This is a genomic window from Alicyclobacillus pomorum DSM 14955, from assembly GCF_000472905.1.
Taxonomy (GTDB): Bacteria; Bacillota; Bacilli; order Alicyclobacillales; family Alicyclobacillaceae; genus Alicyclobacillus_A; species Alicyclobacillus_A pomorum.
Genome location: NZ_AXAR01000011.1, coordinates 1 through 57,671, shown reverse-complemented (window position 1 = coordinate 57,671; position 57,671 = coordinate 1). Strand labels below are relative to the sequence as shown.

Genomic DNA, 57,671 nt, shown 5'->3' with positions numbered 1-57,671 from the left:
AGTACAGTAGGCACGATCAAGATGTCGTGATTTTCGGACCCAAAGGGAATGTCATTGAAGCTGTCGGGCATTTAGACCTAGCCGACGTCGTGACTCATTTCCGTCCAGTCAAGAACATGAAGCAACAAATGGTACGACTGCCAAACGACAGCAGTGTCATGTTCACAACGCTGCCGGTATCCAATGCGGCAGGGACGGGCTTGGTCGGATATGTCACACTCGCGTCGGATGTCAGCCCATTCCAGGAGTACATGGAATCGTTACTGACGGTACTCGCAGTGGGCTGTCTTGGTGCTGTGGTACTCGCTGGGTTCGGTGGATATTTGATTGCTGCGGCAGCGTTGAGGCCCATACAGCAATTGATTCGCGTCGTCGAGGGGATTGAAGCCAACCGGTTAGACGAGCGAGTACCTCCTCCAAGTACCAAAGACGAAGTGGGGCGTCTCGCGCTGACGTTCAACAACATGTTGTCCAGAATCCAGCGCTCATTTGCCCAGCAGACTCGCTTTGTGGCAGATGCTTCCCACGAGATTNGCACGCCTTTGACCACCATACTCGGGTATACCAACCTCCTGATTCGATGGGGGAAGACAGATCCGAACGTACTGGACCGTGCCATTCAGGTCATACAGAAGGAATCGCTGCGTCTACTAAAACTCGCGGATGACTTACTCTTTCTGGCAGGCCTTGAGGCCTCCCGTCATGAGGCTGAACAGCGAACCCTCGTCGACCCTGTCGTTGCGGATGTGGTAGACCAATTGTCTGTCATATACCCTCAAATCACGGTGCACAAAGACCTGCAAGCGGATGTGGAAATTCGAGTGACGGCGGATCATCTGCGTCAGATGATCACCAATCTCGTCAGTAACGCGCTGAAGTATACCCCGGCAGAAGGTATGGTGACTGTCCAGACCTCACGCAAAGACGACGATTGGGTGGTCATCGTGATTTCAGATACAGGCTGCGGGATTCCGAAAGAAGACTTACCGCACGTCTTTGAGCGGTTTTATCGGGCGGACAAGTCACGTGAGCGTAAACAGGGCGGCAACGGTCTCGGACTCGCCATCGTCAAGGAATTGGTCGAACATTACGGCGGCATGATTGACATTGAAAGCGAAGAGAACCAAGGCACATCCATCTCGGTTTCTCTTCCAATCGCGGGAGGAGCCAATCCATGAATTCATTTGACATACATGTCTTCCATTGGTTTAATCAGTTCGCCGGACATCACCCCGTCATGGACGAGGTGATGTCGTTTTTTGCGCAATACGCACTGGAATTGTACGCGGCCCTGTTTCTCGTGGCTTGGTTTACGCTTCCACGCCGAGATATACAACGTCGGCACGCCCTCGTCGTCTCGTTTTGCGCAGGTGTCCTCGCACTACTGATGAATGCAGTGATTGGGCACATTTGGGCACGCCCGAGGCCCTTCGTGGTCTTACCGAAGGGTAGCTACGTCCAACTCATTCCACACGTTGCAGACGCCTCGTTCCCGAGTGATCACACGTCCGGTAGCTTCGCATTTGCCAGTGGAAGTTGGGGGAAGAGTGCATCATGGGTGAGCTGGACGTTCACCATTGTCGCCGTCCTGACCATGGTTTCCAGGCTGTATGTCGGCGTACACTGGCCAACAGACGTGATTGGCGGGGTGGTTGTCGGGACTCTGGCGGGTCGGTTCATGTGGCGACTGTCCCCGCTGATTGAGCCTGTCACCAAAGGGATCTGTCGAGTATTTGGATTCGGTGTCCGTTGACAGTGGAGACATCAGACCATGGTACGTGGTGACCCCCAGATTCATAGGGGAAGACACATCCAAAAATTCCTCCATTCGAGGGATACCTCCGCGCCTCCGGTAAGACTACACTTTCTGACAAGGTGGTCTCTCACCTTGGGCCCAGGGCGTTGCACAGCCAGATGAAGGGAGGAAACGGCGCGCCACCCACTGCTGCCAACGTGTGGTCCGCTATCCGCCCGCCGAGGAACGCGTAACTCGGTTACCGAATGAGGCCTGCACGAAATGCCTTCGCTACGGCGGACGCTCGATTGTTTGCGCTCAGCTTGCGTAGAATGGATGTCACGTGTTCGGTCACGGTGTACTCGCTGATGTGCAACAGATCCGCAATCGATTTCGTGTCGCAGCCGTCCGCAATCCGGCGGAGCACGTCTAACTCGCGTTCGGTCAGTGAACGCCGTGAGGTGGTTTGTCTGGCCCGAGATTGTAAATGTACACCGAGAGCCAGGGCAACGCGTTTCAGCATCTGCTCCATGAGGTTCATTCGAGTGGAGTCCTCCGTAAACGGTTGGCCGCCCTCGTCGGCCAGCAATAGCCCGATAGGCTCACCGTGGGGTCCACGTACTGGGGACACGAGTAATGAAGTCAAACCGAAATGCTTGACATAGTGGGTGGGCAAGACAGGGGTGACGTCCTCGATGTAAACGGGCTTCGGAATTTGCAGCACGGCTGGCAACAGCGGAATGCGACGTTCGTTTTCCCGAATTCTCCGCACCTCTTCCAACTGTATGTTGTGCGCGTAGATGCCTTCCACAGTCCTCGTCAACGGATTGTACAGAAACAGGGCACTCCGGTGGAAGCCTGCAAGTCCACAGCTGTCGATAACCACTGTGTGAAATACGTCCGAGGCTTCGTGCGCCGACAGGAGATGTTCATCGAAGGTGAGCAACTTCGCAAATAATGTCTCCTCTGCAGTTGAAGAAGTTGACGAAGTTGACACTGTACTGTCAATGGTTGTGCGACGCGCGTCGCGGGTAGGGGGCAGTGCGACGTCTAAATAGGCTTGAATCAGCTTCGCCGCAAGCGAATGAATCCAGTGATAAACAGGTTCCTGGTCCTCATCCGGAAGCTCTACCCGGACCACCGACAGCAAGAGTTCTTCAAAGTCCGAAAGCATGAGGACGACGTCGGCCGCCGACAAGGGTGGTTTTAAGCCGGATACAGTTTTAAGAAAACCTTCAATGAAGGCAGATTCTTGCACAGCGACTTCAGAGAGATGACCGAACAAGAAGGTGAGGAGTGCTTGCCCTTGCGAGCGCTGCTCCGCTGTAAAGCGCTCCGTCGCTGCACTCCAAGCGTCCCACGTGGACAGCAAGTCGCCAAAGTGGACTGAGACCGTATGCATCAACGTGCGATAGCAGGGTGCGGGCAATATGGGCGTCGAGTTCATCCGTACGGACCGTTCCTGCACAGTCATTCCTCCTCGCCCTGTCATGGTAGTCCCGGCTTGACCGCGTGACAACGCGCGAGCCTGACGACCAATGCAGATTCACTATGAGTATACAATTCGCGACGAGCGACGAGACTGTGTCGGAGTAAGGAAAGACGTGTGACACGATGTGAGAGGAGTCTTTGACCATGCCAACCACGAAAGAGATTTTCGAGAAAATTCATCAGTCACTCTCTGCGGACTCCAGTCGCACCGGCGGTCTGGATGCGGTGTACCAATTCAATCTGACCGGAGACGACGCGGGGGTCTATCAAATCATTTTGAAGCCGGACAGTGTTTCCGTAGCCGAAGGCGAGACCGTTCCAGCTCACTGCACGTTGGAACTATCAGCCGCAGATTTCAAAGACATGGTGAAAGGAAAGTTGAACGGCACCATCGCATTCATGAGTGGAAAATTGCGCGTACAAGGAGACTTGGGTTTGGCGATGCGGCTACAGTCGGTACTGAGTGCGGATTCTGTGTAATCAACGCTCCCGAGCGCCGGGTCGTTGTAACCACAAAATCCCTGTCTGGTCACGCACCGTCTGCACGCAGGCGTGTGCACGGCGCGCCTGTTGACACATGGGTGTGTCTACGTCGGTGACGCATGAGGGAGGTGAGAGACCGTGCATCTGGGACAGCTCACGCGGTGCAACCGCGAGGCATTCGGTTTGTCAGCTACCTTACAAAGAACCTTCTAGGCAAAGTCGACAAGAAGGCGTTGCGAAGCATGGCCAGCGCGGACGAAGTTGCCCCATGATCTTCCGTTCATGCAAACGGTGAAGGCGGGATCAAGGTCGTTCGATGCGGCCTTGCTTCGCTGTTTGACAATACCTCGTTCAACAAGCGCCTTTCTCTCTCGGCCCCTCATCTGTTTCCCTACGTGATCCTTTGCCAACACAGTGTCCATACCGAATCTATTACAGTTGGATTGTGATAGAATAACCTAGGGTTGTCCCTGTCGCGGGTCAACCCTCGTCCGTGAACAACACCACATGATGCAGTATGGAACGAAGGGAAACGATGGATGATGAGCTTTGCAACAAGGTGGAAGAAGTACAAAACGCCATTGCTTGCAACTGCTGGTATCTCCCTGTTTGTGTTGGGGGGAGGAGACTATTTCGTTCAAGCTCATTCGAAGGGCACTGCGCACCAGCCAACCACGGTTTCGGCCGGCCAGACTGTGGTGAAAACCACCTCGGCCGCCAGCAGCAAATCTGCGCCAACAACAACTTCTGTAAAGGCTGAACCTGCCTCGTGGAACAGCACACGAAAGCTGCATGCCGCAGATTTGCTGCCGCCCAACACCCCTGTCGGGCCGAAGTTTGACTGGACATCACCAACGGGTGGGCCGTATCCGAACCTGAAGCGCTACCACAACATATGGATTGATGCGTCACTATCCACGCAAAGGATTCACATCATGAGCGGCAACCAGGTCATCTACACGATGATCACGTCTTCGGGACTGGACGGCCCGGACACGTATACCCCCACCGGAACCTATTACGTACAGAACCGGGGAACTTGGTTTTACGCGCCCAGGTTTAAGGAAGGCGCGGAGTATTGGGTGTCCTGGAAAGGATGGGGAGATTACCTATTTCACACTGTCCCGATGGACATCCACAGACACGTGATTGCTGCTGACGCGGCAAAGTTGGGCGTCAAAGATTCACATGGCTGCTTTCACCTGACCATCTCTGATGCAAAGTGGATTTATGAAAACATCCCAAAAGGCACCAAAGTTGTTATCCATAAGTGATGTACCAATTCCAACAATTCGTATACAATGCTATGATAGACTCGCTAGACACTTTGCTGATGGAGCGAATGGATACCCTAATGGATTCCATCCGCTTCTTTTCCATGAGCGAAAGGGGGGAGACCTTTGTTGAATGCATCGATGCAACCTGAAATCTCGATTTCGTATGGCAAAAAGCGGAGACGAAGGCTCCCCCGGAGTGTACGTATTGCTTTGAACTGCGGACTGTTTCTCGTGTACACTATCGGCTCGACCGCGGCCATCGCGTTGTACGGGCCATTTGACAACATACGTCGCACTGTGATTGGCGCGGTGTTGACCAGTTCGCACCCGTGGGTCATTAAACCGTTTTTTTCGGCGGCTACTTTGCGCAAATATATGCCCGTATCCATCGATAAAATGTCGACCGGACCGATGAAGGTTGCCGACTACTCATACATTCATGACAACCAAATCGAAGTGATTCCCATCCATTCAGACAAATACACGGGATGCCTGTTGATTATCCACGACCCGAAGCGTGTTCACGTGGCGGTCACGAAAAACCTGGGGAACATTGGTGAAACGGTCACCAGCATGGTTCACGACGCTCACGCCGTCGCGGGCATCAACGGAGGCGGATTCTTTGATGGACAGGGCCACGGAACAGGCGGGAAACCGATGGGCCTGACGATTTCCCGCGGGAAATACGTCAGTGGCGATAAACAGGCCGCCCAACCCGTCATCGGTATTACAAAAAGCGGTGCTCTGATTGTCGGTAAGTACACCTACAGCCAATTGCAGCAACTCGGGATTGAGGAAGCCGTGTCCTACGGCCCACAACTGGTGAAGGACAGTAAACCATATTTAAGTTCAGCCGATGGGTCCTGGGGCATCGCTCCGCGCAGCGCCATTGGTCAACGCCAGGATGGCTCTATCATGCTACTGGCTTTGTCTGGGCGAGGCGACGGAGGCATCGGCGCTAGCCTGTTGGACTGCCAAGAAGTGATGCTGGAGTATGGAGCGAAAGTGGCCGCAAACCTAGATGGCGGCTACAGTTCGGAGCTATATTACAATGGTAAATTTCTCGTCGCGCCTTCCAACCCGCTCGGCGAAAGGTACGTCGCAACCAGCTTCGTAGTGGATGGGGAGGGGACGAGGTGAAGAAACATCGCAAGCAGGTCAAGCCGAAAAAGGCGCTCAGAATGCGCGCGAAAATTGGCCTATGGCTCGGTGCCTTACTGGTTCTCACGTGCGGGCAATTTGCATTTTTAAGCCGCGTGAACGCTTACCTCGGCCCCTCTGACACCCAGAACAATTCCGTAGACACGGCCACGGCCACGAAGATGAAAAAACCTGCGTTGCCACGTGATGCGGTGATGCACGCGTATAGTTCAGACAGTCAAGAGCTGGCCTATGCCACAGCAGATCACCGGCTTGTCGTGGCGGATGCCAGTGGCACACAGTTTCAACAGAGTGTAACAGGAGACATCACCTATTTAGAGTGGCTGGGAGATTCGGGAACGCTCTTGTATTTTGTTCAGAACGCCTATCTCGACGTGTATCTATTGCAGTCTGGGCAGTCCAAACCCGTCCTCATTCACGAGTGGGTTGGACACAGCCGCACGGTTACAAAGACGTACTTCTCACCGTACCTCGAGTACTTGTACATCGAACTCCGGCACGGTACGTGGGATGAAGTGTACAAATACGATGCGGTGTCGGGCGTGGCGTCTTTACCGCTACCTGAGGTCAAGATCACGAGTATCCAGTATGACGATAAATTGGACGTCATGACGTTGCACGATGCGGCTGGAAACGTGTGGGTATATAAGAATGATAGATTGTACAAAAATGGGTTACTTTATCATGTGAACCGACCGATGCATCGCGTGAAGTAAGTGGTGAAACGCGTGCGTGTATACCGTGACTATCCAGCCGGACATCATGGAGAGACCCCGCATATAAAGGGGCTCTTTTCTTGTTATGCACGAGAGTTACAGCGGGTCATACGGCACACGATAATACCAAAAGGGGGCTGACGATGGAACGAAGCGTATGGGCGTGGACAAGCGTTTTATTCTGTAACGAATTTGTACGTGCCGCGTTGTTTTACGTGTGGGTTCCTCTGATTGTCCCTCACGTTGATCACGTCCCCATCGGCTGGGTCGGCTTTTGTACAAGTTGTCAATTCGCCGCTGACGCGGCGACAAAGTTGTGCTATGGCATTGCGGCTGCACGCGGATACGCACGACTGTTGTTGAGATGTGGAAGTGCGGTATCCGTCGTATCTGTGGTGACGTTATTGTTTGTCCACAATGCTACATCGTTATGGATGGCTTCCGTGTTGTTTGGGTTTGGGGCTGCGTCCATCTGGCCAGCTGCACTGTCACACTATGGCCGCCAAACTGAAGGGGCCAAAGGAGAATCGTTGGCGAAAGCGTTTGTGCCGTGGATGACAGGAACTGGAGTGGGCATGTTTCTGCCAAACGTGCTACTGCACCACCGACCCATTATCAAAGTCGTTTTGGTCTTTGCCTCCTTGGTGGTGTTTGCCTGTACATGGCTGATTCAACCAAGTGGCAGGGACGCCACACCTTCGTTGCGACGCGAGGTTCAACTGGTTCGTATTTTGTCACGTAAGGTGAAGATCTTTCTCCCGCCGATGCTCATCCAAACCTTGATCATTGGCACAGTGTCACCATATCTGGCATTGTTCGCCGTAAAGTCGTTACACTTACATCCCGAGCAATACGCCTTGTTACTCATTGGAATCGGCGTCATGACGGTTTGCCTCCTGATTCCGTTTGGGAAAGTGTCGGACAAACTTGGGCGCCTGCCATTGTTGTGTGCTGCTTTTTTCACGTCGTCCTGCAGTATTGTCGCTCTGGCCATCAGCCACACGTGGGGGCAAGCTTTTATTCCTGGGGTCATGTTTGGCGTCAGTTTTGGCGTCGTGTTTCCCGCGTGGAATGCGCTCTTTATGGAGGCGGTTCCGCATTGGCTTCATACGCGCGCTGTCGGCCTCTTTACGTCCATCGAAGACTCCGGAACCGCACTGGGGCCATTGGTGGGGGCGTTGTCGTGGCAATATATCGGCCCCACAGGGCCTTTCCTACTGTCCGGTAGCTTGATGGCTCTGTTGGCTGTGTATTTCGCAGTCTGGTGGAAACGGTCATTGAAGTGAAATATACAAGTGCGGTGACCGTTATTTGGAATACATAAGGGAATCTCTGTATGCCGCATGACGACAACAGAGTGGGGCAATCTGTCATCACAGATGTCTTTCATGATATTCTAATGAATTTTTCATCAAATTCTAATGAATTATCACCTGTTTCACAGAAACCTGTATTAGCCTCCAAAAGGCGAGCGATTGGCAGAACACCGCTTGAATCGTTCAGCACGATAGATGTCGCGGTGTAGCCGTGTGCTCATAGGCAACAATGGGCTTCGTGAGGAGACACTTTTTGATAAAGGATGGCACGCGAATGAAGCGATGGATTACGTTTGGCATGTCCCAGTACCGCACACCAGGATTTTCAGACACTTCGCGCCAAATGACCCAAGCTTTCGTTGGGCCGAAGGCATATGTTGAGCCTCCCAAGCCTTTTTCGAGTTGGCGTACTTTGGATGGCACAGTTGTCAACTGGACTGTCCAGCAGGAGGGGCAGACTGATATACTCGTGCCTCCCTTACCCATCCCGTCAAAACTCGACTTGTTCCGAACTGGGTTGAAGTGGCAAGCCAGAAGGTTGGATCAAGTACTCCGAAACAGGTGGGGGAGTGCTTGGCGCGACGAAACCATTGTCTATGTCACCAACTGGACACCTCAGTTCCAGCCGCTCATACAACGCCTGGGACCGAAACACCTCGTGTTTGATGTCGTGGATGATGTATTGTCGTTCCCGTACGGATTTCAGCGAGACAGAGTCTTATCCAGCTGGCGACAACTCGCTGCACAGGCCTCTGTGGTGACCACCGTGTCGAAACATCTACAACGGAAATCCGTTGAAGAATTACAGGTTGCCGCCGTGCATGTTCTGCCCAACGGCGTCGATGCGGATCGGTTTATGAACCCAACCGGGCGACGACCGATTGAGTTTGATGAGCCCCAGTCCACCGTGCGTGTGGGATTTGCGGGAACGCTGAATCACTGGATTGACTTTCAGTCGATCCAAACCTTAGCGCGTTCTTTTCCCCATGTCAGTTTTTATTTTATGGGGCGCATCGGGCATTTTGGTAGTTCGGCGACAGAGCAAGCTTACGAAGATGCGTTTTCCGAGCCAAACGTCCATTACATGGGAACGGTGGACTATGACGAACTGCCGGATGTCCTACATCAGATGGACATCTTGCTTCTGCCGCGGAAGCTGAACGATGCCAGTGCGGCATCGAATCCACTGAAACTGTACGAGTACTTGGCGGTTGGCAAGCCCATTGTAACCAGCGGCGTACCCATTCCAGATGACATGGTTCCCTATGTTTACGCCGTGAAGGACGGAAGTGGGATTGTACGCGCCTTTGAACAAGCACTGTCTGAATGCGACAGTCCGTCAGAGGCGCTGACAAAAGCGCGCCAAAACATCGCATTACAGAATACGTGGAGACACAGAGTGGACGAGATGGTCCAACTTTGTATGAATCATTAGTACGCACCATTCCCCAAATCTCGCAACAAAAGCCACCCTGTACCTGTTACCGGCCTTTACCGTTAGCGGGTGTATGGACAAGTAACAAGCCATTGTGTCTACGAAGGAGTACTTCGTCGACGCAATGGCTGTTTTTGTGTCCTGTGCCAAACGTCCTATCACCCCGCACACTTCGACACATCGCGCTGACAACGTGCTATACTGCCGCGTTTATAACGTGCACTAATCACCTGAAAGAGGAGGGAACGGCGAAGACAGGATGGTGGTCATTCGCACAGCAGATACGTTGTCGATGTACTACGGGTAAACCTAGGCTTAACCGGAACCAAACCAGGTTGTGAGAACGGAGACTGCGGGGCATGCACCGGTTACTGTAAACGATTGGCCATACAAATCATGTATCATGTTAGCGGTCGAAGCGGTCGGTCAATGTGTACCGACCATTGAAGGACTAAGAGATACGCCAATTCAACGTGCGTTTGCACAATGCTATTCATTTCAGTGTGGGTATTGCACTCCGGGATTCATCATGAACGCGCATGCAATGCTTCAACAGCAAAATGAGATTGACGACCACATGATCAGGAATGGCTGGAGTCGCACATCTGCCGTTGTACGAGTTACGAGGAAATCGGGAACGCCATTAAAGCAGCAGCCGCAATAAACCGTTTGAACAACGCAGGAACTTCCAGACAGTACATCCTTCCGCCACCACACGGTGACAGTCAGTGCTAAAAGCGCCGATGGCGGCGGATATGCAGGCGGACATGGTGCTGCTTACTAAGCAATCGGGTTAATCGGACCGTAAATTAAGTCCTTATGAACTTCGTCTGTTTTTCAATGTGCTGGTGCAACCTATTCGTTTTATAACCGGAGGTGGCAAAGATGAATGATTTCAAGAAAGAACTCAACAAATTCAACGTTGACAACTTCAAGGCGAGCAAAGCGACTTCGGATGATACTGTGCAGGCTCAGTTTTTCGGAGGTAGATGCTTTCGCTGTTTCCGATGTTTCGAATGCTTCCGCTGTTTCAGGTATCACTATTTCGAGGGTGTAACCACAGTCAATCGGCGAACCCCACATAGGCATGCGTATAGTGGAAGAACTGGCAACGAGCAATCAGCAATAAAAGTGCGGGGCTATTCCAACGGAGGTTGACTAACCCTTTGGAACTGCCCCTCAGCGGTTTGATCCCTGATGGGATCGATGTTAATGGGAAATTCGAGGATCTGCTCACCAATAGGAGGCGACCACATATCATGTAGAGTCGGTCAAAATTAGATGTGGAGGTGCACTGGTGAAGGATGCTTCCAAAAATGAAACGGGTGTTTATTGACCTCGGATCGAATGAATACGGAGAGTGTGAGGTCAACGAGCGACAGTTGAACCTCGATCTGAATGGACTAGAGGTATTCGGAAGTAAGGACGAATCATCCAAATACGTGATTGTATCCGTGATGCCGTTTCCATATCTATAGAAAAGGTGTGACTTCAAACCGCCACAGAACTATAAAGGACAAAATATGGAGTGGTTTTTTTCAAAGAAGAACCTTGGTTCAACGAACCGAGGTTCTTTAACGTCCTGCGCGCCCAGAAGCTCACGTTATCTAGTAAGTAAAATCCTTACTACGGGAAGTGCCAAGACACCTGTATAGCCTGGGATACCTGCGAACGTCAAAATGTGTGCGTGGAAATGCATCGACGAAAGCATTTATCAGAGTACAGGGAGAGCGAGATACCAGGCCGCAACATCATAATTCTGCCGCACAAAAGGGACCCGAGGATGAACGGGGACTTTATCTACAGTCTGATGGGACGTAAAGTACCCCTCATTTGTAAAGGGCTAGAGTGCATTCTGGTGCGTGTTTGCTGGAGACTCTATTCCTGGGTGGATTATTACAAACAAGCGCAGCAACGGAAAAGCTCTTACAGTGGATGAGGCACTTAAGAAATCACTTGAATGGAACAACCAACAAATCCAAACGATTCAGCAAGAGACTCGGATACGATATTTGTAAACGATTTGACGATTCCAAGCTGGCCCAGAAGATTGGCATAGATATGGGGGTGATACTGACGGCAAGCTTTGGATCATTGAAGTAATTAGAGCATAGGTCCATGTACAATAATTACAATAATATTAATGCTTTTCTAAGAGAATTGAGGGAAAAAGGTAAAGCTAGTCTAAAAAGTGGCTAGCCAGGAAGCTGGTGAGCCTGGGATTTCCCACAAGACACTGTATTGTGCTGCAAATGTGATCTTAGTCGGATTTGTACTTAGGTGGTGCCATCTAGGTGGACAACTATGTACGTTGGTTGTCTACCTAGATTCAGTCGGTCCCACAGATTGGCATGTATCATAGTTAGAATCGGAATGGACGACTGTCTTATCTCATTTCTTGATAGGTACAAGCCGTTGTTTTTTAACTGTGGTGGCATATATTAAAATTACCCATCGATGAACCACAAAGCCACCATCGTACATTCACCTTCCAATAAAACGTCCCTCTATACGGGGGACGTTTTATAGTTTGTCTAATAAGGGCGTACAAGCCGTGCATTTCTATGATACAAGCCGTCTCACGACTGAACTTCCCGCCATACCCTATATTAACTTTGGTTTAAGGAGTTGATGGCGATAACCCCTGCATATTGAGCAATCAATGATGGGGCAAAAGGTAGAAACACGAACGAAGCAGATACGACGGAGAATGGAGGTGGGATATTTCTATGCCAAGGAAGTCCGTAAAAAAGTCGTCTGCATTAAATGCGCTGAAGCGAAATCTTGCGGGTAAAGAAGGAACAGCTTTTGAGATTCTCGATGAGGTTAAAAAAGTCAATCCCAATCAGTGGAAAAGCCCATCGCAAGTGGAACAACTTGCTAGAAAGTATATCGACAAGTTGGGCCTTTCGGTGCCCGAACAACGTATCCAGAAATTTATGGATGCGTATAAGGATGCAATAAGGAACGGATCGAATGCTGATGAATTGATTCAAAAATACGGTAAGAATGTAGATAAAGAAACCGTAAAGACACTGAAAAAATATGCTCCGAAATAAACAGAACACCGGTATATCGGAGGGGTAACTGTACCCCTCCGACATGTTCGCGAAGGTACATTCGGTAGTCATTTTCCCCAAGGAAAAGTGTCTCCGAGATTGGATTAATCTTTGGCAATATAACAGGTTCATATTCTTTTGGAATGCCATCGTACGTTCGTTATGATCACGTCCATATTTGTGTGTACTTTCCCTCCTCGGTAGTGCGCTCAAGCGAGTTGCTTAACGACGGAAGCCTTGGACGCACGCCACACCCAGTAATCCTGCATGTCTAGGTAGCAGTGTCCCGTCGCCCACTTGTCATCCATCTCCATCAGTAAAGCTCCCAACAGACGCAACACCAACGCACGAGTTTGCGAAGATGCGAATGACGCGCTCCCGGCGTCGAATCTCCTCGTTGAGTCGCTCGACACTATTGGTTGTCCGGAGCCGTCTGCGATAGCGTTCCGGTAACTCAAGCACAGCGGTCGCATCGTCAAACCACATATTCCAAGCAGAGACAAAAAATACACTCACATCAGTAAGCGTGTTGTGGGGGTAAGGTATAGAGTGAAGAATTGCTGGGCCGACCTGCGTTAGTGACTTTTGGGGCAAAACGCAGTCAGTGGTTGATTGGGTATGAATTGAAAAGAGACGCCCACCTCACATCAGCGAGCGTCACACATGGGTATGCACAATGAAGTTGAATACTAGGTCGGATGCCACTGGCCCCTCCTTCGTCAGTGACGCTGGCGACCCCTTATGTCGCCCTGCCTACGAGCCTAGTATACAAGGGAGATTTGAAAAAGCTGTATAGAAGGTGTGTAGGGTTTGTGGTTATGGTGTGAACAGTGGTAGTGGCCTATTTACCGGGGGTGGAATTGAAAAAAGAGACGCTCAGATCAGTGAGCGTCACGCAGGAGTGCTGCGTGTAATGGAGCTTGTTGGGTTGCAGGTTACTGGCCCCGGCCGCGCCAGTAACGGTGGTAACCAATTGTGTTGCCTTACCCGCAAACACAGTGTACAAGCAAGATGTGGAAAAGTTGCATAGAAAATGTGGAGAAATTGTTGTGATGGCGCGAATTCTCAGCGCACAACATTACGAAGTCGGATCTCCGCACACGCCTTTGTATCTGCGGTTGCTGCAAAACGGCGTGCATCCACGCGTTTCTCCGCTCAGTGGAAAGTTTCAGATGGGGCAGTACAGCGTTTCTTTCAGCGTTTCTTTCAGCGTTTCTTTCAGCGTTTCTTCATTCTCCATGTTTGCTTTCTCCGGTTCGGCCACTCGGCGTACTCCTCGTCACCAGATTACGGTCCTCAGATTAAAGATTTATCCGAAACACAATCGACACCTCACGTGCTCGCTGATTGCACACAAGATGCCCTTACCTTCTCTTCTACTATGCCCCAACGGAGTCAATCAGCGACGGTCCACTGTGAGGCTTTCAGGAGCGATTTGGAAAATTCCACGAGAGTGGTTCGTCGCGATGTTGCAATACACCAACATAGAAATTTCCAAGTGAATATAGGGAAAGTTCGTGCATGTTGAGGCAAAAAGCTGAATATCTATGTTATGACTCGACTCCTACAGGAGCAACTCATAGACAACGAATGTTGCTTCGACATGGCACGAGGTGGAACCTATGAACACGGCAACGCGATTTGATGAGCAATGGGTTCGTTCTACAGGGAAAAGTCGTATTGTGGGCATGGCAAAGGATCCGCGTACGTTGTTTGCCTATTGGGAAGTGGACCCTCTCCGCAAGGCGATGATTAGTCGGCACTTCTGCTCTCGTTGGGAAGAACTTCCGCTTTATCTATGTGTTTACGACGTAACACATTGTTGGTTTGATGGATACAACGCTCCCATGACAGCGCGATGCCGTGTGCACCCAGAGGCGGACAATTGGTACTTTCATGACTTGCAGCCCCATCGAAACTACGTTGTTGTTCTGGCGACCACAACAATCCATGACCGTTTGTTTTCCGTACTGCGTTCGAATGTCGTAACACTTCCGCCCGCGAAAACGGACGCATTCCAGCCACATATCAAATTTGTCCCGATGGAATTACCACTGCAAACCTCACAACGACACCCTTATGAATCCGAATTTGACGGGTACCACATGGTCGAGCGAGAGGAGGACAACGTATGCCCGATGGATATTTAAATTTAGTCTTGCATGCGCATCTGCCTTTCGTTCGTCATCCCGAACGAGATGACCTCTTGGAAGAACGCTGGTTGTTTGAAGCCATTTCGGAGACGTACATCCCTCTCTTGCAAGTCTTTCATCGACTGCTTCATGACGGGGTCGATTTTCGGGTGACGATTTCCTTGTCTCCTCCGCTCATATCCATGCTGACGGATTCCCTGGTGCAGTCGAGATTCCAGAACCATATGTGCAAACTCATCTCCCTGGCTGAATCCGAAGTCGTGCGCACGAAAACACATCCACACTTAAACGCCCTTGCGCACGCATACCTGACAAGATTTCGAGACATACTGGATTTCTTTGAAGCCTGCCAAGGTAACCTTGTACCTGCATTTGCTCAGCTCCAAAGGGCCGGGAAAGTGGAACTCATCACAAGCACAGCCACACATGCATTTCTTCCGTTTATTGAAACCGATGAAGCGTTGCGAGCGCAGATTGCAACCGCAGTCGAAGTGTTTCGCGAACACTTTGGGACAAGCCCGGCGGGGATGTGGTTACCAGAATGCGCGTACACTCCCCGCGTCGACCGTTGGCTCAAGGAGTTTGGCATTCGTTATTTTTTCACAGACACACACGGGCTGGCCTCCGCAAATCCTCGCCCCGTCTTTGGCACGTTTGCACCCGTTCTGACTCCTGAAGGCATCGCTGTGTTTGCGCGCGATGCAGCGTCGTCCCAGCAAGTCTGGAGCAGCGAATCCGGGTATCCCGGGGACTTTGACTACCGGGAATATTACCGTGACATCGGCCATGATTTGGATGAGAACTACATAGGTCCGTACATTCATCCAAACGGCATACGGGTAAATACGGGAATCAAATACTACAGAATCACGGGAAAAACCGAAGACAAAGCTTTGTACGATTTCAACCGGGCGCGTGACAAGGCGGCCGTACATGCAGGACATTTTATGTTTCATCGGCAACGCCAAGTGGAATCCATCAAGGGGATGATGGGCCGCGTTCCCATCATCACAGCGCCTTATGACGCGGAGTTGTTCGGTCACTGGTGGTACGAAGGACCCGTATTCATCGACATGCTCCTCCGGAAATTGCACTATGACCAAACAACCCTCAAGACGATTACGCCCTCAGAATACTTGGCGTTATACCAAGACTTTCAGTCTTGCGCACTATCTATGTCGACGTGGGGGAGAGACGGATATGGCGACGTATGGCTGAACGGGGCGAACGATTGGATTTACCCTGCGCTGCATGACTGCGAGCAACAAATGATTCAACTGGCAGATACGTATCCGGCCCCGTCCGCACTGGTTCGCCGAGCGTTAAATCAAGCTGCGCGCGAGCTGATGTTAGCTCAAAGCAGCGACTGGGCGTTCATCATGGACACCAAAACGATGGTGGATTACGCCGTGAAACGGACCAAACATCACGTGAATCGCTTTCGGACGCTAGCGCACATGGTGCGTGAGCATTGCGTCGACGAAGCGTACCTGACCGACCTGGAACTCATCGACAATCTCTTCCCACACGTACATTACGACCATTATCAGTCCTTGCAGAGTTGCCGCGATGACATCTCCAACCAGGGTTCTCCGAAGTTGCGTGTTCTTCTGCTGTCGTGGGAATTCCCCCCAATGACCGTGGGGGGACTGGCACGACACGTATATGACTTGTCCAGACACTTGGTACATCAGGGCTGCGAAGTTCACGTGGTGACGACAGCCATCGGGAATTATCCACTCCATGAAAGGGTGGAAGGGGTCCATGTCCATCGAGTGCAAGTCCAGCAGCCCGATGGAGGAGAATTTATTCACTTCGTGTTGCAATTGAACCTCATGATGCTAGACCAATGCCGGAGCTTGATAGATCACGAAGGGCTGTCGTTTGACATCATCCATGCGCACGATTGGCTCGTCTGCGACGTGGCAAAAGTATTGAAAGATCTGTACCGCATCCCATTAATCGCCACGATACACGCCACTGAGCACGGGCGCAATCACGGGATTTACACGGATGTGCAGCGTCATATTCACCAACGCGAATGGGAGCTGACGTACGAAGCAGAGCGCGTGATTGTATGCAGTACGTACATGAAGCACGAGGTGGAGAAGGTCTTTACACTTCCTCCAGATAAGATTGATAGTCTCCCAAACGGTGTCGACAAGCACCTGTTACAGGTTACCGAAACAGGTGAAGTGCTGAGCAAAGCGCCGTACGCGAAAGAATCAGAACCGATGGTACTCTTCCTGGGCCGACTTGTGCGTGAAAAAGGGGTGCACCTATTACTCTCAGCAGCACCTGCGATTTTAGACGAGTTTCCCGACGTGAAATTTGTCATCGTGGGCAAGGGGCCCATGCTGGACCATCTCACACTCCAGGCACAGCAGCTCGGCATTTCCGACCGGGTTGAGTTTGCCGGATTCTTGGATGATGCGACACGCAATCGATTGTTGCGCGTGGCTGATATGGCAGTCTTCCCAAGCTTGTACGAACCTTTTGGCATTGTTGCCTTGGAAGCGATGGCAGCAAACACGCCGGTGGTTGCCGCCGACGTCGGAGGACTCTCAGACATCGTTCGCCACGAGCATAACGGACTGACAACACTTCCAAATGACGCGCAATCTCTTTCCACGCAAATTCGAAGATTGCTACGAGACCGAGAATTCGGTAGAAAACTGGCTCAGGTTGCGGAACAGGACTTGTCTCGCTTTGACTGGCGCCACATTGCCGGAAAGACCATCGAGAGCTACGAGCGCATACTTTTGCCAGTGCTGAGGTGACAAGTACGGGCAATCAGAGGCCAAGGAGGAACCGAATCTAGTGAGAGAAAGAAGTTTCAATAAAAATCAATGAAACCCGATACGAGTTGTCATACTCGATTTTGAAAGTTTATATACTGCCACATCACTACATTTTTATGTTAATGCACAGACAAAGGGGATTGAGACATGAAAGCCGTGATTATGGCAGGAGGAAAGCCGGCTTCACCCGCTGACGAAACGCTTGCCAAAGCCGATGCTTCAACTCGTGGACCGTCCAACCATGGAGTACATTGTGGAGCTCCTTGCAGAACATGGGTTTACAGACATCACAATGACGGTTTGCTACATGGCTGATGTCATTGAAAACTATTTTAGAAATGGCGAGAAGTGGGGCGTCCACATCGGATATCAGCAGGAGTCGGTTCCCTTGGGTACGGCAGGTGGAGTCAAGCTGCTCGAGGAGAGGCTCAACGAAACGTTCATTGTGATGAGTGGAGATGGACTCACGGATTTTAACTTGTCACAGGCTCTGGAAGACCACCGCCGACACGGCGGGTTGGCCACAATCCTGCTCACGAGGGTTCAATGCCCCCTTGGATATGGTACGGTAGATCTCGATGACTACGGACGAATTGCACAGTTCGTTGAAAAACCACAGACGTGGATAGATGGGAACAGGTACTTGGTAAACACGGGAATTTATATTTTGGAGCCAGAGATATTTGAGAATATCCCGGCGAATCAGCCCTTTGATTTTGGTTCAGATCTGTTCCCTCTGCTTGTAGAAAAAGGTGTTCCCATTTACGGATACGAAGCACAAGGATACTGGTCTGATGTAGGCACGTTGCAGCAGTACTACCAAGCACAACTTGACATGATTCACGGCCGTGTGAAAGTGAAATTACCGGTCGACATCGCCCCTGCACTGTAACAAGCCCAAATTGGTCACGACCTTCCCGACCTCACCTTAGACTGGTGAAGAGGGAGGGTTTTTTCTATGCGAGACCAGGTGCAGCGTGCTTTAGATACCTTACAGCGAGCGAACGGCCTCTATGTAGCAAGCCCTTCAAACAGGTATCACTATGTCTGGATTCGAGATAATTGCTACATTGCTCTGTCTGAACTCCATCGTGACAATGGACGTTTTGAAAAAATATACCACGGCATGTTGGACATTCTTCAGGTATACGAGTGGAAATTGTCTTACCATGCACAACAGCGTCCTATCGACGCATTCGAGTACATTCATCCGCGGTATTCAGCGGATACCTTAGAGGAAATTGCAGAGCCGTGGGGCAATGCCCAGAATGACGCGATTGGGGCTTTCTTGTTTGGAATTGGCCAGGGATTTCGACGTGGAAAACCGATGTTGCGGAACGAAGCGGACAGACGCATTGTATCCCTTCTGATTCAATATCTGCGAACCCTTGAATTTTGGAATGACGAAGACAACGGCATGTGGGAGGAACATCGTGAACGGCACGCGAGTAGCATCGGTGCGTGCACGGCCGGACTTTTGGCCATCCAACCGTATTTCGATGTGGAGTGGAAACTCATCCAATGTGGATTGAGGGCCCTGTACGAACTCGTACCGCGAGAAAGCGCCACCAAAGCGACGGACCTTGCGTTACTGAGTCTCGTATATCCGTACCGATTACTGCCCGAATCGGTAGCGCGTCTAGTCGTGACCCAAGTCGAGGATCAATTGGTTCGTCAAAGGGGCGTCATTCGCTACCACGGAGACAAGTACTATGCAGAGGGTGGGCAGGAAGCGGAGTGGTGCATGGGCTTACCGTGGTTAGGCCTGTGTCACGCTCAGTTCGGCAATCGAGAAAAAGCGCTTGAGTATTTGATTCGAACGACACAAGTCATGCCGTCGAACACGGAAATCCCTGAACTGTACATTCCGGAGCGCAATACTCCCAATGAAAACACCCCGCTTGGATGGGCGCATGCGCTATTTTTGGTTCTGTTCGACGCTATCTGTCTTCCGCACGCACAGCGTACCATGTTCGATTGACCCCAGAGCATCGCGGTGTCGTTCAAGATTGAATGGCGTACAAAACCACAAATGGACCATCCATTCACGAGTTTGAGTTGAATTTTTGATAGGACTTGGACTATCATGAAAGCATGCTTGTTTTGTAAGACTCGTTGTCACAATTTCATATTTCCAGCGATTTGCAAAACATCGACATCTCGTCGTGCGAAACCACGCTCGTGGCATATTGCAAATTGCTCAATGCAGGAAAGGTGTTCCCCTCAGGACGATTGAAAACGGGGCGATGGTACATCGCTTCTGTCCTGAGGTGAACTGAAATGGGAAACCGGTGCAAGTCCGGTGCGGTCCCGCCACTGTAAGGGTGAGCCACCATTCATATCCACTGAGCATCTGCTTGGGAAGGGAATGGACGGCTGTGACCCCGAGCCAGGAGACCAGCCTTTTCTGTGAAACACCACTGGAGTGCTGTCCAAATCCACCGTTGAATTGGACCACTACCTGGAACCTACGGTCGATAGGGAGGTGTTTGTGGGCGACTCATGTCGTGTACAGGCACTCTTTTACCGAAAAGAGTGCCTTTTTTGTTGGACGTTGCCCCCAACCCTTCCTCCTACCAGGATTAGGAGGTACAGATGAAAGAGATCACGCTATTGATTGGCCACGGAAGCCGCGACGCCGACGGAAATCAGGAATTTATCAATTTTGTCAATGAAATTCGCCGTGCCTCGCCGGAACAACATTTTGAAGCCTGTTTCCTGGAATTAGCAACCCCCACGATTCCAGATGGTATCGACGCGTGTGTCCAACAAGGTGCAAACCGAATTGTGGTTGTCCCCGTGATTCTGCTTGCTGCCTCGCATGTCAAACTGGAAATCCCAGCGTGCCTCGACGCAGCTCGACAGAAATACCGGAATGTTGAGATTATCTATGGGCGAAATATTGGACTCCACGAACAAATGATTGACTTGCTCCTTACCCGTTTTCACGAACAGACACAGTCCTTTGCAAAAGACGAAATCCATCAAACGGCGATTGTGCTGATGGGTCGTGGCAGCAGTGATCCAGACGCGAACGGTGACTTGTACAAGATTGCGCGGCAATTATGGGAGCGCACAGGGGTACTGACCGTAGAAGTATGTTTCACCGGGATCACGTTCCCGAAACTCCCAGACGGAATCCACCGTGCGGTGTCACTGGGTGCCAAGCGCGTGGTCGTCGTGCCCTATTTTCTGTTCACGGGCGTCCTCATCAAACGAATGCAAAGTGTTTTACGAGAAATGCACTCTGACTACCCCACCGTACCCATGTACATGGCGGACTATTTCGGAATGCACCGCCGCCTGGTGGACATTGTTCTGGACCGTCGGGAGGAAGCTCGACGTGGACACGCCTTCATGAATTGCGACTTGTGTAAATACCGCAAGTTGGCGGCCCATGAACACGCTCATGACCATTCCCACCATCACGAGCACCATCAGGAACATCCACATGAGCAAGGTCACCATCATTCTTATGTCCATCAACCCGAAGTTGGGTCTCGCGGATAACAGGAGGGGATGTCATGACGGGGCGCGTGTTTCTCATCGGTGCGGGGCCTGGGGACCCCGGTTTGCTTACGTTGAAAGCCAAGGACTGCCTGGAACAATCGGATGTCGTTGTGTACGACCGCCTGGTATCCCCAGAAATTCTGGCGTTTATCCCAAAACACGCGGATCGGGTTTACGTTGGGAAGGAAGCACACAACCACACTCTGCCGCAGGCGGAGATTGAGGACCTGCTGGTGGAGAAAGCACTGTGCGGTCAGACCGTTTCCCGATTGAAGGGAGGAGATCCGTTCGTATACGGTCGCGGAGCCGAAGAAGCGGAAGCACTTGCTGCAAGAGGAATTCCGTTTGAAATCGTCCCAGGCATCAGTTCTGCTATCGCAGCGCCGGCATACGCTGGCATTCCCCTGACACACAGAACGCTTGCTTCCGGGTTTCACGTGGTCACTGGACACGAATGCCTTCACTCCCGAGGAACTCCGTGGGAGGTGCTGGCGCTTTCCAGCCAGACCTTGGTCATCCTCATGGGCATGGGACACCTGCCAGAAATCACGGACAAGTTGATTTCGTATGGCCGGGCGCCCGATACGCCAGTTGCTGTGGTGAGTTGGGGAACCACCGCTCGTCAGGAAGTGGTTGTTGGCACACTCGCAACCATCGCTGCCGCGGTGGCGAAAAACGAAGTAAAACCGCCGGCTGTGATTGTGGTAGGGGACGTCGTCCAACTCCACGAAAAGCTGCACTGGTTTGAACCGGACATGGCGTTGTCACTGTAGAAACAAACATGTTCGGCACACGAAGCGATGGGACGGGTCCACGGTGTGGGCCGTTTAGACCGACGCAGTCCCCGGTGTCCGGTGGGCACCGTTCGGGTCGCGAAGCGAGGGATAAACATGGATGGGAAAATTCTAATCATTGGGTTTGGTCCGGGAAGTTTTGAACATATCACAGTGCGCGCGCGGGAGGCCATTCAGGAGAGCCAGGTCATCATTGGGTACAACACCTACGTCGACCTGATTCGAGACCTCCTGACCCATCAGGACATCGTCCGTACCGGCATGACGGAAGAAGTCAGCCGAGCTCAAAAGGCGGTTGATCTCGCGCTGGAAGGCAAGGTCGTCGCTGTGATTTCGAGCGGCGATGCCGGGGTCTACGGAATGGCGGGCCTCGTCTATGAAGTACTGATTGAACGTGGATGGCACAACGGCGATAATCCATCGGTTGAAGTCGTCCCTGGCATTTCTGCCATCCATTCGTGTGCAGCCTTGTTGGGCGCGCCGGTCATGCATGATGCATGTACCATCAGCTTGTCAGATCACCTGACGCCTTGGTCCGTGATTGAAAAGCGCATCGAAGCTGCGGCTGCAGCCGATTTCGTCATTGCATTGTATAACCCGAAGAGTGGTCGGCGCACACGGCAGATTGTGGAGACGCAGCGCATTCTCCTCAAGTACCGACATCCGAAAACGCCCGTGGGTCTCGTCAAGAGTGCCTATCGGGACAGACAGCAAGTGGTGCGGACAACGCTGGAGGACATGCTCAATCACGATATCGGCATGTTGACCACCGTTCTCATTGGCAACGCTTCGACGTTTTATCACGGCGACTTGATGATCACCCCGCGTGGATATCAGCGAAAGTACACGCTCGATGCTGTAGAGCAGCGATTGCGCCCAGGTGAACGGCTCAGGCCGGAAAATGAACCGTGGTCTTTGAATGCCATCACCGGGGAATCGTGGCGTCCTGCGAATGGGAGAGAGGAGACCACTCCGGTCGAAGCGACTGAGAAACCTCTCGCACGAGAGAAGTCTCCACGAGAGTGGGCGGACGCGGCACTGGCATGCCTGGACGGCACGGGACAAGCCCCACCAAACAATGACGCACACATGGACGCATCGACGCGGATGCCTACGTCTCTGGCGAAAATCTTAGAAGTCGCAGTCAGTCCCGGCGTTGCGAACAAAAAGTTTAGTCCGGCGCAACTCATGCTCCTCGCAGAGCTTGCAGGAGAGGAAGGTGAACTCGAGTACACGACCGCGCATCAGCTGATTCTCCGAACACATACCGAGGACCCGGCGCACGTCGTGGATTGTCTGCGTAACGCAGGTTTCACCGTTCTGCCTGTTGGCAACGTCGTCAAAGTCAAAGCTTGCGATTTCTGCGACGGTGAAAAGTTTGATGGTATCCCCTGTGCCGAGGAGATATCGCGGCGTCTCGCTGGGCTCCCGGTCGAAAAGGAGTTGCGCATTGGTTTCAACGGCTGTGCCATGGCCTGCTACGGCGCTGTGAACGAAGACATCGGACTCGTCTTTAGAAAGGGCAAGTTTGACCTGTTTCTTGGTGGAAAGACGACGGGGCGCAACGCCGCACCTGGTCAACGCGTGGCCGAAGGCATTCCTGCCGAACAAATGCCGGACTTGTTGGAACGGATTGTCAACCAGTATCGCGAACACGCGTTTCCCGGCGAGCGATTCCATAAATTTTTCGCTCGCGTCGGACAGATTGAGGGCTTTGTCCACCAGGAAAAACCGCAGGTAGTTGTGGCGGACACCGTATGCGGCGGATGAAGGAGGCACGACACTTGATTTTCTTTATGGCAGGTACCAGCGATGCGCGTGAATTGGCGCTCGCCATTCATCGGTCGGGATATCCTCTGCTCGCGAGTGTTGTGACAGAGAATGCGGCACACGTGTTGCGAGAAGTCGGGTTGAACGCGCGCTTCGGGCGATTGGACGTCGCGGACATGGTGTCCTTGTTGAGAGACATCCGAGCGACTCTGCTGGTGGATGCCAGTCACCCGTTCGCTGAGGAGGCACACCGCACGGCCATGGCTGCAGCGGAGCAGTGTGGAATTCCCTACATTCGCTACGAGCGTTCCCGTCAGGAATTTGGTGAGCGAGAGCAATTGACGTACGTGGACTCATATGAAGAGGCTGCGGAGCTTGCCGCGCAAAAGAAGGGCAGCATCATGCTGACGACGGGGAGTAAGACGTTGCACATTTTTGCCGAAAAGCTACTGGGAGACCCGGACATCCGTCTCGTTGCCAGAATGCTGCCTCGCGCGGACAACATGGAAAAATGCGTCGAACTTGGGCTCGAACAGAAGAACATCATCGCCATGCAGGGGCCGTTTTCGAGGGCCTTAAACGAAGCGTTATATCGGCACTACGGAACCACGTTGATGATTACCAAGGAAAGCGGCGGTCCGGGTGCTGTGGATGAAAAAGTGGAAGCGGCGCTGGCGATGGGCATTGAAGTGATTGTCATCGGACGGCCTCAGTTGGACTTTGGCACGAGTTTTTCCACGGTGGAGGACGTGCTCGAGGAAATCGCCAAGCGCTACAGACGATAGATGGATCCGTATAAGGGTAGAGGAGGCCTGATCCCGTGAATTTTGGCACTGAATTTCAGCCGCTGACCACGCAACCTCAGGAAATTGAGACAAAGAGTTTCTCCATCATCACAGAAGAGTTGGGGCCCCACCCGTTTACAGACGAGCAGTTTCCCGTTGTTCAGCGAGTGATTCATGCGTCCGCAGATTTTGAACTTGGGCGGAGCCTCGTGTTTCATCCAGAAGCTGTACAAGCCGGCGTTCGCGCCATCCGCCAAGGCCGCTCCATTGTCGCCGACGTCCAGATGGTGCAGGTTGGCATCAGCAAGCCGCGGATTGCCAAGTTTGGCGGCGACGTTCACGTCTACATTTCCGATCCGGATGTAGCCCGCGAAGCGAAAGCGCTGAACACGACGCGCGCCATCATCTCGGTCCGCAAGGCCTGCGAAGCGCATCCGGGTGCAATCTTCGCCATTGGGAATGCACCAACCGCACTGTTGGAACTGATCCGACTGGTGAAAGAGGGCGTGGCCAGGCCCAGCCTCATCGTCGGCGTTCCCGTTGGTTTTGTATCAGCAGCAGAATCCAAGGAAGAGTTGCTCAAATTGGACGTCCCTTTCATTACAAACCGCGGACGCAAGGGCGGGAGCCCGGTCGCTGTGGCCATTGTGAACGCGCTGTCCCTGCTCGCGAATCAAGCGCTGGGTGGGTGATGGCGCGTGGGTGAGATGCTGGAGGTGCCCGAAGGGCCGCTGCGGCATGGGTACACCACCGGAGCTTGTGCGACCGCCTGCACCAAGGGTGCACTGTTGGCACTCATTCACCAACGGCTTGTGACGGAAACCACCATCTGGATTCCTGCGGGCGAATGGGTGACGTTTCAGCTGCAAGACGTGCACTATGGACCAGGAGAGGCACAGGCCGCGACCATCAAGGATGGCGGTGACGATCCAGACGCCACCCACGGCGCCAAGATTATCGCAACCGTGTCGTGGTCGAATGAACCTGGGGTGGAGATTGACGGCGGCATTGGCGTTGGCCGTGTGACGAAACCAGGCCTCCCCATCCCCGTTGGCATGGCCGCTATCAATCCCGTCCCGCGGCAGATGATTCAGTCCACCGTGGAAGCCGTCCTTGCGGAGCACAACATCGAACGCGGCGTGAAAGTGGTGATTTCGGTTCCGGACGGCGAAGACATCGCGAAGAAGACGTTGAATGGTCGACTCGGCATTGTCGGAGGCATTTCCATTTTAGGCACGCGAGGCATTGTGGTTCCGTTTTCCACCGCGGCGTACAAAGCAAGTATTGCGTACGCCATGAATGTTGCGCGAGAGCTAGGGATTCGGACGGTCGTTCTGACGACCGGGGGACGGAGTGAAAAGTACGCCATGAAACTGTTCCCCGAGTTACCCATGGAAGCGTTTGTCGAAATGGGTGACTTCGTCGGGTTTTCTGCGAAGCAAGCAAAACGCGCAGGCATGAACGAAATTCGATTCGTCGGGATGATGGGGAAATTTTCAAAAGTTGCACAAGGCGTCATGATGGTGCATGCCAAGAGCGCACCGGTAGACTTCTCGTTTCTCGCCGATGTGGCTCGTCGGGTGGGGGTGCCGGAAGCAAACCTGAAGCAGATTGTGACAGCCAACACGGCCAGCCAGGTCGGCGATTGGATGGTCGAATGGGGATTCCCAGCGTTTTTTGAGGAGTTGGCTGTGGCGTGCTGTGAACAAGTCCTGACCCATGTGGGTGGAGGTATGCGCATCGCCACGCACTTGACGACGTTAAAGGGCGACTACTTGGGAGGCGCAAAGCTTGAACGATAAACGAATTTTGGTCGTGGGAATCGGAGACGACGGCGCGCGCGGTCTCTCTTCCCACGTGTTGGAACGCGTGTACAATGCGTCCGTTCTCTATGGCGGGGAACGGCAACTCGGGTTTTTTCCCGACTTTGCGGGAGAACGACGCGTCATTCGCAGTCCGCTTCGAGAGACCCTAGCGGAGATTGAAGCGGACGCAGCCCACCGGACCGTCGCCGTATTAGCCAGTGGCGATCCGCTGTTTTTTGGCATCGGACGGACGCTTGTCCGCAAACTGGGCCCTGACTCGGTAGAAATCATTCCGCACCTCAGCTCGGTACAACTGGCTTTTGCCCGGGCCGGTGAGAGCTGGCAAGACGCAAAGGTCATCAGCCTGCACGGCAAACCAATGCTAGGGCTGGCGCAACAATTGCACGGCGCCCCGGTCGCGGCACTGTTGACGGACGATGTCAACACACCATCGGCCATCGCGCGGTATCTCCAACGCTTTGCCATGACCGAATACCATGCCTTTGTGGCGGAGCACCTGGGCAGTCCGGAAGAGCGCTCCGGATGGTACACGTTGGAACAACTTGTAGATGCCGAGTTTGCCCCGTTGAACGTGGTCATCCTCAAGCAACGTCCAGACGCACAGGTACCTGTATTCACGCTGGGCATGGATGACAGTGCGTTTTCACAACGGAGGCCGGACAGAGGTCTCATCACGAAGCGGGAAGTGCGTGTGCTGAGCCTGTCCGACTTGAAACTGAAACCGGGGGGCGTCCTTTGGGACATCGGGGCCTGCACAGGCTCTGTTTCCATCGAAGCCATACTGTCCACGCCGGGACTGCAAGTGTTCGCCGTGGAAAAAAACGAGGGAGATTTGGAAAACCTGCGCGAAAACCAGGTGAAATTCCGCACGGATTTCGTGGCCATCCACGCAAAAGCGCCCGAAGGGTTGGATACCTTCCCAGATCCCGACGCCGTGTTCATTGGTGGCAGTGGCGGAGAGTTGGTGGAGTTGCTGACCGTCTGTGCAGAGCGGTTGCGGAAGGACGGGAGAATTGTGGTCAACGCCGCCACCATTGAAACCCTCTACGAAGCACAGCAAACGCTGCTGCGCCTCGGGTTCACCGTCTCCGTCACGCTGGTCCAGACCGCACGAAGTAAGCCAATCTTGCATTTGACCCGGTTTGAAGGCATGAACCCCGTGTACCTGGTCACAGCGTGGCGCAGCGTCACAGAGGAGGAACCAGCGAATGACCGTTAATCTAGGCACATTATATGGCGTTGGCGTAGGCCCAGGAGATCCGGAACTGGTGACGGTCAAGGCGTACCGTCTGCTGCACACCTCACCGGTCATCGCCTATCCCAAAAAGCGAATGGGTGGGAAGAGCTACGCCATGGAAATTGTCGAGCTGTACGTAAATCCGGCGGAAAAGACCATGCTCGGACTTGTCTTTCCCATGACCAAAGACGAAGAAGTCCTGCAAAGATATTGGACGGAAACCGTGGAGAAGGTGTGGAACTATCTCTCGCAAGGACAGGATGTGGTCTTTGTGACTGAAGGCGATCCCATGCTCTACAGCACCTTTATTCACATGAGTCGCCTGATGCGCCGACACCACCCGGACGTACAGGTGGTTTCTGTTCCAGGCGTATCCTCGGTGAACGCGGCTGCAAGCCGCCTTGGCGTTCCGCTGGCGGATGGGGATGAAGTCGTTGCGATTGTTCCGGCACACAGTGACATGGCTGCGATGCGCGAAGCACTGTTGACACATGACTGCGTGGTGTTTTTGAAAGTCGCCAAAGTGCTGGATGACATGATTGCCCTCCTCGCAGACTTACAGCTCACGGACAAAGCGATGGTGTGTACGAAAGTCACTTCGTCGGGTGAGCGCGTCTGGCACAATGTGCGTGAGCTGCAGGGCGCATCGTTAAACTACTTGACGCTGATGGTGGTGAGGAAATGAGCCTGGAGGCAAAAGTGTACATTGTAGGTGCAGGTCCCGGAGATCCCGAACTGATTACCGTCAAAGGCATGCGGATCTTGCAACAGGCGGATGTCGTGATTTACACAGATAGTCTCGTCCGGGATGAACTGATGGAAATGGTAGGCAAGAGCGCCGTCGTTCACAGGAGCGCGGGCATGGTCCTGGAAGACATGGTAGACATCATGGTGGAGGCCGTGAGGCAGGGGCAGAGTGTAGCCCGCGTACATACAGGAGATCCTTCGGTATTTGGGGCCATCCTCGAGCAAATGGCACTACTTCGTCGCGCAGGCGTCGCCTATGAGATTGTGCCTGGCGTCAGCTCGGTCTTCGCCGCCGCTGCCGTGGTCGGCGCCGAACTGACTGTGCCAGACCTGACGCAAACGGTGATATTAACGCGAATGGGCGGTCGAACGCCGATGCCAGAAGGCGAACAACTGCGGGACCTCGCACGGCACCACAGCACCGTGGCGCTGTATCTGAGTGCGACGTTGGCGAAGAAAGCTGTCGATGAGTTTCTCATGGCTGGCTGGTCCCCGGATACCCCCGTCGCAGTGGTGCAAAAGGCAACTTGGCCGGATCAAAAAGTGGTTCGCACCACACTGGACGGGCTCGTCCGCGCCATGGGGGACGAGCACATCTCGAGCCACGCCATGATTCTCGCGGGTTGGGCGCTTGACCCAACACTCCCGGAACGAGGGGAACACAAGTCCAAGCTCTATGACAAGTCGTTTACGCACCGATACCGAAAGGGTGTGACGGTTCATGACTAAGCCGTATGCGGTCGTGGCCATCACCAAACACGGCACGGCCATTGCGCGACGAATTCAGGAGCAGCTGCCGGTTGTGGATGTTTACTACCCAGAAAAATTTGCCCAAGGGGACGAATCCTCGCGGGGAATCACCCTTTTTGCCGACTCGGTCGTGAATCACGTCCCGGCTCTTTTTTCCGGATACAGCGGGCTCATCGGCATCTTTTCCCTTGGCGCCATGGTTCGCCTCATTGCCCCACTGCTTCGCGACAAGAAGACAGACCCTGCGGTGGTTGTCGTGGACGACCGCGCAGAACACGTCATCAGCGTGCTGTCCGGGCATCTCGGAGGTGCCAACGACTTAACGTATCGAGTGGCACAAGCGCTTGGCGCGCGCCCGGTCATCACCACAGCGTCAGACGTTGGACAAACCATTGCCGTTGATTTGCTCGGGAGGGCCTTTGGCTGGGAGATTGAAAACTTCGAGAAGGTCACAGCAGTCAGTGCCGCGGTCGTGAACGAGGAGCGCATTCACATCATCCAGGAAGCCGGAGAAGTGGACTGGTGGCCATATCAAAAACCCATGCCCAGTCATTTTTCCGTGTTTCACAGTGTGGAAGAATCTTTGAAGCAGTCGTTTGATGCAGCACTCGTCATCACACCTCGTTTGCTCACCGAGGAGGAGTCACGGCGACTCCTGACGAGAGGGGTGTTGTACCGCCCCAAAGTCATCGTCCTCGGTGTGGGCTGCAACCGGGGAACGACGGCCGAAGAGATTGAATCGGTCATCGAAGACACGCTGACATCTGCTGGGTTGTCCATCAAGAGCGTTCGCAACGTCGCCACCATTGACCGCAAAGCGGATGAAGCCGGTCTGCTTGCGGTTTGTGAAAAGTACCATTGGCCGCTGGTGACGTACACCGCGGAAGAACTCAATGCGGTCGACATTCCGAACCCCTCGGAAACCGTCTTTCAGTACGTCGGAGCATACGGTGTCAGCGAGCCCGCAGCGCGCCTCTCGTCAGGTGCAGAGGACTGGGTCGTGGAAAAAGTGCGAAGCGGCAACGTCACCGTGTCGGTCTGCATCGTCCCCCACAGGGCGTCAGGGCGTCAGGTGCCTGCCTTATCGCCCGGAGTGAACAAAACGGTCTTGCACACTGGAAAGGGGACCTCTTGATGAATCGAGCACGCATAGTCATCGCTGGAACAAATAGCGGGGCCGGTAAAACCACCGTCACCCTGGGGCTCATGGCCGCTTTACGAAAGCGGAACCTGAGCGTGCAGGGATTTAAAGTCGGCCCGGATTACATAGACCCTAGTTATCACACGGTGTTGACCGGGCGACCTTCCCGAAATCTCGACACCTGGATGATGGAACCTGGCGTCGTCCGAGAAGTGTTTCACCGCGGGAGTGAGGGTGCGGATGTCTCCGTGATTGAAGGTGTCATGGGGATGTACGACGGAAAGGACCCACTCACCAACACGGGCAGCACCGCGGAGGTGAGTCGGCTGTTGCGGGCGCCAGTCCTTCTCGTCGTCAATGTCGCGAGCATGGCTCGCAGCGCCGCAGCAGTTGTACTGGGATTTCAGCAGCTAGATCCGAAGGTGCAAGTTGTCGGCGTTATCGTCAATCGCGTCGGAAGCCACGGCCATTACGAACTGGTCAAGGCGGCCATCGAACAGGTCTGCCGGGTGCCGGTTGTGGGGTATCTCACAAAGCAGGAGACGCTGCAGATTCCCGAGCGGCACTTGGGGCTCATTCCGGCCCTCGAACGCGGCGAAATGAACAACTTGTTCGACACCCTGGCGGATGCCGTGGAGGCGACCGTGGATGTGGAACGCGTGTTGCAACTCGCCTCCCAGGCGGCACCGTGGGAAGTACCAGAACCGACGTTGTTCGTCGGCGAACAACATCAACCCGTAACGACGATTGCCGTGGCCCGCGACCGAGCCTTCAACTTTTACTACCCGGAAAATCTCGAACTTCTCGAATGGTACGGTGCACGGCTTGCAGAATTCCGTCCGCTCGACGGCGAACCCATCCCTGAGGACGCAGACGGGGTATATATTGGTGGCGGGTTCCCTGAGGAATTCGCGGCAACGCTCAGTCGGTGCACGGCCATGAAAGACAGTCTGCGCCACGCAGTAGCGGATGGGATGCCGGTCTTTGCCGAGTGCGGCGGTTTCATGTACCTGACCGAATCACTTACCGATAAACAGGGTGAAACACATCCGATGGCAGGCATCGTTCCGGCCTCCGTCGCGATGCAATCCCGATTGGCGGCACTTGGTTACCGGGAAGTGACGGCCATCCGGGACACGCTGTTGCTCCGGGAGGGAGAGCACGCCCGTGGCCATGAGTTCCATTACTCAACGGCCTCGTATCACAATCCGGAACATTGGCCGTATGCGTACGAGACGGAAGGGTTGCGCGGGAGAAAGTTGGAAGGGTACGCACAAGCCAACGTGTTGGCCGGGTATACCCACTTGCACTTTGCATCGAATCCACGTATCGCAGAGCGCTTTGTCGTAGCCTGCAAGCAGTACAAAGACCAGCACAAGACAAGGCGGGTGACAACGTAATGGTTCGGGTGGAAAGGCGAAACCTGATGTGGGTCGTTGCATGGGTCATCGTGTTGCAGGTGGCGACGTTGCTCGGCCTTGTCGCAGCGCTTGCTCATTCCAGCGTCCTGTTTTCCCTCGGTCTTGTGGCCTACACGTTTGGCTTGCGCCATGCCATGGACGCGGATCATATTGCGGCCATCGACAACACCACCCGCAAACTGGTGGGGGAAGGCAAGCGGCCGGCGGGAATTGGACTGTTCTTTTCCCTGGGCCACTCGTCTATTGTGTTTGCACTCACGCTGTTGACCGTCTTGTCGGTTCACAAGCTGACCGGAAGCGCTCACGTGAGTGAGTGGCTGAGTGCTGTCGGTACTGTGATATCTGCCAGTTACCTATACTTGATTGGCGGATTCAACCTTCGCCCGTTTGTTCAATCGGTTTATACACTGTTGGGAAGGCGTTTCAAGGGTGGGTCGTCCGTTCCAGTACATTCCCACGGTGGACTGGTCACTCGGTTATTTCATCGCTTGTTTGCTTCCGTGCGGTCGAGTCGTCAGATGTTTTTCGTGGGCCTGCTCTTCGGCCTCGGATTTGAAACAGCATCCGAAGTGGCACTGCTCGCCATGTCCGCGACATCTGCGGCCAGTGGCGTACCTGCCGTCTACGTCTTGGTATTTCCACTGGCCTTTACGGCCGGCATGAGTCTGCTCGATGCGGCAGACGGTGTTCTCATGTTGTACACGTATGAATGGGTGCAGCGGACGGAACACGCCCGCCACATCTACAACGCCATCGTGACCGGCCTGTCCGTCGTGGTGGCATTTTTCGTCGGGACCATTGAATGGATTCAATTGGACGGCCGTTACATATTTGGCAACGCACCGGTGGTAGACTTTGCGAATCGAATTGACTTTGAGATGCTCGGCGTGGGCATCGTTGGCCTGTTTCTCGTGAGTTTTCTGGTGTTGGCCTGGAAACGAAGCACCATCATCCGAGTCGATGACTCGCTGTAGTTGTCCTGGTAAAAAAAGGGGGGAGTCGCCGTGGCCAAGAGCCTCATGGTAATGGGGACAGCTTCAAACGTAGGAAAGAGTGTCTTATGCACCGCCCTCTGTCGCATTCTCGTCCAGGATGGCTACAGAGTGGCTCCTTTCAAGGCACAAAATATGTCGCTCAACTCTGCGGTGACACCGACAGGTCGAGAAATTGGCCGCGCCCAGGCGGTCCAGGCGGCCGCTTGCGGCATTGCCGCCAATGAGCACATGAACCCAGTACTATTGAAACCGACCAGCCTCGACAAGTCGCAGGTGGTGCTTCAGGGCCGAGTCTACGAGACGACATCCGCACGGGCGTACTTTCAGGAACGAACCGGCGAAATCTGGGATGCCGTGGTGGAGAGTTATGAGTACCTGGCAGCGCGCTACGACGTGCTGGTCATCGAAGGCGCAGGAAGCCCAGTCGAAATGAATTTGAAATCCCGGGACATTGCCAACATGCGCACCGCTGAACTTGCGGACGCCGACGTGCTGTTGGTCGCAGACATTGAGCGCGGCGGCATCTTCGCTGCCGTTGTCGGGACCTTGCAATTGTTGTCGGCGCGCGAGCGTGCGCGGATTCGAGGCGTGATTGTAAACAAGTTTCGCGGTGACCGCAGCCTGTTTGACGACGGTGTTCGGCTGCTGGAAGAACTCACCGACGTGCCGGTGCTCGGTGTCATTCCACATCTTCGGGACTTGGGCATTGAAGAGGAAGATTCCGTGGCCCTGGATGAAAGGCGGTATCGCTCTGCGTCATCGGACGCGCCGGACCGGGAGGCAGTTCGGATTGCGGTCATCCAACTTCCACACATCTCAAACTTTACGGACTTCGATCCCCTGTTCCTCGAGCCAGGCGTCCACGCCTACTTCTGCCGGCGGCCGGAAGACGTCGGTGCGGCGCATGCCGTGCTTCTTCCCGGTACCAAGAACACCATGGAAGACTTGCAGTGGCTTCGGGAAACAGGATTCGTTGACGTCCTCGCTCAGCGTCGTGCAGAAGGAGCCGTAGTATTCGGCGTGTGTGGCGGCTACCAGATGCTGGGCAAGGAAGTCCGGGACCCGAAAGGCCACGAATCGAGTATTCCGGTATGTAAAGGACTTGACTGGCTTCCGGTGGTGACGACCTTGGAGCATGAAAAAACCACGGTGCTCGTGCAAGGCCATCTGGAAGGGGCGTTTGCCCCCATCCCCGTGTCAGGATATGAAATTCACATGGGTCAAAGCCTTGGCCTCTCAGGATATCAACCATTCGCCACTGTCCGTCAAACCACGGACGATGTGACGCGGCCAGACGGCGCGGTCAACGCCGATGGAACGGTGATGGGAACCTACCTGCACGGGATTTTTGACAACGATGCGTTTCGCCAGGCCTGGCTGAACCAGGTTCGCGAACGCTTTGGCATCTCACCCCCCGTGTCCTCCGCGTTGTCAATGGCGAGTACTCGCGCCCAAGCTTTTGACAGACTCGCAACCGTCGTGCGGGAGCACTTGGAAATGGATGCGGTGTACCGGATGATTGGACACCCACCGCGCGCTACAGGGAGCCACTCGACATGCTGACGTTCCTTCGTCACGGTCAAACCGTTTGGAATCGGGAAGGTCGTATTCAAGGCACTTTGGACATACCGTTATCTGAGACAGGGCGGCGGTATGTCGAGCAATTCGTGGCGCAGCATCCCTGTCCTGCCGCTCAGTTGATCTGGACCAGCCCACTGGCTCGCGCTCGAGCGACAGCCGCCATCATCGCGAGGGGGTGGGCCAAGGGCCACGCAAAGTTGCCGATTCGTGAACTGGATCTCCTCACGGAAAGACACTATGGGAACTACCAGGGTCAACGATTGACCGACCTCCCCAAGAAGGTTCTGGTGGAACGCGAAGAACTACTTCAAGGGGACGGCGTGGAACCTTGGCATCGAGTGAAATCTCGCGTTGTGGAAGCGCTCCGGATGATTGCCGCGGAAACGGATGAAGCGATTGTGGTTGTGCACGGCGGTTGGCTCAAGGCGATGCACGCACTCCTCCAGACTGGGTTGGAACATGAGAACGCAGACAACCTTTCCTGCTTTTCGCTTGCGCGTTCCACACTGGTCCTTGCGCTTCAGGAGGTTCATTTAAGGGAGGCGTCTAGTTGAACGGACTGTTCGCCGCTGCGTTGGCGCTCTTGGTCGACCGGGTTGTTGGAGATCCCACCTGGCTGCCTCATCCTGTCGTCATCATGGGCAAATATATCCGCACGTTTGAGCGACGGGTAAATCACTGGGCTAGGGGGTCCGCCAGCGGATTGCGCTGGCGAGGCGTGGCACTGACGTTGACGACGACGTGCGGGGCGGCACTGGTGACCGCCTTCATTGGGTGGGCAGCCCGGCAGGTATCTCCGGCCTTTGGAACTTTCGTCAACATCTGGCTCATCTCCACAACCATCGCTTGGAAGGGGCTGGCGCAAGCTGGCAAGGACGTGTACCAGGCGCTTTCCAGCAACGGCCTCGACGCAGGACAACGTGCGGTGGGGATGATTGTCGGACGAGACACAGAGACTATGTCAGAGACGGATGTGGTGCGGGCCACCGTGGAGACACTGGCCGAGAACATCGTGGATGCCATCGTCGCGCCGGTTCTGTTCGCGGCCCTGGGTGGAGCGCCCCTGGCCATGTTTTACCGTGCCGCCAACACTCTTGACGCCATGGTTGGGTACAAGAACGAGCGGTTTCAGCATTTCGGCTGGGGCTCCGCCCGGTTGGACGACGTCCTCAACTACGTCCCGGCACGCGTCACGGTATGTCTGATGTATCTGGCGCTCTGCGTGCGTCATCGTCCTGCCCTGTCCTCTTGGCGAGTCATGCGCCGTGACGCACACAAACACCCGAGCCCGAACAGTGGCTTGCCAGAGGCCATGATGGCAGGTGGTTTATCCATCCAACTCGGCGGCTGGAATCTGTACGGGGGTATCCCTTCATTTCGGGCCCATCTGGGAGACGCGGTGAAACCCCTGGTGAGCGAGTGCATTCCGGAGGCCGTCGAGGTGGTCAACGACACCGCATGGATCCTGTTGTCTCTCGTCACGCTGGGAGGCGGCGCGATATGGTTCTTCATCACGGATTTCTAATGAACGCCGCCCTGTTTCGCAATCATGCCCACACCAAAACACCGCACAGGCACGACCTTGACATGTGCGTGTGGCTCACGGCAGTCACCCAGATTCACAGTGCGACCATAAAGAAGGAGGAGGTTCTGTGCACGGGGGCAGAATCTATGCGTATGCAGAAAGCGATGGTATCCCGGTAGAATCCATACTGGATTTCAGCGCGAATCTTCACCCGTGTGGACCGCCGGCATCGGTGCTAGAGGCCGTCCAATCTGCACTGCCGCTCATTCAACACTACCCGGACGAGCGACAGCGTCGTGTGAAGGAAGTGTTGTCAGAGCGCTTCAACGTACCGACAGAAAGCCTGGTCTGTGGAAACGGCGCATCAGAGGTGATGGAGCTCGTTTTCCGCACAGTCAAACCACAGCGGACGTGGATCTTGGAGCCGGCATTTGGGGAATACGAAGCCATCGCGCGGCGATGCGGATCGCACATTATGCACTGTACACTCAGACAAGATGATGCGTTTACACTGCCGCTGGCAGCATTGTCGGAGTGGGTTTCGGAAGGCGACATGGTGGTCATCAATACGCCACACAACCCTTCGGGCCGCCACTTTCCCAAATCCAGTTGGTTTGACGCGGCCCGGTCCTGGACGAAACGCGGGGTACACGTCCTGGTGGACGAATCGTTCCTCGACTTCATGGAGCGCGATGAAGTAGAGTCAGGAATGTGTGAATCTGTGCACAATCCGCGGTGGCACACCATTCGCTCTGCTACTAAAATTTTCGCTATTCCAGGTCTGCGTTTCGGGTTCGCCGTACTGCATCCCGATATGGCGCAACGTGTGAACGCAAACCGGGACGGGTGGAGCGTCAATGCGCTGGCACAAGTCGCAGTAGCGGCGGCTTACCAGGAGCCGTCGTGGCTTGTCCAAACGTACCGGTGGCTCGCACAAGCGCACGCCTTTGCGCACAGCACGTGGGGAGCCGATGCGCGTATCCGAATGTTTCCGTTTGATGTAAACTTCTTTTTAATCCGGTTGAAAAGTGAGGATCTCAGTCTGTTGATTCAGAGAGAACTGCGTCGCCGCGGACTCTATGTACGCAACTGCGAGTCATTTCGCTTCCTCGGTCCTGCGTATATCCGCATAGCGCTGCGGACGGAAGCCGAAAATCGAACGTTATGGCAGACGTTCTCGGACCTGTTGGATAGAGCGAGTGAGCGATTCGGGTAGATGTGCAGTGTCACTCCAACGTACTACCTGTGGCGAATCCGTAGAAGGGAAGACGACTTCAGAAATGCTGGCGTGGCTAGGTTGCCATTTCTGAAACGCGCCCAGCGGGTGGTTCTCCAGATGACAGCGCCACAGCCCAAGCATCGCTCCGTGTGTCACCACGCAGACGGTGCCGGTACCCGGCCGTTGCACGATGTCTTGAATGGCAGCCATCATCCTGCGAAGTGCGTGACTTCGGCGCTCACCACCCGGGAATGCAAAATCCGACACGTGTTCGTCCAATGCGTGATCAATCAATTCTTTGTATTGCTCATACGCGGTAAACATGGAAAGACCGTCCATGATGCCGAGATCGATTTCGGCCAGGCGGTCATCCTGGAGAACGGGGCATGCTCCCTGTTTGTCCGCAATGGCTGTCGCTGTTTGCCAGGCCCGCTGGAGTGGACTGGAGACGATGTACGATATCGGTTGCGTCTGAAGCCGGGTTGCAAGACACTCCGCCTGTTCAAACCCGAGCGGATGCAAGGAGGTATCCCGCCGGCCAATAAATCGATATGCCAGGTTATCCGCCGTCACGGCGTGTCGGACAAAAAGCAGATGATTCAACAGACAAGTCCCTCCTCAGATATTCGTTGTATATGATGCCGAAGAAGCCATCACGGTGCAATGGGGAAGGACTTGGAGACACAAACGAATGGGAAGAACGGAGGAATGTCCTGTGGAAGGGTTGCACGGGAAAACGGTCGTCCTCACGGGGACACGAAAGACGGAGGAACTTCGTACACTGGTGGAAAAACTGGGAGGCACAGCTGTTCTGCGGCCACTTCAGGGGGTTGTCAAAGCAGACCCAGACCATGTGCGAGGCGAATTGCAAAAACTTCTCGGTCAACCGTTTGATTGGATGATTTTCACGACGGGAATCGGCGTGGAGCTGTTGCACCAAAGCGCGCAGTCGTCTCATCAAGAGACACAATTTCTGGCGGCGTTGCGCCAGGCTCATATCGCTGTACGCGGGTACAAGACAGCGCGGTATCTCAAATCCATCGGCATTGATGCCACAGTCCGTGATGAGGACGGCACAACCGCCAGCCTGTTGACGGGGATGGAGCGCACAGGGCTGTCCAACAAGACTGTGGCATTGCAACTGCATGGAGAACCTGCTCCAGAGCTGGTTGACGTACTGCGGTATCGGGCTTCCTACGTGGCAGAGATCATGCCGTACCGACACGTTCCTCCAGAAACGGCTACGCTTGAAGTACTCCTCCGGGAAATACTCGAAGCGAAGGTGGACGCTGTCACGTTTACGAGCACGCCCCAGGTACGATTCCTCATGGAATACGCGCGCAGTCGACAGTGCAAAGACGCACTGGTTGCGGCGTTTTCACGGGTTATCCCTGTGGCCGTTGGAAAAGTGACAGCGGAGGCGTTGCGGACCGAAGGCATCACACAAGTGGTCTGGCCAAAAGAAGAACGAATGGGGAGTATGATGATTGCCCTTGCTCGATATTTCGCTGAGGGCGACGCAAACGCCACAAAGGAGGCTCGTATGTGACAGAGTCACCGACGTATTATGCCGCTTTTTTGAATCTCCGCAATCGACTGTGTGTTGTGGTTGGCGGCGGCAAAGTGGCAGAACGAAAAATCAAGAAACTGTTGGATTGCGGGGCTTGTGTCCGGGTCATCAGCCCGGAGGTTCGGTCGCAGGTGCAACGATGGGCCGAAGAGGGGCAAGTAGAGTGGGTGCGTCGGCCATACGCGCCAGGCGATGTCTCTGATGCCTGGCTGGTTTTTGCCGCGACGAATGACAGGCAGGTCAATCGCGTGGTCTGGGAAGAAGCTGAGCACGCTGGCAAGTTGGTGAACGTCGTCGACCATCCCGCCTCGTGTACGTTGACGGTGCCGGCCAGCACCCGTCTGGGTGCCTTACAAGTCGCGATTTCCACTTCAGGAACGGATCCGGCTGCGGCGGCCAGGCTGCGCCAAATTTTGGAGCAGGACTTGGAACATGGAACAAGCAGGTTCCAGCAAGAAATGCTGAATTTCCTGGCGCGGGATGAGAACACGACATCTATCCCTTGAAACTGTGAAACACTGACCGCGGCTCCTCCGTCTAATCAGTTGGTGCCGTTGAATGGCAAATCATTCGCTGATGTGAACGAGAATCGCGCCGGCACTGATTTGATGCGACCGAGGAGGCGTTATTCATGAGGAAAAAGTTGCTGACGTTCGCCACTGCTTGTGCATTGACCAGCTTCCCGCTGACAGCGTTTGCCGCGACATCAACTCAAGGTCACGCAGAAGCCATCACAACCGAAAAGACTGCACCCCAACAAGCGACAAATAGCTCCACTTATAACGGGAACTATAGTGGTGAAACCGTCTCCGTTGGAGCTCGTGTCCGAACAGGACCCGCAACACCTTATCCCACCGTAAAAACTCTGCCAGGCAACCACACGGTACGGTTTACGCAAGTGACGGAGGGGCAGATGGTTGGCGGTACCAATGCGTGGTATTTTGATGCAGCGGATAACGGGTGGATTTCTTTCAGCGCACTGAAATGGGTAAGTTATCCGGGAAGTGTGGTTCGATATGGCAGTCATGGACCTTTTGTGGAGGAAGTTCAGTATCAATTGAACCGCCTAGGCTATCCTTCTGGCACCGTAGATGGAATTTTTGGTACGAACACACTGAATGCAGTCCGCGCATTTCAAAAGGCCGATGGACTCACGGTGGATGGCATCGTCGGACCTTTGACGTGGAGTAAACTATTTTCAATATAAAGATTGTCACCGAGTGACAGGAGCATGCTCCTGTCACTCTTTGTTATTCAGGTTGTCGAGAAAGTCCGAAACTCGCTTCGTCTACTCTAGGACAACGACATGCTGGGTCAATCCACCACGATTCAGACGCTCGTAATTTTATTGCATGTGAACTTTTTATGCGTCACACTTGTCTATATAATGTGTCGAACCTTGGTATCCATCGCGGATACCGGAGCCATGTGCTTCGGATCCGAGAATCATAGCTCACATAGAAAAGATACTGACGATTTGGGAGCGGATTGGGAGGCAGGAGAAAATGCCTAGAGTACTACTGTTTACAGCGTCCTTCGGTAGTGGACACAACCAGGCTTGCCATGCCGTAAAGGAAATGTTGGAAGAAAGAGGAGCGGTGGTGAAGGTGGTCGATTTAGTCAAACTCCTTCATCCGTCTGTCCGTCCGATTGTGACGCGCGTCTTCTTACAAGTGCTCAAGAAAGCTCCATGGTTGTACGGCGTGATGTACGATGCATTGTCCACAAACCGGTCCAAGTCATTTGTCGAGAGGCAATTATTTCGGCTAGGAAGAAGAAAGATATCGTCGATTCTCCAGTCATTCCAACCTGATGTGGTCTGTAGCACGCATCCCACGTCAGTAGGAATAGTCTCTGAGTTGCGCGCGCGTGGGATGACATCAGTTCCAAATGTGGAAGTCATTACAGATTATACTGTGCATGGACATTGGGTCCATCCAAATGTCGATTTATATTGCGTTGCATGCGAAGAAGTCGGTCGAGAATTACAACGTATGGGGGTTCCCGCTCGTAAAATCCATGTAACGGGTCTACCTATTCGTAAGGTGTTCAACGAAATGCAAGAAGTTCGAGATGACCCCTCTCGAAGACTGCAACTGCGCCTCAAAAACGGCATCGATGGAAACAAGCCTTTATTTCTGGTCATGGGGGGAGGTGAAGGAATCATTGGTACAGCGTCGATGTGGGAACGTATCACAAAGCGCGTCGATGCGCAGTTTGTGATTGTGTGCGGAAAGAATCAAAGATTATATCACCAACTCCGTGATTTAGAGTCCAACAACGTGCGGGTGTTTGGGTACGTGCCAAACATCGAACAGTGGATGGCCATGGCGGACATGCTGGTTACGAAAGCGGGTGGACTGACCATGACAGAAGCATTCAGTCTGGGACTCCCCATGCTGTTGTTTCGTCCCATTCCTGGACAAGAATACGCAAATGCTTGTTACGCAGTGAAACGCGGCGCAGCGCAATTGTTTTATTCTTTGGCGGACGCCGAAAGAATCATGTCCGAATTTGTCGCAGAGAGAGAACAAAGAGCAAAGTTCCATCTGGGCACCGCAAACCGTGATACTTCAAAAGCATCCAACCGTATCGCACAACTCTTACTGCACCCAGAGTTATTGATGGATGTAGAAACTCCGATTCATACCTGGATTCCTGCAGCGAGTGAGTAGGTACAGTTGGCTGTCGGAAATCGCTGAACGTAAGTAAGGGAGAGACCTGTTTTGCATGGTCAGGTACTATTGTTTTCTTCCATATTGGCGATGGTCGTTGCGCAGTTATACAAAGTTATCGCTTATCGATGGTATCATAAGGAATGGAAATGGAGTCGGTTTCTCGTTACCGGTGGCATGCCGAGTTCTCACACCGCGCTGATGTGTACACTGACAACGAGCTGCTTGTTCTTTTATGGATGGTCTTCACCTTGGTTTGCTGTGTCATTTGTTTCGTCCATCGTGGTAATCTATGACGCAATCGGGGTTCGACGACAAGCGGGGGAGCACGCACTGATTCTTCACGAGTTAATTGCCCAGTTACACGAAGCCGGAGTGGATATCAAACCTCACGTATTCCGGCGGTTTCGTCATTGGCAAAGGCAGGGGCACACACCGGCGGAGGTGGTTGGAGGCGTTCTTCTTGGAGTGGTCATAGCCCTCGTATCACACATTGTTCTGTGCCTTCAGGCGAAGGGAGCAATGATTTTTTAAAGAAGGATGTTGACTTCAGTGCAAATTCTGTGGATTACCATATGTTGTCTTGTCGTGCTGTTCGTCATCTATTCCATCCTGCCCAATGTGTTTGTCCGCGTATTCCACTGGCACTGTGTTTGGAGAGGACCTGCAACACGGTCCGTCGCTTTGACCTTTGATGATGGTCCGGATCCACGCTATACTCCAAGGGTGCTTGATGTTCTGAAAGACGCAGGAGTGAAAGCGACGTTCTTTGTCATTGCAGAAAAGGCACTGAAATATCCCAACATCATTCACCGGATGATGCGAGAAGGACACGAGATACAAGTGCATGGATATACGCATGCTTGTGTACCCTTGCTGCTGCCCAGCCGCAGCCGGAAGCAACTGCGTGATTCAGCACAAGCTCTGCATCAGGTTTTCGGAATCAGGACGTCGTTGTACCGCCCCACGTGGGGGCTTTGTAATTGGGTCGTCCTTGCATGGCTACACAAAACCAAACACAAGCTGGTTACGTGGTCGGTTATCGTTGGGGATTGGCGTAAAACGACCTGGGAAACGCTGATGAATAGAATTCTACGCAAGCTACATCCTGGCGCCATTATCGTCTTGCATGATAGCGATGAAACGTTCGGAAGTGAACATGGGGCGCCCAATGCAGTGATTGAGATGTTACCTAAACTCATTGAACATCTCAGAAGTCAGGGATATGATTTTTCAAAGGTATCCGATTGGTAGAAGTGTCTACACGACGCCCGCCGTAGATACAGTGGGCGTCGTCACATGTACACGCAAGGCGCATCTCGTCGTAGTGAAGCAATCTGGTATCATGTTCCAATTGTTCCTGCGTGAACTTTTTTCATATTGTTCTTGTCTATATAGTGATAGTGTCAGACCTTCGATGGTCGCTCAAACTGTGTGCTCTACATGTAGCCCATGATAATAACGGAGAGTGTTTTGCATGCTGCAACTCGCGAGTCCAGATTTGCTGTTTCCGTTCCGTCGTACATTGAAAGAAGTCATCTCCTTGCGGACGGCTGGTCATTCATCTATCCAATATTTGCTGGGATTCCAATGACGAGGGTGTTACTGCTGTCTGCGGGCTTTGGAGATGGGCATCGGCAGGTGGCAAATGCTCTACGCGAGTCGTTTATCCAGAGGGACGTCACTGTCTTTGAGGTTGACTGTTTTGAAAATACCAATCTCTTTCTTGCCAAGGTGAACCAGTGGCTGTATGAAGTAACGACCCGGTATTTCCCGGCGTTGTATGGGTTCATTTATAGAAAAACGGCGAACTTAAGTCCGAATCATGTACTTTGGAAATGGCTTTCCTTGTTTTCCCGCAAGGCGTTTGTTCGTGCCCTGAAACTGTACCAACCGGACATCGTGCTGCAGTTATTTCCAGATCATGGGGTAGAATTCGTGCCTCGGCAGCATGTCAAACCCTTTATCGGTGCAGTGATAACAGACTTTAGCGTGCATAGCCATTGGTTTCATCCGAACGTAGATGCATATTTTATCCCTCATTCTGCCATGAAATCGGACATGGAAGCGTTCGTTTCAAGTGGCGCGAAAATCATTGATTCTGGAATCCCAATCCGCAACCAATTTGTGATGAATCACAACGCACCGACACATCCCGACACCCCGTACATACTGTTCGCTACAGGCGGACGTGGGCTATTTCCAGACTTGGAGAACGTGATACAAACCATACTTACGAAGTTACCCACCGTTGACGTGTACGTGATGTGCGGTCGAAATACTGCCATGCTCCGTCGGATTGAGACGTTGATTCCGGGATGTCGGCGACTGCGTGCTTTACCGTACGTCGACAATGTCGCGGAGTTATTTCGCGGAGCGTCACTCGCCGTCGTGAAAGCCGGTGGCGTCACCGTCAGTGAGTGCTTGGTTTCACAATGTCCCATGATTTTTTATCGTCCACAACCCGGGCAGGAAGCGGATAACGCTGACTTTCTCGAACGAATGGGAGCGGGAAAAGTGGTTCGCAACGAGAGGGATCTCATAGATATCCTGACCAACAGGACTTTTTGGAGTGAAATTGCGCGAATGAAAGAGGTGTGTGCTTCATTGGCACACCCTGATGCATCTGACGTGATTGCTGAATATGTGCTTGGTCAGGTACACCAACACGCAACGCAATCGCCACAGTACAGTCAGGTGAAGTAACGATGCATCACGAGAGGGACAAGCAGCGGGCGCGTGTTGTCGCCGCGCCCGAACTCACGTCATTTGATGGACCTTTTCTTTACAACGTACGTAACACCCCAGAACATCACGATGGCCAGGCTACCGAGTGTCAGCCACCAAACCAAGCGACGTGATATACCGAGAAAAATGAGTGCGGTAGCGATATAATAGGGCATGATGGAAACGGCGCCTGTCCATATGTATGACCATAATCGTACGGAAGGTATGGTTCCCACGACATAGCTGATGATGAATCCTGGGAGTGGGAGGAGGCGCGCGAACAAAAGACCCGATGTGCCTTTCTCCTTCACCCAACGGTCCACTTGATGAAACCGGTCAGGCGTGACCACCGACCGCAATATCGGCGTCCCCACATACCGTGCAGCAACAAAGACGACGAGAGAACTGAGTATGGCTCCAATCCACGAATAAAAGGCACCCCACCAAGCGCCATATATTTTCATGTAAAGTACAAGTAGCCCTTCGGCAGGTAGCGGTGTGACACATGTCATGGCCATGACCAAGATGGCGGCCATAACACCAACCACGCCCCAGGAGCGAAGCACTTGAGAAAGCGCGTCGTGCCTGTCCAAATACAAAAATAACGTAACCACAACAACCACAACCAAGAGTGTGGAGATTGTCCATACCTTAGATTTAAACGCTGTAGCATCAGGCGTGACCACGTCATTCCCCCAACCTTGTGAACCAAAGTCAACCACCGCGCATCACTGTGGCAAGTATACATTCCCCTCATCCGTCTGGCAATCGTAACCGCCACAACGTTGCTCGTACAGTGATCATAGCGCGTGGTTCTTAGGCATAGCGCATCACGGCAAGATTCTGCGTTTTCATCCTGAACAAATGAACTTTTCACGTTGCATCTCGGTCTATATTACGAATGCAATCTTAAGACTCATCTCAAATACAAGGAGAAATGTTCGTTCTCCGGATATTACCATGGAGGCGCGCATCGGCGATGGCTGTAAAACAGGCAAGTCTGACTATCGATTCTGGAACTTCCAACACACGAGTGTACCTTCCGGGAAAAGGACTTGTGCTTCAAGAACCGTCCGTCGTCGCACTGAGACGAACGGGTGAGTTGGAATCAGCAGGCGAACAAGCAAGAAAAATGATAGGCAAAGCACCAGAGGCAATTCGTGTGATAAGACCCATACAACGTGGAGTGATTCATGACTTTGAAGCGGCGCGCGTCATGTTGGAGCACTTTATCAATCGAGCCAAGCCAAGTCACCTACTTTCCATGAAACCACGGTTCACCATGTGTATCCCATTGGGGCTGACCCCCGTGGAAAGGCAGGCGTATCACGATGTGGCCATACAAGCAGGTGCCAAGCACGTACGTCTGGTGGAAGGTGCGTTAAGCGCTGCCGCTGGAGCAGGGTTGCCAGTGAATGAACCGACAGGCAGCATGGTGGTTCATATCGGGGGCGGACGGACGGACATTGCGGTTCTCTCTCTAGGCGGAATTGTTACAGGAACATCTCTCCGAATCGGCGGGGACGATATGGATCAGTGTATTGCAGACTATTTAAAGCTTGCATACAACATTGCGGTCGGTGAAAACACGGCAGAACACGTAAAAATGCGTGCAACGAACACGGATAAAGACATGTCTTCAAACATTAACGGACGCGACCTGGCAAGCGGGTTGCCCAAGTCAATCACAGTGTCCCACGGGGAAGTGATACAGGCGCTGCAGCCCGTCGTAGACCGACTGGTGAATGGGGTAAAAAGCGTTCTTGAAAAGTCCCCTCCGGAACTTTCCGCGGACATCTACCGCAGAGGGATTGTTTTGACCGGAGGAGGAGCACTGATGAACAATGTGCGGTTGGCACTCGAACGGGAGACCAAGCTGCGCGTTGAAGTGGCAGCCAATCCATTGGACTGTGCCATCATAGGCGCTGGAGAAATGGTCGCACGGGATAGGCAGACCAAACGGCACCAGTTTATCTTTCTCAAGCGACAATTCAGTTTTTAGGTCTGATGAGGATGAGACAAACTGAGTGCGGGGGGATATTGATGAATGTGGGTGCAAGTGTCCGTCGTGAATCAAGAGAGCTACAGGTCGCGACGCGATTTCAACGTCGACTGAAAAAGATAGTCACAACAGCAATCATAGCGCTAGTAGGAATGACTGCTATCGAATATTACCTGGAAGATGGGTGTCCTGTGGGGCAGGAAGTAAGAAACGCTGTGGCGCAACAGAATCGTGTTCGGCATTCAACCATGCTGACTTACGAAGAAATTCCCGTCTTGTTTCGCAATGCCATTCTGGCTACAGAAGACCAGACCTTCATGTCAAATCCAGGAATTGATCCAAAGGCCATTCTCCGATCCGCCTTTGTTGATGCACAGTCTGGACAGTTTGCGGAAGGTGGATCCACCATTACGCAACAGCTGGTACGAAATGCATTGGGCTTATCGCAAGATAAATCCCTGTCGCGTAAAGTCACCGAGGCAGTCGATGCCATCGCCTTGACCAAACAGCTCTCGAAAGAGGAGATTTTTGCGCTATATACCAACGACATTTACTTTGGGCACAATGCCTATGGGCTCTACAACGCCGCCGAAACGTACTTTGGCATGCGACCGCAGCAATTGAACGACGGAGAGCTAACACTGCTCGCCGGGTTGCCCAACGCGCCCAGTGCGTATGACCCATTCCACTCCTTGCCCCTCGCACAAGAGCGGCAACGAAAGGTGGTTCGCAACATGGTAAATGCAGGGTTTATCACATCAAGTGACGCTCTTCGCATTCTCTCCGAACCGATACGACTCAAACACGGATCCCAGTGAAGTGGACTGGGGAGTAAGGGAGCAGAAACTGGCAACGATAATGGCGTTTACGTCATCTCAAAATGCCTAAAAAGAATGGAATGAACACCGTTCAGGTCTTTTTCGCCCGTTACTGAATCTCGACGTATCCAATGGGTACACGTGGGATTTTTGAGGGCTCGTCAATTCTGCTCATGTGTGGCGGAGGATACTGGATTCGTCGAGGAGGTGAGGCGTCTTTGAATGAATCCGATGTTGCCCTTATCCGTGCAGCGATGAGCGGACGATCCGAATCTTTCTCCACTTTGGTGACTCATTATCGGAACTTCGTTTACCGAACGGTGTACGGAATTCTTCGAAATGCCGCTGATGCGGAAGACGTGACGCAAGAGACATTCATCAAGGTCTATCAATCATTGAAGGGACTACGCCAACCAGAAACATTCCCGACCTGGTTGGCACGTACTGCCGTACGAACTGCGCTCAACTGGGTAGAAAAAAGTAATCGGTCTCGTGCCGCTCCGCTTGAAGGTAACATCGGTTACGTTCAACGGGATGAGTATCGTTCCACCCAGATACGCATTGATGTGGAGAATGCACTGAACCAATTAAGTCCGGAACATCGTGCTGTGATTGTTCTGCGCGAATTACACGGATTCAATTATGAGGAAATGGCTAGAATTCTTGAAGTTCCAGTGGGTACAGTACGCTCCCGATTGTTTAACGCTCGTACAAAACTTCGTCAGTTACTCAGTGACGAGAGGGGAGACGCATAGTGCAGTATCACATTCCACAAGAACGTCTTTCTGCTTATATCGATGGAGAATTAGTGCCTGAAGAGATGGAGGCCACGCGACGTCATCTGAACCAATGCCAAGAATGTATGTCGGTAGTGGAGAGCTATCAAGCGGTTGGCAGCAGTGTCCGTGCCCTGCTCGACAGCCTCTATGTTCCCGAAGGCATCGAAGCGACTGTCCTACAGCGCCTTGAGATGATGAGCGGGAGCAGGCAGACACGCCACTTATTCGAGGTATACCTGGCAGGCATGGCAGTTGCGTTCTTTGGCATGATGCTACTCATCATATCTCCGATTGGGCGCTTCGTTCGCGTGGTGTTTCGCCTGCTGGCAGCCATGCTGCATGGGCTGCTCATGATGTCATCTGTCCTTCAACTCGTTTGGATTGTTGGAGTAGGAGCATTCATGTTCGTGGTTTTGGGAATTTCATTGGTCGGCATTCGCAGGATGCTTCATTCCATTCAAAAAGAGGCTGTCTTATGAAGAGATACGCTCGAATCACTTTGGTATTCTTTATTTTGATGATGGTCACGTTGTCCATGCTGCCAATGAGTTTTGCGGGTGAACGCCGTTTAGACAACGTTGTCCGCAAGGAAACAACCACCATCCCAAAGGGTGCCACGGTCGAAGATCTTCTGGTTTTAGAACACGACGTGAACGTTCTAGGGAATGTTTCTGAAATTCTGGTGGTAATGGATGGGAATGTCCACATTGGACCAGCAGCGCACACCGGAATTGTTGTGGATTTAAACGGCACGGTGACGCAAGATTCGGGGTCCACTGCGGAAGGAATCTATCGTCTGTCGCTGCATAGCCCATTCTGGGGCGGTACCCTTTTTGGCATCACAGGCATGTTGTTACTGTGGGCGATGATGCTAGCACTGGGACTTGTGTTTATGTTCATTTCCGTATTGTTGACGTTTGTTGCTGGCAGACACATGACGACACCGCTCGCTATCCTCAAAAGTTCGGTGCGAAGAACTGGAATCATCGGTTTGTTAACTACGGCAGTGGTATGTTCCATGTGTGCACTGCTTGCCATCACAGAGGTAGGAATCCCTCTCGCTGGGATTGTGTTGTTGCTGTACGCCTTTGTGGGACTGTTGGGATTGGCTGTTGTGTCCACCTGGCTGGGAGATCTCGCATGCACATATGCGAAGGTGCGTAAGCCCATGTGGTTGAACGCCCTTGTTGGCGCGGGTGCTTGTGTCGCTCTCATGAACATACCAATTGTGGGAATCCTGTTAATGGTGGTGCTGTGGATGGTTGGGATTGGTGCGGTAACGGCTTCAATGTATAGAATGATGAAGCGTCGCTGATGGGTGACACAAGGGTATATTCATACTTGTAGAAACGAGCCCTCGCCAAGCGAGGGCTTTCCCTTATTAGGACATATGCGTTTCAGTTTGTACGGATGTTTGCCCAAACTTGAAAAGAGCGCAAAGAAACTTCGTGATTGGGTACAGGAATTGTGAGAAACGCCACATCACCCGGCCAGCAAATGTTCCGACCACGAAACTCGCTAGTACGTCTGTTGGCCAGTGCACACCTACATAGATGCGCGAAAAAGCGACCACCACAGCGAGAACCGTAAACGAGTAACGAATCCACCGGTTTGACTTTCCCCAAGTGGCTGCAGCAAAGCCAAAACTTCCCGATGCATGGTCACTCGGGAACGAAGCGTCCACACTGTGTGGAATGAGTTGCGTAAACGTACCTTTTGGTAAGGAGACAAAAGGTCGTGAGCGGAACCAAATATGTGAGATGACAACATTGATCAACAGAGCCAGAACGCCTGACAACCCCGAGATGATGAGTGCGTGGCGTCCTTGAATGTCCCGCTTTGGCAACAGGAACCATGCCAACACAAACAGGATGGCGTACAGTTCAAGCGCATACTGCGCGAAGAAACGCATCAAGGCATCCAGTATGGGATGGTGTCCTGCCATTCCGTTAACGGCATGAAAAACGGTTACGTCAAATGCGTTCAATGACTATACACTCCTCGTTGAATTTTCTATCTCGTATATAAGGAGACGCCTAACTTCTCAAAAGTTCATGGATGCCTATGAACTTTTTTAGGAGAGTCACGGTCTTTTCATTGAGACACGTAAGAGGGGTGGCACATTATTGGAAAACACAATTGTTCACTTGATTCAGTCATTAGGGTACTTGGGTGTATTCGTCGCAATGATCCTCGAAAGTGCCTGCATTCCACTGCCGAGTGAAATTATCATGCCATTTGGTGGATATTTAAGTTGGACGGGGCACTTGCAGCTATGGTGGGTCATTCTTTTCGGAACACTTGGGAATATCGTGGGCTCTATCATCGCATATTACGTGGGAAAGGTCGGCGGCCGGCCCTTGGTGAAACGTTACGGACGTGTGATTCACCTATCAGAAAAGCATATTCAAATGTCCGAGCGTTGGTTTGAAAAACGGGGCGAATGGGCTGTCCTGATTGGACGGGTCCTGCCTGGTGTTCGCACATTCATATCCTTACCAGCAGGATTCGCAAAAATGCCGGTGATTCGATTCACTGTGTTTACCGCTATCGGGTCGTTACCATGGGTGGCGGCATTAGCCTATGCGGGATACAAACTGGGACAGAATTGGGCAAACGTCAAACACGTGATGCATCCCTTTACCTATGCGGTGGCGGCGCTGCTGCTGATTATCATCATTCTTGTCGCCTTTGAAATACGTCGCCGAAAGAAAATGGTGGGTAGGGGGCAATAACGTGCACTTCAGTTTGGAAACATGGATTCACCAGTTCGGATACGTCGGGGTATTCGTCATATTGTTCTTCGAAATGGTTGGAATCCCGTTCCCAGCAGAGACCACTCTGACGCTTTCCGGCATTGAGTGGATGAGAGGAGGTTTCTCCTTAATCCCTCTTCTGTTGGCTGCGGGGCTAGGCAACATCGCTGGTTCAACGGTGGCATATGCGATAGGGAGATTTGTGGGACGACCGGTCATCGTGAGGTACGGACGGTTTGTTGGACTGACCAACGAGCGACTAGACAAGGCCAATGCAACGTTTGAAAAGTACCGTACGTCTGTGATTCTGTTCGCCAAGTTTATCGCAGGCATACGTGTGTTGATTCCGTACCTTGCCGGAATCAACAAAATGTCCTTTGGATTGTTTACCTTGTACAACGCCGTCAGTGCCATGGTGTGGGCGGGCTGCTTTATCATCGTTGGAAAGTATATTGAAGTGGCATGGAGCCAATATCAACAGACGCTGCATCCATATCTTGTTCCGTTGGTCCTCGTTGCGATTGTCGTGATTGCAACGGTAATGGGCCTTAAAATGTGGCGCACACGAAAGAAATGTTGAACATGATACGCCGGAAACCCGTATTGTCCACGTGGTTCACCGGCGTTTTCTGTTCCAGCTGTATCTATTGGACTTGTCTTTTGGAAGAGTGGAGCGAGACAATCGTAGGCCAATTACGACATCGTGTTCCAGAACACCACTTCATCCACGCCTAACCGTACGGTTGGATACCCGGGTTTCGCTGCTTTGCCCAGCGCAATCAACATGACGTTGACATAACGGTCAGGGATGTTGAACACTTTACGAAATTGTTCCACATCGTAGCCGGACATTGGAACCGTATCATATCCTCTTGCTTTCGCCGCAAGCATCAGTTGCATGGAAGCAAGACTCGCGTCAATCATTAAGGTGTTTTTCAAGTCTTCCTGAGTTTTGGATTCGAACCAGTTCTTTATCGTACTGAGGATTGAGTTTTTTACCTCTTCCGTCATATACCCTGCATCCACCGCTCTTTGATACACTCGTTCCCCTTGCCAGAATGCCTCCAAATCTCCCATCACCGCAATGATTGCCGAAGCGTCGAGCACTTGTTGCTGGTGGTAGGCAATCGGGTACAGCTTTTCTTTCAGTGCTTGATCGGTAATGATGAGAAACCGCCACGCGTTGAGATTGTATCCGTTTGGCGCGAGAATGGCTTCCCCAATCATCTCTTTGATTTCTTCATCCGGAATTTTGACCGAAGGATCATAATATCGCACGGAACGACGTTCCTTGATAATTTGATAAAAATCTGCACTACGTTTCAATGTCGTTTGCATCTTTGCACAACCTCCGGGTGTGTTCTCAACGCTGCATGTGTGCATCAAGACTGAAGTTCGTTTTCAGATTGTTCAGTAGCACAAACTCCTGCACAGGTGTTATTATGGTCCATAACACATCGATGAGGAAAGTGTTTAGCTGGATTACTCAATCGTGCGGCACATGGCGCAGAAGTCGCTGAGAAGGTGGCTTCTTGGGCTGTAGAGGTCGGACCCAGTCTCTTGTCTTCACTGGACGCAAGACGGATCATGATTTCAGTACTGAATCGCCTTGTACAGATCCACAAGACGGAAACCTCTGGTCATCATGGAAGACCGTCTCTTCTCTCTCATCGGATGGCTAGCTTTAGGATTGACTCAGTCCGCGCTCCAACGAAAGAAGCGCGCGGCAAGCCCCGTGAATACCACAAACATACCAGCGAGCACAGCGACGTCCAGTCCGTGTTTCCAAATGGGAGAAAAGTTCCATGTTTGTCGCAGCAAATCAATCACGTAGTAGAGCGGCAATACTTTAGCTATGTGCTGAATGAAACCTGGCATCATCTCGAGTGGAAATGTTGCGCCGGAGAGAAACAACATGAGGTTCACGCAAGAATAGCTTCACTTCCATCGATGCCAAGCGTCCCAGCGCTATCATACGGAACACTCCTTGTCGACGAGATAGACAAACAAGTCGTCAAGACTGCAGACCTCAAACCGAAATGCTTCAATTTTCCACTGATGTTCATCCGCCAATTGAAACAGGTGCAACGCTGTATTCTGAAGAGAAGCGCTGTACACGCGAACGGTCTCGAGGTGCCGTTCAACGCGCTCTACACCTGGCAGCGTTCGGATTAGCGCGATATCAGCCGCTTCCGATTCAAACGAGAGATAATTGGCCGCCGCAAGCCGCGTAACCAGACGTTTCGGCGAATCAAGTGCAATCACTTCTCCTTGGTGGAACATGGCCACCCTGTCGCAGAGCCGTTCCGCCTCTTCCATACCAAGATGCGAGAAAACAAGCAGAATTCTATGCGAAGACATTGAACGGGGAAATTCTCAACGTGAAAACATTCGCAGAGGCGCCCGGAGCGAAAGAAGAAGATAAGGATCGCGTGATGCATTTAACTTTCAAGGTCGGAAATCAAATAATTTATATGGCTGACAATGGGTCTCAGCCAGTTGATCGAGGCAACGGAATGGATCTTACATTAGAATTTGCATCCGAAGAAGAGGCTAAAGTTGCGTTTGACAACCTCTCACAAGGTGGGAAGGTGTTGATGCCGTTCCAACGCATGTTTTGGGGAACGACGTTCGGTCGCCTCGAAGATCCCTTTGGTGTCCGGTGGCAAATCTCTACAGAATCGTAAGGTGAATCGTCGGAGGTTACTCCGGCTATTCCTATTCCTATGGACTCTTGTGAATGACGGACAGCCCTAAACATTCTTGGTCGGTTCACTCCAAAGGAGGATTTTCTGAATGAAACTAAATCGCATCCATCATGTGGCAATTATTTGTTCCGATTACGAAATATCCAAAGAATTTTATACAAAAATTCTCGGTTTTGAAATCATGAAGGAAACATATCGTCCAGAAAGAGATTCATACAAACTTGATTTGAGAATGACGAACGGAGATCAAATTGAACTCTTCTCGTTCCCAAACCGCCCGCCACGTCCGAGTTATCCAGAGGCGTTAGGTCTGAGACACCTCGCGTTTGAAGTGGATGATATTGACCAAGCCGTCGCAGAACTACAGGCACTGGGTGTGCATGTCGAAGACATTAGAATTGACCCCGTAACAGGCAAACGATTTACATTCTTCGAGGACCCTGACAAACTACCTTTGGAACTGTACGAGAAGTAATGCGTGGTGACCGTCTACAGGCTGTTTCATTAGAAGAACTTTGTTCAAGATGCCATTCTCTTTGTTCAACCAGCAAAATGACTGACCTTGTCAAAACTCAAAGCGTTTCGTGCACTGCCAGGCAAGGGAGGTGTTGTGATGGCCATTTTTCAACGGCGATGGTTCGCTAATATGACTTTGCTTCTGATTGCGTTTGTCTGGGGAGCGACATTTACATTCACGAAAGACGCGTTGGCCAGTATAGATGTGTTCCCGTTCCTTTCCATGCGTTTCTTGATTGCGGGGCTCGTATTGTTCATCGTCGTTCTTGCATCGCCTCGTGTTCCTAATTCGTTTCATCCTCGAGCCATCATTATCGGCATTTTGTTAGGTGTACTTCTATTTGGGGGATATGCGTTTCAAACTCTGGGATTACAGACTATCACTCCCGCGATGAGCGGTTTCTTAACTGGATTAAATGTCGTTTTAATACCCATCCTTTCAATACCGCTTCTCCGCTCCAAGCCCACGTTTCGACTTTGGCTAGGTACATTGGTTGCCATAGTTGGTTTGGCATGTATCAGTGGGGTTCACTTCAATGGATTTAACGTAGGGGATATAGAGACGCTGCTTTGTTCCGCATTGATTGCACTACAAATCATCTTTGTAGAGAAATCAGGCTCGGATGTGCATGCATTGCTTCTTGCGACGATTGAAATTTTGGTCGTCGCGTTGTGCTGTTTTATTTGTAGCATGTTCGAGCACCCCGATGAACTGTGGAATGTTCATCTGTGGCTCCAACCATCGGTTTTATGGGCTGTACTGATTAACGCGATACTTGGAACGTCGTTTGCACTTTGGGAACAAAATGTGATTCAGAAATATACATCGTCGACCCAAATTGCCATCATTTTTTCGATGGAACCCGTGTTTGCGGCATTGATAGCTTGGTTCGCATTGGGAGATACGCTTACGCCTATGGAATTTATGGGGTCACTTTTGATTTTTGTTAGTATGTTTATTTCAGAACCTAGTATTCCGTGAGGGCGATTGATACCCAAAGTGAGCAAGTCTAACGTACATGAAGGATAAGCGGGATGAGTTGACAAATAATAAATAGTCCAATTTTGAGCGCGTACGACGGTGTAATCAGGGACCCCCATTTGTGAATGGGGGCCCTGTTGCACTAGCCAAAATTACATGCACCAAATACAGTTTCACCAACACATGTATACACATTAGGGGCCGCTTACTTCCTGAATCCTGTGTAGATATGGATGGCATCCCGAAGAAATTGTGCCGTGCCCGGCTGCTTTTCATCGTAATAGGCCTTAAACCGTTCATCATCCACATACATTTGGGCAAGTCTCGCGTGCGCTGCTTTACTGTACTCAGACCAAAAGTAGGTCAACCATCGCTTATGAAGGTCCGCCGCTTTTTGGGCAATATCACTGGCGGGATCTCCGGTTTTAAAAGCCTCAGCTAAAGTGGCTTTCACTTCATTCGCCAGGTGCGTAACCTCTTCATACTCCTCGGGCGTCATGTTCAACAATTTTTCGTTGGACTTATTGACGGTTTCGTCACCATACTTCTTGCGAATTTCTTCCCCATACTGTTTCTCGTTGTCATCAATCATCTTTTGTTTAAAACCCTCGAACTTTTCCTTGTCGGTCATGGTTATTCTCCCTTCTGTCATCGCAATGGTTTTGTCAACATTGGTTATCAGCAAATCTAACTGTTTTTTCTTAGCAAGCAGTTGCTCCCGGTGTTCCTTCAGGGCTTTCACTCTGTCGAATGAAGGGGCGGTCACAATTTGTTTAATGGTTTCCAGGTCCACTCCCAACTCTCTGTAAAACAGGATTTGCTGTAACCTATCTACTTCAGCCTGACCATAGATCCTGTATCCGGAGGAGTTTATTCTTGCCGGCTTAAGCAGCCCAATCTCGTCGTAATACCGAAGGGTTCTGGTAGTAATCCCGGCCAGCTTGGCGAGCTTCTGCACCGTATATTCCATGCGTTCACCTCCCGACAACGAAACTGTAAACCTTTACGCAACGTCAAAGTCAATCCCATTTTTATAGAAGGGCAAACACCTGGTTTCCGGACTGCACTAGACCTATTTCAGGTGCCCAAAGGAGCGTTCATTCGCGTCTGAGACGATGGCCGACGCTTCATGTGAAGGGGTGTGAAGGACAACGGGATCCGGTGTGTAAGAAACCCTGAAGCGCGACAGTGTAGGTGATGTTGATCCGTTCTCTCCAGATACTGTTTGGGATAAGGAATCAGTCCTCCTGGAAAATTAGAAACGAAATTTCGTCTGGATGATCCGGTGAGGAGGCATAGGGAAATGGGTGACAAGTGTTATTACTGTGAGCATGACATCGACCAAAGGGCGCACTATGTGACCTTTTATGAGACCGAAGAAGAACATGATGAACCATTGTGCGACTCGTGCTATGCCGAATGGCTTGAGTCTCTGAAAGGATGATCAGCTAAGACTGAACGAATCCATCTGCTTTCAGATGGATCTTGCCCTTGCAAGAGCTATGCAAATACGGCAATTCGCAGTTCCGGTTACGTTCTTCAACCGAACCCCACGCCATCTCTGCAGAGGGTGGGGTTATGGTTTTTGACGGAGTCATGATTTCAGCCAAAGTGTGCCTTTCTCTGCATCAACGGCTCTCGAGTATGATGACGGTCTGAGCGTAGAGTACATCGCGCAACGAACTTGGCCGGATGTGTCTCCACGGCCGCTAGGCTGATACATGCATCCTCGCGATTCAACTCCTTGGCGGAATCCATATCCTCGTGTAACCAGCCTTCTGTTGGCTTACAAGACCAAACCCATTACAAGCACATACCAAAAAGAGATAACGTCGCGCAGGAATGACAAGCAATTCCAGAACGTCCAGTACATAGTTTTAGAGAATAGGGTGTTAGGTGGACCCTTTGTCGGCGGATCTTGTTTTGTGGATATTCCATCACCTGTGAAGTGAGGTGCTTTTCATGTACACTGCCACACTTCGTAAGTTGACACTCCGTTGCGACAGGATGGGCTCGGGAGAACCGCTGGTTTTGATTCACGGCCTGGGCGAACGAAAGGAAGCATGGGTCTGCCAGTACGCGCTGGCCAATTCATATGATCTGATCATCCCCGATTTGCCGGGTCATGGCCAGTCAACACCTGCCGAAGAAGTTTCAATTGAGGCATTTGCACGGGACACCCTAGAACTGTTGGACGTTCTGGGAGTTGAAAGCGCACACATTTGCGGATTGTCGATGGGTGGTGTCGTCGCGCAAGAGATGTACCGTATGGCACCGGATCGTTGTCGGTCTCTCATTCTGGTCAACACCTTTTTCTGCGTTCCGCAGCTGATGCGGGCTCCGCTCTACCAGTTGTGGACGTGGCGCGCCAACTTCCTTCCACCAGAGTGGCGGATGTCACTGGCGGCGGCTACATGCCTGGTCGATTGGAAGCGCGAGACCCTCGAGCGCTTTCAACATGCCATGGAGCTCAATGCAAGCACCTATCGTCAGACGCTGGAAGCTTGTTTGCAAGTTGACAATACCGAGCTGTTGCCGCAAATCAAGGTGCCCACATTAATCCTTGCCAGTGATTACGACCTGCTAACGCCGTTGTGGGGGCAGGTGATGATGCACTACCTTATCCCTAGCTCACAAATGGTCATTCTCCATTGCGCAGGACACATGGCAAAACTGGAGCAACCGGATGAGTTCAATGGCAAGATCCTTGAGTTTCTTGATGGATTGAAATTCGAACAGTCATCGTCCAGTCAAGACGTCAAAAAGAGATGTGAATGAACCCCAGGTCTATTTTTGATCTTCATCGTGTTGATCTTCGTCCCTGCAGCACAGAAATATAGAGTGTGTGACCTCTACTTTATCCCTCACGAGAACGACTGTTCAATCTTGTTCCAGTTCATGGACCGTTTTCATGGACAGTTGGCCTTCTGTGCCGACACGTCACGTTGGTGTTGGCATGACAGGCCAACTGTGCAACCGTTGCGATGCCTACGTCAGAGCTCACCAGTCCTTGAGCAAGGTATGGCGTACTATGTGCGAATGCCGGAAACAATTTCCGGTGGATCTCCAAGAGAGATTCGTGCTATATTGGTCGACGTCGCTTGGAGAACAAGTGAAGCGGCAGGGCAGCAAAACCAAACATTTCCGCTTTACTTGAATGAGTGGAATGTGGTAACATAGTTGAGCTGTCTCGGGGCGGAGACTCCGGTC

The 57,671-nt window shown here is 52.4% G+C and carries 55 protein-coding genes, 3 pseudogenes and 1 riboswitch; of the genes and pseudogenes, 49 read left to right on the top strand and 9 right to left on the bottom strand.

Going from position 1 to position 57,671, the window contains the following annotated elements; genetic code table 11:
• The first annotated feature begins 116 nt into the window (after window positions 1-116).
• Together YWK_RS19715 and YWK_RS0111975 are read left to right on the top strand one after the other, a co-directional pair.
• Entirely contained in the window at window positions 117-1,178 is a 1,062-nt protein-coding gene (locus tag YWK_RS19715) for a sensor histidine kinase (RefSeq protein ID WP_425387180.1), read from the top strand.
• Window positions 1,175-1,753, top strand: coding sequence for a phosphatase PAP2 family protein (locus YWK_RS0111975; RefSeq protein ID WP_026964985.1), 579 nt, complete (start codon window positions 1,175-1,177; stop codon window positions 1,751-1,753). The genes YWK_RS19715 and YWK_RS0111975 overlap by 4 nt, the downstream gene beginning before the upstream one ends.
• A gap of 241 nt (window positions 1,754-1,994) precedes the next feature.
• Here the strand turns inward: YWK_RS0111975 and YWK_RS21085 are convergent, their stop codons facing one another.
• Window positions 1,995-3,203, bottom strand: coding sequence for a LuxR C-terminal-related transcriptional regulator (locus YWK_RS21085; protein WP_051375535.1), 1,209 nt, complete (start codon window positions 3,201-3,203; stop codon window positions 1,995-1,997).
• 167 nt (window positions 3,204-3,370) lie between these two features.
• On the opposite strand from YWK_RS21085, the gene YWK_RS0111965 reads away from it, so the two are divergent.
• From YWK_RS0111965 to YWK_RS0111925, 9 genes and pseudogenes are all read left to right on the top strand, one after another.
• Window positions 3,371-3,706, top strand: coding sequence for an SCP2 sterol-binding domain-containing protein (locus YWK_RS0111965; protein ID WP_026964984.1), 336 nt, complete (start codon window positions 3,371-3,373; stop codon window positions 3,704-3,706).
• Between the two features lie 542 nt (window positions 3,707-4,248).
• The gene (locus YWK_RS21080; protein ID WP_051375534.1) at window positions 4,249-4,983 is read left to right on the top strand and encodes a L,D-transpeptidase; all 735 of its coding nucleotides are present in this window, start codon (window positions 4,249-4,251) and stop codon (window positions 4,981-4,983) included.
• A gap of 126 nt (window positions 4,984-5,109) precedes the next feature.
• A complete protein-coding gene (locus tag YWK_RS0111950; RefSeq protein ID WP_051375533.1) occupies window positions 5,110-6,126 on the top strand; it encodes a phosphodiester glycosidase family protein in 1,017 nt (338 codons plus the stop codon).
• Window positions 6,123-6,863: a hypothetical protein gene (locus YWK_RS0111945; RefSeq protein ID WP_026964982.1), complete on the top strand. Its 741-nt coding sequence runs from the start codon at window positions 6,123-6,125 to the stop codon at window positions 6,861-6,863. The genes YWK_RS0111950 and YWK_RS0111945 overlap by 4 nt, the downstream gene beginning before the upstream one ends.
• A gap of 143 nt (window positions 6,864-7,006) precedes the next feature.
• Window positions 7,007-8,149: an MFS transporter gene (locus YWK_RS0111940; protein ID WP_026964981.1), complete on the top strand. Its 1,143-nt coding sequence runs from the start codon at window positions 7,007-7,009 to the stop codon at window positions 8,147-8,149.
• A gap of 304 nt (window positions 8,150-8,453) precedes the next feature.
• Window positions 8,454-9,614, top strand: coding sequence for a glycosyltransferase (locus YWK_RS0111935; RefSeq protein WP_026964980.1), 1,161 nt, complete (start codon window positions 8,454-8,456; stop codon window positions 9,612-9,614).
• Window positions 9,615-9,873: 259 nt separating this feature from the next.
• A pseudogene (locus YWK_RS21505) lies at window positions 9,874-10,349 on the top strand ((2Fe-2S)-binding protein).
• 581 nt (window positions 10,350-10,930) lie between these two features.
• The gene (locus tag YWK_RS21915; protein ID WP_156909136.1) at window positions 10,931-11,092 is read left to right on the top strand and encodes a hypothetical protein; all 162 of its coding nucleotides are present in this window, start codon (window positions 10,931-10,933) and stop codon (window positions 11,090-11,092) included.
• A gap of 1,251 nt (window positions 11,093-12,343) precedes the next feature.
• Window positions 12,344-12,673, top strand: coding sequence for a hypothetical protein (locus YWK_RS0111925; protein ID WP_035466839.1), 330 nt, complete (start codon window positions 12,344-12,346; stop codon window positions 12,671-12,673).
• A gap of 209 nt (window positions 12,674-12,882) precedes the next feature.
• Here the strand turns inward: YWK_RS0111925 and YWK_RS19700 are convergent.
• Window positions 12,883-13,159, bottom strand: a pseudogene (locus YWK_RS19700) (transposase); the annotation flags it as partial.
• 1,136 nt (window positions 13,160-14,295) lie between these two features.
• Between YWK_RS19700 and YWK_RS21075 the strand changes: the two are divergent.
• From YWK_RS21075 to YWK_RS0111815, 20 genes and pseudogenes are all read left to right on the top strand, one after another.
• On the top strand, window positions 14,296-14,823 hold the full coding sequence (locus YWK_RS21075; protein ID WP_051375532.1) for a DUF4912 domain-containing protein: 528 nt from the start codon (window positions 14,296-14,298) through the stop codon (window positions 14,821-14,823).
• Window positions 14,805-17,606, top strand: coding sequence for a 1,4-alpha-glucan branching protein domain-containing protein (locus YWK_RS0111905; RefSeq protein ID WP_026964978.1), 2,802 nt, complete (start codon window positions 14,805-14,807; stop codon window positions 17,604-17,606). The genes YWK_RS21075 and YWK_RS0111905 overlap by 19 nt, the downstream gene beginning before the upstream one ends.
• Window positions 17,607-17,814: 208 nt before the next feature.
• Window positions 17,815-18,519 (top strand): annotated as a pseudogene (locus YWK_RS0111900) (nucleotidyltransferase family protein); the annotation flags it as partial.
• Window positions 18,520-18,585: 66 nt separating this feature from the next.
• Window positions 18,586-19,608 carry a glycoside hydrolase family 15 protein gene (locus YWK_RS0111895; protein WP_026964976.1) on the top strand — a complete coding sequence of 341 codons (1,023 nt, stop codon included), beginning with the start codon at window positions 18,586-18,588 and terminating at the stop codon, window positions 19,606-19,608.
• A 249-nt stretch (window positions 19,609-19,857) separates the two neighbouring features.
• Window positions 19,858-20,047: riboswitch (cobalamin riboswitch) on the top strand.
• A 175-nt stretch (window positions 20,048-20,222) separates the two neighbouring features.
• Window positions 20,223-21,137, top strand: a complete 915-nt coding sequence (locus YWK_RS0111890; protein ID WP_026964975.1) for a sirohydrochlorin chelatase — start codon at window positions 20,223-20,225, stop codon at window positions 21,135-21,137.
• A 14-nt stretch (window positions 21,138-21,151) separates the two neighbouring features.
• Window positions 21,152-21,910 (top strand): uroporphyrinogen-III C-methyltransferase, encoded by a 759-nt coding sequence (gene cobA, locus YWK_RS0111885; RefSeq protein ID WP_026964974.1) that lies wholly within the window; start codon window positions 21,152-21,154, stop codon window positions 21,908-21,910.
• A 117-nt stretch (window positions 21,911-22,027) separates the two neighbouring features.
• Complete coding sequence (gene cobJ, locus YWK_RS0111880; RefSeq protein WP_026964973.1) at window positions 22,028-23,701, top strand: precorrin-3B C(17)-methyltransferase; 1,674 nt, start codon at window positions 22,028-22,030, stop codon at window positions 23,699-23,701.
• Between the two features lie 14 nt (window positions 23,702-23,715).
• The gene (gene cobK / locus YWK_RS0111875) at window positions 23,716-24,486 is read left to right on the top strand and encodes a precorrin-6A reductase (RefSeq protein ID WP_026964972.1); all 771 of its coding nucleotides are present in this window, start codon (window positions 23,716-23,718) and stop codon (window positions 24,484-24,486) included.
• Between the two features lie 35 nt (window positions 24,487-24,521).
• On the top strand, window positions 24,522-25,178 hold the full coding sequence (locus YWK_RS0111870; protein WP_026964971.1) for a precorrin-8X methylmutase: 657 nt from the start codon (window positions 24,522-24,524) through the stop codon (window positions 25,176-25,178).
• 15 nt (window positions 25,179-25,193) lie between these two features.
• Window positions 25,194-26,288: a cobalt-precorrin-5B (C(1))-methyltransferase gene (locus YWK_RS0111865; RefSeq protein WP_035466897.1), complete on the top strand. Its 1,095-nt coding sequence runs from the start codon at window positions 25,194-25,196 to the stop codon at window positions 26,286-26,288.
• Window positions 26,278-27,531 carry a bifunctional cobalt-precorrin-7 (C(5))-methyltransferase/cobalt-precorrin-6B (C(15))-methyltransferase gene (locus YWK_RS0111860; protein WP_026964969.1) on the top strand — a complete coding sequence of 418 codons (1,254 nt, stop codon included), beginning with the start codon at window positions 26,278-26,280 and terminating at the stop codon, window positions 27,529-27,531. Before YWK_RS0111865 ends, YWK_RS0111860 begins: the two co-directional genes overlap by 11 nt.
• Window positions 27,521-28,234, top strand: coding sequence for a precorrin-2 C(20)-methyltransferase (gene cobI / locus YWK_RS0111855; RefSeq protein WP_026964968.1), 714 nt, complete (start codon window positions 27,521-27,523; stop codon window positions 28,232-28,234). The genes YWK_RS0111860 and cobI overlap by 11 nt, the downstream gene beginning before the upstream one ends.
• Window positions 28,231-29,025, top strand: coding sequence for a precorrin-4 C(11)-methyltransferase (gene cobM, locus YWK_RS0111850; RefSeq protein WP_026964967.1), 795 nt, complete (start codon window positions 28,231-28,233; stop codon window positions 29,023-29,025). The genes cobI and cobM overlap by 4 nt, the downstream gene beginning before the upstream one ends.
• Window positions 29,018-30,181 carry a cobalt-precorrin 5A hydrolase gene (locus tag YWK_RS19690; RefSeq protein WP_084453671.1) on the top strand — a complete coding sequence of 388 codons (1,164 nt, stop codon included), beginning with the start codon at window positions 29,018-29,020 and terminating at the stop codon, window positions 30,179-30,181. Before cobM ends, YWK_RS19690 begins: the two co-directional genes overlap by 8 nt.
• On the top strand, window positions 30,181-31,587 hold the full coding sequence (locus tag YWK_RS0111840; protein WP_035466834.1) for a cobyrinic acid a,c-diamide synthase CobB: 1,407 nt from the start codon (window positions 30,181-30,183) through the stop codon (window positions 31,585-31,587). Before YWK_RS19690 ends, YWK_RS0111840 begins: the two co-directional genes overlap by 1 nt.
• Window positions 31,587-32,582 carry a HoxN/HupN/NixA family nickel/cobalt transporter gene (locus YWK_RS0111835; protein ID WP_026964965.1) on the top strand — a complete coding sequence of 332 codons (996 nt, stop codon included), beginning with the start codon at window positions 31,587-31,589 and terminating at the stop codon, window positions 32,580-32,582. The genes YWK_RS0111840 and YWK_RS0111835 overlap by 1 nt, the downstream gene beginning before the upstream one ends.
• A gap of 45 nt (window positions 32,583-32,627) precedes the next feature.
• Window positions 32,628-34,166 carry a cobyric acid synthase gene (locus YWK_RS0111830; RefSeq protein WP_035466889.1) on the top strand — a complete coding sequence of 513 codons (1,539 nt, stop codon included), beginning with the start codon at window positions 32,628-32,630 and terminating at the stop codon, window positions 34,164-34,166.
• On the top strand, window positions 34,160-34,738 hold the full coding sequence (locus YWK_RS19685) for a histidine phosphatase family protein (RefSeq protein ID WP_051375531.1): 579 nt from the start codon (window positions 34,160-34,162) through the stop codon (window positions 34,736-34,738). Before YWK_RS0111830 ends, YWK_RS19685 begins: the two co-directional genes overlap by 7 nt.
• Window positions 34,735-35,709 (top strand): adenosylcobinamide-phosphate synthase CbiB, encoded by a 975-nt coding sequence (gene cbiB, locus YWK_RS0111820; protein WP_026964963.1) that lies wholly within the window; start codon window positions 34,735-34,737, stop codon window positions 35,707-35,709. Before YWK_RS19685 ends, cbiB begins: the two co-directional genes overlap by 4 nt.
• A 127-nt stretch (window positions 35,710-35,836) precedes the next feature.
• Entirely contained in the window at window positions 35,837-36,925 is a 1,089-nt protein-coding gene (locus YWK_RS0111815) for a pyridoxal phosphate-dependent aminotransferase (RefSeq protein WP_026964962.1), read from the top strand.
• Here the strand turns inward: YWK_RS0111815 and YWK_RS0111810 are convergent.
• Window positions 36,872-37,531, bottom strand: coding sequence for a histidine phosphatase family protein (locus YWK_RS0111810; protein WP_026964961.1), 660 nt, complete (start codon window positions 37,529-37,531; stop codon window positions 36,872-36,874). The two genes, YWK_RS0111815 and YWK_RS0111810, sit on opposite strands and share 54 nt — an antisense overlap.
• An 88-nt stretch (window positions 37,532-37,619) precedes the next feature.
• Between YWK_RS0111810 and YWK_RS0111805 the strand changes: the two genes are divergently transcribed.
• The 7 genes from YWK_RS0111805 to YWK_RS19665 all read left to right on the top strand — a co-directional run bounded on the left by YWK_RS0111805 (window position 37,620) and on the right by YWK_RS19665 (window position 43,879).
• Window positions 37,620-38,477, top strand: a complete 858-nt coding sequence (locus tag YWK_RS0111805; protein WP_035466832.1) for a uroporphyrinogen-III synthase — start codon at window positions 37,620-37,622, stop codon at window positions 38,475-38,477.
• A complete protein-coding gene (locus tag YWK_RS19680; RefSeq protein WP_051375530.1) occupies window positions 38,474-39,004 on the top strand; it encodes a precorrin-2 dehydrogenase/sirohydrochlorin ferrochelatase family protein in 531 nt (176 codons plus the stop codon). The genes YWK_RS0111805 and YWK_RS19680 overlap by 4 nt, the downstream gene beginning before the upstream one ends.
• A gap of 125 nt (window positions 39,005-39,129) precedes the next feature.
• On the top strand, window positions 39,130-39,705 hold the full coding sequence (locus YWK_RS22505) for a peptidoglycan-binding domain-containing protein (RefSeq protein ID WP_026964959.1): 576 nt from the start codon (window positions 39,130-39,132) through the stop codon (window positions 39,703-39,705).
• Between the two features lie 298 nt (window positions 39,706-40,003).
• Window positions 40,004-41,173 (top strand): MGDG synthase family glycosyltransferase, encoded by a 1,170-nt coding sequence (locus tag YWK_RS19675; protein ID WP_051375529.1) that lies wholly within the window; start codon window positions 40,004-40,006, stop codon window positions 41,171-41,173.
• A 51-nt stretch (window positions 41,174-41,224) separates the two neighbouring features.
• The gene (locus tag YWK_RS22880) at window positions 41,225-41,707 is read left to right on the top strand and encodes a divergent PAP2 family protein (protein ID WP_051375528.1); all 483 of its coding nucleotides are present in this window, start codon (window positions 41,225-41,227) and stop codon (window positions 41,705-41,707) included.
• Window positions 41,708-41,725: 18 nt separating this feature from the next.
• A complete protein-coding gene (locus tag YWK_RS0111780; RefSeq protein WP_245578607.1) occupies window positions 41,726-42,427 on the top strand; it encodes a polysaccharide deacetylase family protein in 702 nt (233 codons plus the stop codon).
• A gap of 336 nt (window positions 42,428-42,763) precedes the next feature.
• On the top strand, window positions 42,764-43,879 hold the full coding sequence (locus YWK_RS19665) for an MGDG synthase family glycosyltransferase (protein ID WP_169727176.1): 1,116 nt from the start codon (window positions 42,764-42,766) through the stop codon (window positions 43,877-43,879).
• 59 nt (window positions 43,880-43,938) lie between these two features.
• Here YWK_RS19665 and YWK_RS0111770 read toward each other — a convergent pair whose 3' ends face one another.
• The gene (locus tag YWK_RS0111770; protein WP_026964957.1) at window positions 43,939-44,586 is read right to left on the bottom strand and encodes a TVP38/TMEM64 family protein; all 648 of its coding nucleotides are present in this window, start codon (window positions 44,584-44,586) and stop codon (window positions 43,939-43,941) included.
• A 293-nt stretch (window positions 44,587-44,879) separates the two neighbouring features.
• Here YWK_RS0111770 and mreB point away from each other — a divergent pair, with 293 nt between their 5' ends.
• The 5 genes from mreB to YWK_RS0111745 all read left to right on the top strand — a co-directional run bounded on the left by mreB (window position 44,880) and on the right by YWK_RS0111745 (window position 48,814).
• Window positions 44,880-45,902, top strand: coding sequence for a rod shape-determining protein (gene mreB, locus YWK_RS19660; protein ID WP_084453667.1), 1,023 nt, complete (start codon window positions 44,880-44,882; stop codon window positions 45,900-45,902).
• A 215-nt stretch (window positions 45,903-46,117) separates the two neighbouring features.
• Window positions 46,118-46,720 carry a biosynthetic peptidoglycan transglycosylase gene (locus YWK_RS19655; RefSeq protein WP_211231403.1) on the top strand — a complete coding sequence of 201 codons (603 nt, stop codon included), beginning with the start codon at window positions 46,118-46,120 and terminating at the stop codon, window positions 46,718-46,720.
• A gap of 218 nt (window positions 46,721-46,938) precedes the next feature.
• Window positions 46,939-47,475 (top strand): RNA polymerase sigma factor, encoded by a 537-nt coding sequence (locus tag YWK_RS0111755; protein WP_026964956.1) that lies wholly within the window; start codon window positions 46,939-46,941, stop codon window positions 47,473-47,475.
• Window positions 47,475-47,978, top strand: a complete 504-nt coding sequence (locus tag YWK_RS19650; protein ID WP_035466831.1) for an anti-sigma factor family protein — start codon at window positions 47,475-47,477, stop codon at window positions 47,976-47,978. The genes YWK_RS0111755 and YWK_RS19650 overlap by 1 nt, the downstream gene beginning before the upstream one ends.
• Window positions 47,975-48,814, top strand: coding sequence for a DUF8173 domain-containing protein (locus YWK_RS0111745; RefSeq protein WP_026964955.1), 840 nt, complete (start codon window positions 47,975-47,977; stop codon window positions 48,812-48,814). Before YWK_RS19650 ends, YWK_RS0111745 begins: the two co-directional genes overlap by 4 nt.
• Window positions 48,815-48,880: 66 nt before the next feature.
• On the opposite strand, the gene YWK_RS0111740 is transcribed toward YWK_RS0111745, so the two are convergent.
• Window positions 48,881-49,486: an undecaprenyl-diphosphatase gene (locus YWK_RS0111740; RefSeq protein ID WP_026964954.1), complete on the bottom strand. Its 606-nt coding sequence runs from the start codon at window positions 49,484-49,486 to the stop codon at window positions 48,881-48,883.
• 139 nt (window positions 49,487-49,625) lie between these two features.
• Between YWK_RS0111740 and YWK_RS0111735 the strand changes: the two genes are divergently transcribed.
• Both YWK_RS0111735 and YWK_RS0111730 read left to right on the top strand, forming a co-directional pair.
• Window positions 49,626-50,234: a DedA family protein gene (locus tag YWK_RS0111735; RefSeq protein ID WP_245578606.1), complete on the top strand. Its 609-nt coding sequence runs from the start codon at window positions 49,626-49,628 to the stop codon at window positions 50,232-50,234.
• Window position 50,235: 1 nt separating this feature from the next.
• Complete coding sequence (locus YWK_RS0111730) at window positions 50,236-50,835, top strand: DedA family protein (protein WP_026964952.1); 600 nt, start codon at window positions 50,236-50,238, stop codon at window positions 50,833-50,835.
• Between the two features lie 113 nt (window positions 50,836-50,948).
• Here the strand turns inward: YWK_RS0111730 and YWK_RS0111725 are convergent, their stop codons facing one another.
• From YWK_RS0111725 to YWK_RS19645, 3 genes are all read right to left on the bottom strand, one after another.
• The gene (locus YWK_RS0111725; protein WP_026964951.1) at window positions 50,949-51,593 is read right to left on the bottom strand and encodes a nitroreductase family protein; all 645 of its coding nucleotides are present in this window, start codon (window positions 51,591-51,593) and stop codon (window positions 50,949-50,951) included.
• A gap of 357 nt (window positions 51,594-51,950) precedes the next feature.
• Complete coding sequence (locus YWK_RS0111720) at window positions 51,951-52,172, bottom strand: ABC transporter permease (RefSeq protein ID WP_084453682.1); 222 nt, start codon at window positions 52,170-52,172, stop codon at window positions 51,951-51,953.
• 54 nt (window positions 52,173-52,226) lie between these two features.
• The gene (locus tag YWK_RS19645; RefSeq protein ID WP_169727174.1) at window positions 52,227-52,616 is read right to left on the bottom strand and encodes an ATP-binding cassette domain-containing protein; all 390 of its coding nucleotides are present in this window, start codon (window positions 52,614-52,616) and stop codon (window positions 52,227-52,229) included.
• Here YWK_RS19645 and YWK_RS19640 point away from each other — a divergent pair.
• The 3 genes from YWK_RS19640 to YWK_RS0111700 all read left to right on the top strand — a co-directional run bounded on the left by YWK_RS19640 (window position 52,511) and on the right by YWK_RS0111700 (window position 54,461).
• The gene (locus tag YWK_RS19640; protein WP_051375524.1) at window positions 52,511-52,942 is read left to right on the top strand and encodes a VOC family protein; all 432 of its coding nucleotides are present in this window, start codon (window positions 52,511-52,513) and stop codon (window positions 52,940-52,942) included. The genes YWK_RS19645 and YWK_RS19640 overlap by 106 nt on opposite strands.
• A 109-nt stretch (window positions 52,943-53,051) precedes the next feature.
• Window positions 53,052-53,438 carry an SMU1112c/YaeR family gloxylase I-like metalloprotein gene (gloA2, locus tag YWK_RS0111705; protein ID WP_026964949.1) on the top strand — a complete coding sequence of 129 codons (387 nt, stop codon included), beginning with the start codon at window positions 53,052-53,054 and terminating at the stop codon, window positions 53,436-53,438.
• A gap of 138 nt (window positions 53,439-53,576) precedes the next feature.
• On the top strand, window positions 53,577-54,461 hold the full coding sequence (locus YWK_RS0111700) for a DMT family transporter (protein ID WP_051375523.1): 885 nt from the start codon (window positions 53,577-53,579) through the stop codon (window positions 54,459-54,461).
• Between the two features lie 205 nt (window positions 54,462-54,666).
• On the opposite strand, the gene YWK_RS0111695 is transcribed toward YWK_RS0111700, so the two are convergent.
• Window positions 54,667-55,431, bottom strand: a complete 765-nt coding sequence (locus YWK_RS0111695) for a MerR family transcriptional regulator (protein ID WP_026964947.1) — start codon at window positions 55,429-55,431, stop codon at window positions 54,667-54,669.
• Window positions 55,432-56,423: 992 nt separating this feature from the next.
• Here YWK_RS0111695 and YWK_RS19635 point away from each other — a divergent pair.
• A complete protein-coding gene (locus tag YWK_RS19635) occupies window positions 56,424-57,239 on the top strand; it encodes an alpha/beta fold hydrolase (RefSeq protein ID WP_051375522.1) in 816 nt (271 codons plus the stop codon).
• Window positions 57,240-57,671: the final 432 nt, after the last annotated feature.

Bases quoted from the DNA above. Each gene is read 5' to 3' on its own strand.
- YWK_RS21080 (WP_051375534.1), top strand. From the start codon at position 4,249: ATGATGAGCTTTGCAACAAGGTGGAAGAAGTACAAAACGCCATTGCTT.
- YWK_RS19645 (WP_169727174.1), bottom strand. From the start codon at position 52,616: ATGTCTTCGCATAGAATTCTGCTTGTTTTCTCGCATCTTGGTATGGAA.
- YWK_RS0111720 (WP_084453682.1), bottom strand. From the start codon at position 52,172: ATGTTGTTTCTCTCCGGCGCAACATTTCCACTCGAGATGATGCCAGGT.
- mreB (WP_084453667.1), top strand. From the start codon at position 44,880: ATGGCTGTAAAACAGGCAAGTCTGACTATCGATTCTGGAACTTCCAAC.
- YWK_RS0111840 (WP_035466834.1), top strand. From the start codon at position 30,181: ATGAATCGAGCACGCATAGTCATCGCTGGAACAAATAGCGGGGCCGGT.
- YWK_RS0111925 (WP_035466839.1), top strand. From the start codon at position 12,344: ATGCCAAGGAAGTCCGTAAAAAAGTCGTCTGCATTAAATGCGCTGAAG.
- YWK_RS0111830 (WP_035466889.1), top strand. From the start codon at position 32,628: ATGGTAATGGGGACAGCTTCAAACGTAGGAAAGAGTGTCTTATGCACC.
- YWK_RS0111835 (WP_026964965.1), top strand. From the start codon at position 31,587: ATGGTTCGGGTGGAAAGGCGAAACCTGATGTGGGTCGTTGCATGGGTC.
- cobI (WP_026964968.1), top strand. From the start codon at position 27,521: ATGACCGTTAATCTAGGCACATTATATGGCGTTGGCGTAGGCCCAGGA.
- YWK_RS0111865 (WP_035466897.1), top strand. From the start codon at position 25,194: ATGCTGGAGGTGCCCGAAGGGCCGCTGCGGCATGGGTACACCACCGGA.
- YWK_RS19635 (WP_051375522.1), top strand. From the start codon at position 56,424: ATGTACACTGCCACACTTCGTAAGTTGACACTCCGTTGCGACAGGATG.
- YWK_RS0111965 (WP_026964984.1), top strand. From the start codon at position 3,371: ATGCCAACCACGAAAGAGATTTTCGAGAAAATTCATCAGTCACTCTCT.
- YWK_RS21075 (WP_051375532.1), top strand. From the start codon at position 14,296: ATGAACACGGCAACGCGATTTGATGAGCAATGGGTTCGTTCTACAGGG.
- YWK_RS22505 (WP_026964959.1), top strand. From the start codon at position 39,130: ATGAGGAAAAAGTTGCTGACGTTCGCCACTGCTTGTGCATTGACCAGC.
- cobM (WP_026964967.1), top strand. From the start codon at position 28,231: ATGAGCCTGGAGGCAAAAGTGTACATTGTAGGTGCAGGTCCCGGAGAT.
- YWK_RS0111935 (WP_026964980.1), top strand. From the start codon at position 8,454: ATGAAGCGATGGATTACGTTTGGCATGTCCCAGTACCGCACACCAGGA.
- YWK_RS0111805 (WP_035466832.1), top strand. From the start codon at position 37,620: ATGGGAAGAACGGAGGAATGTCCTGTGGAAGGGTTGCACGGGAAAACG.
- YWK_RS0111890 (WP_026964975.1), top strand. From the start codon at position 20,223: ATGAAAGAGATCACGCTATTGATTGGCCACGGAAGCCGCGACGCCGAC.
- YWK_RS0111745 (WP_026964955.1), top strand. From the start codon at position 47,975: ATGAAGAGATACGCTCGAATCACTTTGGTATTCTTTATTTTGATGATG.
- YWK_RS0111905 (WP_026964978.1), top strand. From the start codon at position 14,805: ATGCCCGATGGATATTTAAATTTAGTCTTGCATGCGCATCTGCCTTTC.
- YWK_RS19665 (WP_169727176.1), top strand. From the start codon at position 42,764: ATGACGAGGGTGTTACTGCTGTCTGCGGGCTTTGGAGATGGGCATCGG.
- YWK_RS0111940 (WP_026964981.1), top strand. From the start codon at position 7,007: ATGGAACGAAGCGTATGGGCGTGGACAAGCGTTTTATTCTGTAACGAA.
- YWK_RS0111975 (WP_026964985.1), top strand. From the start codon at position 1,175: ATGAATTCATTTGACATACATGTCTTCCATTGGTTTAATCAGTTCGCC.
- YWK_RS0111895 (WP_026964976.1), top strand. From the start codon at position 18,586: ATGCGAGACCAGGTGCAGCGTGCTTTAGATACCTTACAGCGAGCGAAC.
- YWK_RS19690 (WP_084453671.1), top strand. From the start codon at position 29,018: ATGACTAAGCCGTATGCGGTCGTGGCCATCACCAAACACGGCACGGCC.
- YWK_RS19685 (WP_051375531.1), top strand. From the start codon at position 34,160: ATGCTGACGTTCCTTCGTCACGGTCAAACCGTTTGGAATCGGGAAGGT.
- YWK_RS0111700 (WP_051375523.1), top strand. From the start codon at position 53,577: ATGGCCATTTTTCAACGGCGATGGTTCGCTAATATGACTTTGCTTCTG.
- gloA2 (WP_026964949.1), top strand. From the start codon at position 53,052: ATGAAACTAAATCGCATCCATCATGTGGCAATTATTTGTTCCGATTAC.
- YWK_RS0111695 (WP_026964947.1), bottom strand. From the start codon at position 55,431: ATGGAATATACGGTGCAGAAGCTCGCCAAGCTGGCCGGGATTACTACC.
- YWK_RS21915 (WP_156909136.1), top strand. From the start codon at position 10,931: ATGAAACGGGTGTTTATTGACCTCGGATCGAATGAATACGGAGAGTGT.
- YWK_RS0111725 (WP_026964951.1), bottom strand. From the start codon at position 51,593: ATGCAAACGACATTGAAACGTAGTGCAGATTTTTATCAAATTATCAAG.
- cobJ (WP_026964973.1), top strand. From the start codon at position 22,028: ATGGATGGGAAAATTCTAATCATTGGGTTTGGTCCGGGAAGTTTTGAA.
- YWK_RS19675 (WP_051375529.1), top strand. From the start codon at position 40,004: ATGCCTAGAGTACTACTGTTTACAGCGTCCTTCGGTAGTGGACACAAC.
- cobA (WP_026964974.1), top strand. From the start codon at position 21,152: ATGACGGGGCGCGTGTTTCTCATCGGTGCGGGGCCTGGGGACCCCGGT.